The sequence below is a fragment of the Paenibacillus sp. FSL H8-0457 genome (genome assembly GCF_038051935.1).
GTDB classification, from domain to species: Bacteria; Bacillota; Bacilli; order Paenibacillales; family Paenibacillaceae; genus Paenibacillus_AQ; species Paenibacillus_AQ lautus_A.
Window position 1 is genome coordinate 5156655 of the sequence record NZ_CP150293.1, and the last position, 57671, is coordinate 5214325.

46 protein-coding genes and 1 tRNA gene (2 of these 47 cut by a window edge) are annotated in these 57671 nt (G+C 54.6%); 13 read left to right on the forward strand and 34 right to left on the reverse strand.

The features are described 5' to 3' along the window. The 4 genes from MHI43_RS23040 to MHI43_RS23055 all read right to left on the reverse strand — a co-directional run. Positions 1-813 carry the 5' portion of a carbohydrate ABC transporter permease gene (locus MHI43_RS23040; protein ID WP_015736650.1) on the reverse strand. Its footprint begins 108 nt before the window's first position, so 813 of the gene's 921 nt are visible here — the first part of the coding sequence; its start codon is at positions 811-813; its stop codon lies beyond the left edge, outside the window. A 33-nt stretch (positions 814-846) separates the two neighbouring features. Next, positions 847-1797, reverse strand: coding sequence for an ABC transporter permease subunit (locus MHI43_RS23045; RefSeq protein WP_009590053.1), 951 nt, complete (start codon positions 1795-1797; stop codon positions 847-849). Positions 1798-2331: 534 nt separating this feature from the next. Continuing rightward, positions 2332-3468 (reverse strand): GntR family transcriptional regulator, encoded by a 1137-nt coding sequence (locus MHI43_RS23050; protein WP_081746250.1) that lies wholly within the window; start codon positions 3466-3468, stop codon positions 2332-2334. 225 nt (positions 3469-3693) lie between these two features. After that, the gene (locus tag MHI43_RS23055) at positions 3694-6345 is read right to left on the reverse strand and encodes an adenosylcobalamin-dependent ribonucleoside-diphosphate reductase (protein ID WP_036660262.1); all 2652 of its coding nucleotides are present in this window, start codon (positions 6343-6345) and stop codon (positions 3694-3696) included. A gap of 411 nt (positions 6346-6756) precedes the next feature. Between MHI43_RS23055 and MHI43_RS23060 the strand changes: the two genes are divergently transcribed. The 3 genes from MHI43_RS23060 (at position 6757) to MHI43_RS23070 (ending at position 10739) form a co-directional block, all read left to right on the forward strand. Next, a complete protein-coding gene (locus tag MHI43_RS23060; RefSeq protein WP_036660260.1) occupies positions 6757-8514 on the forward strand; it encodes an SNF2-related protein in 1758 nt (585 codons plus the stop codon). A gap of 1 nt (position 8515) precedes the next feature. Further along, the gene (locus MHI43_RS23065; protein WP_015736654.1) at positions 8516-9478 is read left to right on the forward strand and encodes a YqhG family protein; all 963 of its coding nucleotides are present in this window, start codon (positions 8516-8518) and stop codon (positions 9476-9478) included. Positions 9479-9587: 109 nt separating this feature from the next. Further along, complete coding sequence (locus tag MHI43_RS23070; RefSeq protein ID WP_051425285.1) at positions 9588-10739, forward strand: hypothetical protein; 1152 nt, start codon at positions 9588-9590, stop codon at positions 10737-10739. Positions 10740-10881: 142 nt separating this feature from the next. Here MHI43_RS23070 and MHI43_RS23075 read toward each other — a convergent pair whose 3' ends face one another. Both MHI43_RS23075 and MHI43_RS23080 read right to left on the reverse strand, forming a co-directional pair. After that, on the reverse strand, positions 10882-11004 hold the full coding sequence (locus MHI43_RS23075) for a hypothetical protein (protein WP_341283169.1): 123 nt from the start codon (positions 11002-11004) through the stop codon (positions 10882-10884). A 33-nt stretch (positions 11005-11037) separates the two neighbouring features. After that, positions 11038-11229: a YqzE family protein gene (locus tag MHI43_RS23080; protein WP_036660256.1), complete on the reverse strand. Its 192-nt coding sequence runs from the start codon at positions 11227-11229 to the stop codon at positions 11038-11040. A gap of 147 nt (positions 11230-11376) precedes the next feature. Here MHI43_RS23080 and MHI43_RS23085 point away from each other — a divergent pair, with 147 nt between their 5' ends. Then, entirely contained in the window at positions 11377-12180 is an 804-nt protein-coding gene (locus MHI43_RS23085) for an N-acetylmuramoyl-L-alanine amidase (protein WP_015736657.1), read from the forward strand. 204 nt (positions 12181-12384) lie between these two features. Beyond that, the gene (locus MHI43_RS23090; RefSeq protein ID WP_036660254.1) at positions 12385-14625 is read left to right on the forward strand and encodes a methyl-accepting chemotaxis protein; all 2241 of its coding nucleotides are present in this window, start codon (positions 12385-12387) and stop codon (positions 14623-14625) included. Between the two features lie 173 nt (positions 14626-14798). Here MHI43_RS23090 and MHI43_RS23095 read toward each other — a convergent pair whose 3' ends face one another. Beyond that, a complete protein-coding gene (locus tag MHI43_RS23095; protein WP_015736659.1) occupies positions 14799-15680 on the reverse strand; it encodes a divergent polysaccharide deacetylase family protein in 882 nt (293 codons plus the stop codon). A 326-nt stretch (positions 15681-16006) separates the two neighbouring features. Beyond that, positions 16007-16090 (reverse strand) — tRNA-Leu (locus MHI43_RS23100). A 178-nt stretch (positions 16091-16268) separates the two neighbouring features. Between MHI43_RS23100 and MHI43_RS23105 the strand changes: the two genes are divergently transcribed. Further along, a complete protein-coding gene (locus MHI43_RS23105) occupies positions 16269-16688 on the forward strand; it encodes a hypothetical protein (protein ID WP_015736660.1) in 420 nt (139 codons plus the stop codon). Between the two features lie 83 nt (positions 16689-16771). Here MHI43_RS23105 and MHI43_RS23110 read toward each other — a convergent pair whose 3' ends face one another. From MHI43_RS23110 to MHI43_RS23125, 4 genes are all read right to left on the reverse strand, one after another. Next, on the reverse strand, positions 16772-17101 hold the full coding sequence (locus tag MHI43_RS23110) for a carboxymuconolactone decarboxylase family protein (RefSeq protein WP_009594838.1): 330 nt from the start codon (positions 17099-17101) through the stop codon (positions 16772-16774). A 70-nt stretch (positions 17102-17171) separates the two neighbouring features. Then, positions 17172-17390 carry a hypothetical protein gene (locus tag MHI43_RS23115; RefSeq protein ID WP_015736661.1) on the reverse strand — a complete coding sequence of 73 codons (219 nt, stop codon included), beginning with the start codon at positions 17388-17390 and terminating at the stop codon, positions 17172-17174. Positions 17391-17508: 118 nt separating this feature from the next. After that, positions 17509-17838, reverse strand: a complete 330-nt coding sequence (locus MHI43_RS23120; RefSeq protein WP_009594840.1) for a hypothetical protein — start codon at positions 17836-17838, stop codon at positions 17509-17511. Between the two features lie 212 nt (positions 17839-18050). After that, positions 18051-18620 (reverse strand): xanthine phosphoribosyltransferase, encoded by a 570-nt coding sequence (locus tag MHI43_RS23125; RefSeq protein ID WP_015736662.1) that lies wholly within the window; start codon positions 18618-18620, stop codon positions 18051-18053. A gap of 253 nt (positions 18621-18873) precedes the next feature. Here MHI43_RS23125 and MHI43_RS23130 point away from each other — a divergent pair, with 253 nt between their 5' ends. Next, positions 18874-19920: a membrane protein gene (locus tag MHI43_RS23130; RefSeq protein WP_036660250.1), complete on the forward strand. Its 1047-nt coding sequence runs from the start codon at positions 18874-18876 to the stop codon at positions 19918-19920. Positions 19921-19968: 48 nt separating this feature from the next. Here MHI43_RS23130 and MHI43_RS23135 read toward each other — a convergent pair whose 3' ends face one another. The 3 genes from MHI43_RS23135 to MHI43_RS23145 are packed head-to-tail and all read right to left on the reverse strand — an operon-like array spanning position 19969 to position 25631. Further along, positions 19969-23166, reverse strand: coding sequence for an AAA family ATPase (locus MHI43_RS23135; RefSeq protein ID WP_235201622.1), 3198 nt, complete (start codon positions 23164-23166; stop codon positions 19969-19971). Between the two features lie 11 nt (positions 23167-23177). Continuing rightward, positions 23178-24485 carry a DNA repair exonuclease gene (locus MHI43_RS23140; RefSeq protein WP_036660246.1) on the reverse strand — a complete coding sequence of 436 codons (1308 nt, stop codon included), beginning with the start codon at positions 24483-24485 and terminating at the stop codon, positions 23178-23180. A 9-nt stretch (positions 24486-24494) separates the two neighbouring features. Beyond that, the gene (locus MHI43_RS23145) at positions 24495-25631 is read right to left on the reverse strand and encodes a glycosyltransferase family 4 protein (protein ID WP_036660244.1); all 1137 of its coding nucleotides are present in this window, start codon (positions 25629-25631) and stop codon (positions 24495-24497) included. 108 nt (positions 25632-25739) lie between these two features. On the opposite strand from MHI43_RS23145, the gene MHI43_RS23150 reads away from it, so the two are divergent. Both MHI43_RS23150 and MHI43_RS23155 read left to right on the forward strand, forming a co-directional pair. Beyond that, positions 25740-26903, forward strand: coding sequence for a GGDEF domain-containing protein (locus tag MHI43_RS23150; protein WP_036660243.1), 1164 nt, complete (start codon positions 25740-25742; stop codon positions 26901-26903). Positions 26904-27095: 192 nt separating this feature from the next. After that, positions 27096-28484 carry an RsmF rRNA methyltransferase first C-terminal domain-containing protein gene (locus MHI43_RS23155; RefSeq protein WP_036660242.1) on the forward strand — a complete coding sequence of 463 codons (1389 nt, stop codon included), beginning with the start codon at positions 27096-27098 and terminating at the stop codon, positions 28482-28484. A gap of 288 nt (positions 28485-28772) precedes the next feature. Here MHI43_RS23155 and MHI43_RS23160 read toward each other — a convergent pair whose 3' ends face one another. From MHI43_RS23160 to MHI43_RS23220, 13 genes are all read right to left on the reverse strand, one after another. Next, a complete protein-coding gene (locus MHI43_RS23160; RefSeq protein ID WP_036660240.1) occupies positions 28773-30221 on the reverse strand; it encodes an MDR family MFS transporter in 1449 nt (482 codons plus the stop codon). Further along, positions 30218-30445 (reverse strand): MbtH family protein, encoded by a 228-nt coding sequence (locus tag MHI43_RS23165; RefSeq protein WP_015736669.1) that lies wholly within the window; start codon positions 30443-30445, stop codon positions 30218-30220. Before MHI43_RS23165 ends, MHI43_RS23160 begins: the two co-directional genes overlap by 4 nt. After that, positions 30429-37658 carry a non-ribosomal peptide synthetase gene (locus MHI43_RS23170; protein ID WP_036660237.1) on the reverse strand — a complete coding sequence of 2410 codons (7230 nt, stop codon included), beginning with the start codon at positions 37656-37658 and terminating at the stop codon, positions 30429-30431. Before MHI43_RS23170 ends, MHI43_RS23165 begins: the two co-directional genes overlap by 17 nt. A 15-nt stretch (positions 37659-37673) precedes the next feature. Continuing rightward, entirely contained in the window at positions 37674-38657 is a 984-nt protein-coding gene (locus MHI43_RS23175; protein ID WP_036660234.1) for an isochorismatase family protein, read from the reverse strand. A 21-nt stretch (positions 38658-38678) separates the two neighbouring features. Then, positions 38679-40331, reverse strand: a complete 1653-nt coding sequence (locus MHI43_RS23180; RefSeq protein WP_015736672.1) for a (2,3-dihydroxybenzoyl)adenylate synthase — start codon at positions 40329-40331, stop codon at positions 38679-38681. 3 nt (positions 40332-40334) lie between these two features. Then, positions 40335-41579, reverse strand: coding sequence for an isochorismate synthase DhbC (gene dhbC, locus MHI43_RS23185; protein ID WP_036660232.1), 1245 nt, complete (start codon positions 41577-41579; stop codon positions 40335-40337). A 78-nt stretch (positions 41580-41657) separates the two neighbouring features. Further along, a complete protein-coding gene (locus tag MHI43_RS23190) occupies positions 41658-42443 on the reverse strand; it encodes a 2,3-dihydro-2,3-dihydroxybenzoate dehydrogenase (RefSeq protein WP_015736674.1) in 786 nt (261 codons plus the stop codon). Next, a complete protein-coding gene (locus tag MHI43_RS23195; protein ID WP_036660230.1) occupies positions 42424-43296 on the reverse strand; it encodes an alpha/beta hydrolase-fold protein in 873 nt (290 codons plus the stop codon). Before MHI43_RS23195 ends, MHI43_RS23190 begins: the two co-directional genes overlap by 20 nt. 9 nt (positions 43297-43305) lie before the next feature. Beyond that, positions 43306-44376, reverse strand: a complete 1071-nt coding sequence (locus MHI43_RS23200; protein WP_036660228.1) for an ABC transporter substrate-binding protein — start codon at positions 44374-44376, stop codon at positions 43306-43308. Positions 44377-44424: 48 nt separating this feature from the next. Continuing rightward, positions 44425-45639: an ABC transporter substrate-binding protein gene (locus MHI43_RS23205; protein ID WP_036660226.1), complete on the reverse strand. Its 1215-nt coding sequence runs from the start codon at positions 45637-45639 to the stop codon at positions 44425-44427. Positions 45640-45890: 251 nt separating this feature from the next. Then, positions 45891-46691, reverse strand: a complete 801-nt coding sequence (locus tag MHI43_RS23210; RefSeq protein ID WP_015736678.1) for a Cof-type HAD-IIB family hydrolase — start codon at positions 46689-46691, stop codon at positions 45891-45893. Positions 46692-46721: 30 nt separating this feature from the next. Then, positions 46722-47483, reverse strand: coding sequence for a pseudouridine synthase (locus tag MHI43_RS23215; protein WP_015736679.1), 762 nt, complete (start codon positions 47481-47483; stop codon positions 46722-46724). Beyond that, on the reverse strand, positions 47480-49084 hold the full coding sequence (locus MHI43_RS23220) for an RsmB/NOP family class I SAM-dependent RNA methyltransferase (protein ID WP_036660225.1): 1605 nt from the start codon (positions 49082-49084) through the stop codon (positions 47480-47482). Before MHI43_RS23220 ends, MHI43_RS23215 begins: the two co-directional genes overlap by 4 nt. A 160-nt stretch (positions 49085-49244) precedes the next feature. Here MHI43_RS23220 and MHI43_RS23225 point away from each other — a divergent pair, with 160 nt between their 5' ends. Both MHI43_RS23225 and MHI43_RS23230 read left to right on the forward strand, forming a co-directional pair. Further along, on the forward strand, positions 49245-49772 hold the full coding sequence (locus tag MHI43_RS23225) for a thioredoxin family protein (RefSeq protein ID WP_015736681.1): 528 nt from the start codon (positions 49245-49247) through the stop codon (positions 49770-49772). After that, positions 49769-50224, forward strand: coding sequence for a PCYCGC motif-containing (lipo)protein (locus MHI43_RS23230; protein ID WP_015736682.1), 456 nt, complete (start codon positions 49769-49771; stop codon positions 50222-50224). The genes MHI43_RS23225 and MHI43_RS23230 overlap by 4 nt, the downstream gene beginning before the upstream one ends. Positions 50225-50311: 87 nt before the next feature. On the opposite strand, the gene MHI43_RS23235 is transcribed toward MHI43_RS23230, so the two are convergent. Genes MHI43_RS23235 through MHI43_RS23245 form a run of 3 tightly spaced genes read right to left on the reverse strand, consistent with a single transcriptional unit; the run spans position 50312 to position 52677 of the window. Then, positions 50312-50755, reverse strand: a complete 444-nt coding sequence (locus MHI43_RS23235; protein WP_036660272.1) for a DUF309 domain-containing protein — start codon at positions 50753-50755, stop codon at positions 50312-50314. After that, a complete protein-coding gene (locus tag MHI43_RS23240; RefSeq protein ID WP_036660222.1) occupies positions 50745-51557 on the reverse strand; it encodes a GTP pyrophosphokinase family protein in 813 nt (270 codons plus the stop codon). Before MHI43_RS23240 ends, MHI43_RS23235 begins: the two co-directional genes overlap by 11 nt. 25 nt (positions 51558-51582) lie before the next feature. Beyond that, entirely contained in the window at positions 51583-52677 is a 1095-nt protein-coding gene (locus tag MHI43_RS23245) for a quinone-dependent dihydroorotate dehydrogenase (RefSeq protein ID WP_175320810.1), read from the reverse strand. 195 nt (positions 52678-52872) lie between these two features. Between MHI43_RS23245 and MHI43_RS23250 the strand changes: the two genes are divergently transcribed. After that, positions 52873-53010, forward strand: a complete 138-nt coding sequence (locus MHI43_RS23250; protein WP_015736685.1) for a hypothetical protein — start codon at positions 52873-52875, stop codon at positions 53008-53010. Here MHI43_RS23250 and MHI43_RS23255 read toward each other — a convergent pair. The 3 genes from MHI43_RS23255 to MHI43_RS23265 all read right to left on the reverse strand — a co-directional run bounded on the left by MHI43_RS23255 (position 53007) and on the right by MHI43_RS23265 (position 56337). Next, entirely contained in the window at positions 53007-54410 is a 1404-nt protein-coding gene (locus tag MHI43_RS23255; protein ID WP_036660218.1) for a L,D-transpeptidase family protein, read from the reverse strand. The genes MHI43_RS23250 and MHI43_RS23255 overlap by 4 nt on opposite strands. Positions 54411-54577: 167 nt before the next feature. Further along, a complete protein-coding gene (locus MHI43_RS23260; protein WP_009594795.1) occupies positions 54578-54817 on the reverse strand; it encodes a ferredoxin in 240 nt (79 codons plus the stop codon). Positions 54818-55005: 188 nt separating this feature from the next. After that, complete coding sequence (locus MHI43_RS23265) at positions 55006-56337, reverse strand: DNA polymerase IV (RefSeq protein WP_036660216.1); 1332 nt, start codon at positions 56335-56337, stop codon at positions 55006-55008. A gap of 353 nt (positions 56338-56690) precedes the next feature. On the opposite strand from MHI43_RS23265, the gene cimA reads away from it, so the two are divergent. After that, positions 56691-57671: the 5' portion of a citramalate synthase gene (gene cimA / locus MHI43_RS23270; RefSeq protein WP_015736688.1), read on the forward strand. The gene runs 636 nt beyond the window's last position; 981 of the gene's 1617 nt are visible here — the first part of the coding sequence; the start codon lies at positions 56691-56693; its stop codon lies off the right edge, out of view.

Consider the following 57671-nt stretch of genomic DNA (forward strand, 5'->3'; position numbering starts at 1 on the left):
GGCTTCCGGCGTTACGCCTCGCAGTTCCATCTGCGTCTCGGTCATGTTTTGTATGGCGGATCCGCTATTTCCCGACGACGACGTCATCGACTGGAAAGACGCTTCGCTGATCATCTTGTTCAGGAACGTAGCGGCAGGCTGCAGCTTTTCATTCTGTATGAAAAACTGACCGGTAAACCAGTCATTCCACACGCCCACCCCGACAAACAAAGCAATGGTAGCAAGCACCGGCATCGATAGAGGCAGAATGATTCTGGCAAATACCGACAACTCGCTTGCGCCGTCGATTCGGGCGGATTCCGACAGACCTTCAGGGATCCCGTCGAAGAAGGTTTTCATGATAATCGCATTGAAAAAGTTATATAGGGACGGCAGCACCAGCACCCAAAACGTATCCAGGATGTGGATTTGCCTGAACAGGATGAACGTCGGAATCAGTCCGCCGCTGAACAACGTGGTAAAGAAAAAGAAGAATACGATGTATTTTCTTCCCGGCAAACCTTTCCGCGAAAGGGCGTAGGCTAATAAGGCCGTCAAAAACACGGAGGCAACCGTAACCACAAGGGTTCGGGTAATGGAAATATAGAAGGAATTTAGGATCAAAGTGTTGCTAAAAGCTTTTGCATAGTTTTCTAATGTAAACACTCTGGGGAAAAAATAGATTCCCCCCTTCATCGCATCGTAGCCGTCATTGAAAGACAGGGCTAGAAAATAGATAAATGGATATAGCGCCGTAGCGCAGAATAAAAGCAGCGCCGCATAGTTAAGCGTCATATACATTTTGTCTGCCGGCGACAGCCTACTTGCACCCATAACACACACCTCCTCATCTTCAGTGCTAGCTGATTACCATAACGATACGTTACTCACGCGTCTGGATATATTATTGACAGCAACAATGAGCAGCAGCGAGATCGCAGATTTGAATAAACCGATGGCCGTGGAATATGCTAATTGCCCCTGTTGGAGGCCTGTTTTTAAGACATAAGTGTCCAAGATCTCCGAGACGCTTAAGGTTGCCGGGGACTGCATCAGCCAGATTTGGTCAAAACCCGCGTTCAGTATTCCGCTGAGTGAGAAAATAAGCAATATGGCGATCGTTGGCGTAAGACATGGAAGCGTGATCTTGAATAGTTTGCTCCACCTTCCAGCCCCGTCGATTTCCGCAGCTTCATACAAGTGTGGATCGATATTCGTTAACGCGGCTAAATAAATGATCGAACCCCAGCCTACGCCTTTCCAGATGTCGGATATGAGGACCAATGGATAGAATAATTCCGGCTTTCCCATAAAAAAGATGGGATCCAAACCCATTTGGTACCGGATGTCATTGATAAGCCCTACGTTCGGAGACAGGATTTTTTGAAGCAAGGTAACGACAACGACCCACGAAACGAAGTGCGGCAGATAGGAAATCGTTTGAAACACTCTTTTAATTTTTTTGTGCATGACGGCATTGAGCATTAAGGCTAGGATCAAGGGAGCTGGAAATCCAAAAATAAGTTTAAGGGCACTAATGGATAACGTATTTCGGAGCACATCGTAAAAACTGGAATCGTTTAAAAACTGCTCGAAATATTTAAATCCTGCCCACGGACTCCCCAATATCCCCAAATTGAATTTGTAATCTTTGAATGCGATGATAATGCCGTACATCGGATAGTAAGCAAACACCAGGAACCAGATGATCGCAGGAAGCAAAAATAAATATATATGCCTGAAATACCATATTCTAGTTAATTTCTTATTCTTTTTTAATTGCTCAAATCCAGGGATAAGAGCACCCTTTGGTACCATTCTCCGAACACCTCCTACATCTTCGTCGTATGGGATTTTATAGATGGCTTTTCGTTTCGACGGGTTATAGCGACTCTCTCCCCCTCCTTCACTGCAAGCGGTTTCAATTTTATAGTTTAAATATATTCAATATGATGTAGGAAACATTCCACAATTTCTTCATTTGGGTAAAAAGTAACCTTAGGGTATAGATAAACAGGGGAAGAGCCCTTTTCCCTTCCTTCTTTTGAGGCGTTCTTATTCCTAGGCAAGGTTACATTATATTCAATATATCCTTATAAAAAAGGGTCTGATCAAAAGTATGATATTGAGATGTAGCGACCTGCGAATGGATGGAAGAGCTTCTGTTGGATTTCTTTATTGATTTGATTTTGGGAAACTATTATGGGGAGGGGGGGGGCATTTCATGAGAGGAAGTTATGGTTGACCTAGTAAAAGAGTCCGCGCAGCCATCGCTTCCATTGTCAGGCTCGAATAGAAAGCGCATCGGACTCGTTATTAGGTTGCATATATAGGAAGAAGCAGATGTTGGTATCATGAAGTGGATGAAAGGTTTTTTCCCGTCGTCTCGCCAATGACCAATTCCGGCTCCACTAGGGTTTTAACGAATTTTCCGTGTTGCCCGTCTTCACTGTTAATCACCTCAAGCAGCGTGTAAGCTGCACGGTAGCCCATGTCTCGTTCAAACTGTTTAACGTGCGTGAACGTGCTATATCCTTCGATGATGGAAGTCGGATCGTCAAAACTGATAATGGAAATGTCCTCAGGCACCTTCAATCCGGCTTGACGCGCAATCTGATAGATTTTTACTCCAAGAATTCCATTAAGCGTAATATAAGCCGTTGCCATTCGATTTTTGATATAGCGGTACAATGGATGGGTTTGCTCAAGGCTTCCGATTTCAAAACCGGTTACGATATGGGCAGGGTTAATGAGTGCCCCCTTTTCCTTGAAGGCATTCATATATCCATCGATCCGTTCTTGAACGGTTACGGTTTGTATGGGCGAATCGGAGCAGATGGCGATATCACGATGCCCCAGCTCCCACAGGTAATTGACCGCCATGTTAGCGCCAAGCCTGCCGTCCGATGCGATATAATGCGTTTCCACCCCGGGAAGGTAACGGTCGATGAGAACAAACGGAAACCCCGCAAATTTCATGCTTAATATTTCCTCGTTGAATAATTCCTCGTCCACCGGGAAAATCAATAACCCTTCCACTCCGATGTTACTGCATGTCTGGATCGCCTCTTTTTCCTTATCAATATCGCCCTCTGATAAATAGATAACGCAGCGGTAATCGTTCTCATTCAGTGCTTGCTGAATACCTTGTATAAGCCGAATCGTAAAATAATCATAAATGCTGGGCATAATGAGCCCTATCAACCGCGTCCCCATTTCTCCGCTAGTCTTATGGACAGGTTTTGCGGTACTTATAGGAGGAGTGGCCGGCATTTGAGATTCGGGCTCGCTTACAAAAGTCCCCTTTCCGGGCACCCTGGTTATGATTTTTTCGTTAACCAAGCCGGCCAGGGCATTAACGACCGTAATCTTGCTTACTCCAAAACGCTCCATGAGTTCCTTTTCCGTAGGTATACGGTCTCCAACCTTCAGGACCTGCGACGATATCAAGTCGCGTATATACTCTTGAACCCTTTGATACAATGGCATTCTTTCCGTAGAGCTCAATTGAATCACCACATTTCATTCAATATGTTTAATATATACGTTACGAATGGTGCAAGCGTTTTATTCCATACTCTAATTATGGAAACAGCGGCAGCCATGGACGAGAAAATAAAGTCCTGACTGCCGCTGTTTTTTTATTGATCTATCATATTCGTTAGCTTACGCGGGAAAATCAAATTTCGGAGGGAGCTCTTCCCTACGACTTCCTTAAGAGCACTTACTATACCCGCAGTTCCCGCACGTCTTGCATCCCTCGATGTTAATCAAGGACGCCCCGCCGCAGGACGGGCACAAATCCAGCGACATGCTGCCGCCTGCGTGCGCGCCATGTCCGCCGTGGCCCGCAGCTGCCGTTGCCCCGCCTTCGCCTGCATCGGCAGGCGCCATCGTGGCTGCGACCGGTGCCGGATCATGGTCATGATCCGCCTCGGCGTTGTTGGCCACGTGCGTCTCGAGCGCCTTCGCCACGGCGTCGGCGATGGACTCGACGCGGTTCGCGCCGAAGCCGATCGCGCCGGTGCCGCCGATGCCCTTGAGGTGCTTGATCAGCAGCTCCACCTTGTTGCCGTGGTCCCCGTAACGGAGGAACAGGGAGCATACGCGGCCCAGGGCTTCCGCCATCGCGAACACATCCGATCCGGCTTTGCCGACGTTCAGGAAGATTTCGCTTGGAATGCCGTCCAGATCATTGATTGTGATGTAGGCCATGCCGAACGGCGTGTTCATTTTATAGGTTGCGCCGCGCAGCACTTGCGGACGCTTCTTGTATTGTTTATCCAGTCCGCTCTTGCTCGGCGAGGCTGTCACGGCCACGCTTGCAGCAGCCGGCTCCACGCTCGCCGTTTCCTCAGCGGCTTGGCCTGCCGCGCTTTGCTCCAGCGCCGCTTCCGCGGTAGAAGCTGTTGTCGCTTCGGCGGCTTTGTCTTCTTTTTTCTCCGTCTGCAAGACCTGCACGTCGCGGCTGCCGTCGCGGTAGATTGTAACGCCTTTGCATCCCAGATCGAATGCCAGCTCATACAGGCGTTTCGTATCTTCAACCGTGAAGTCGGACGGACAGTTCGCCGTCTTCGAGATGGAGCTGTCCACCCAGCGCTGAATCGCCGCCTGCACGCGGATGTGATCCTCGGCGGAGAGACTCATCGCGGTGACGTAATAGTCCGGAAGCTCTTCGCCCGGATGGCTGTCCAGCCAATCCTGAGCAATCGGCACGAACTGCTCGTCGAAGCCGAGACGGCTTTGACGGAAGTATTTGAAGGCAAAGTACGGCTCGATGCCCGTCGAAGTTCCAACCATCGTACCCGTGCTTCCCGTCGGCGCTTGGGTAATGACGGTAACGTTGCGGGCGCCTTTTTTGCGGACCGCTTCGGCAACTTCCGGATACACCTCGGCCATATTTTTCATGAAGCCGCTTTGCAGATACAGTTCGGCATCGAATGCCTGGAACGAGCCCTTCTCCTCGGCAATATCCGCGGATGCAAGATACGCTTCGCGCGCGATGAAGCCATACAGCTTATCCAGGAACTCCAGCGATTCCGGGCTGCCGTAACGGATGTTCAGCTTGATCATCAGCTCGGCCAGACCCATCGTTCCGAGGCCTACGCGGCGCTCTTTTTTCTGGTTCAATTCGTTTTCTTCGAAATGGTAAGGCGTCCGGTCGATGACATTATCCAGGAAACGCACGGAGTAACGCGTCGTCGTAGCCAGCTCATCCCATGCGACGTCATGATTCGCTTCATCGTAGAACTTCGACAGGTTCATCGCGGACAGGTTGCATACGCCCCAGCCCGGAAGTCCCTGCTCGCCGCAAGGGTTGGTACAGATGATCGGGTTGAAATACCAGCTGTTGGACATCTGGTTGTAGTATTCCATGAAGACCACGCCCGGCTCTGCCGATTTCCATGCGGATTCGATAATGGTGTGCCATACCTCGCGTGCTTTAACCGTTTTATATGGAATGATGCTGCGTCCGGCTTTCTTCCATTTATCCAAATCGCCGTCCCACAGCTCATCGTAATCGGGATCGGTGGTATCCGGGAACACGAGCTCCCAGTCCAGATCTTCCTTCACGGCTTTCATGAAATCGTTGCTGACGCATACCGACAGGTTCGCGTTCGTGACTTGTCCCATCGTCTGCTTCACCGTAATGAAATCCTCCACGTCCGGGTGCCAATCGTTCATCATCAGCATGAGCGCGCCGCGGCGGCTTCCGCCCTGCTCGATCAGGCCTGTCGTATAACTGAACAATCCGCCCCACGATACCGCACCGCTGGAGGATCCGTTCACGCCTCTCACGATCGCGCGCCGAGGACGAAGGGAAGACAAGTTGATGCCGACACCGCCGCCGCGCGCCATGATCTCGGTCATCTCGCTCAGGGTTTCCATGATGCCGCCCCGGCTGTCCTTCGGGGAAGGAATGACGTAACAGTTGAACAGCGTCAATTCATCGCTTGCACCCGCTCCGGCAGCAATCCGTCCGCCCGGGACCAGCTTCCAATCATCCAGAATCTCGCGGAATTTCCCGCGCCACTCTTCCTGCAGTTCCGGCGTTGCCTCAACCGATGACATGGCGGCCGCGAGTCGATCCCACATTTCTTCCGGCGTTTTCTCGATGGTTAACGTCAGCTTCTCCACATCCGACTCCACAAGCTCGCCCTTCCGTGTCTTCACGGTGACCTTGCGGCCTTCGCGTTTCACGATTTCGCCAACTTCCTTGGTCGGAAATTTAGGATCATCCTTTGTCAGCACGAGCACCACGTCGCCGACCTTGGCGTTGTTGGTGTCCGCATCCTTCCAGGCATACCGGTCCAAAAAGATCTTCTCGCTTAAACCTTCCAGCCGCTGATTCTGCATCGTACTCAAGTGCAACTACCTCCTATATAAGATATAAAATTTAAAAGATTCCCAAGTATGTGCTCACCAACAACATAACCTGTTATGTAGCCGGTCAAACATCCAAAACCACTATACACACCACATATAGTGCTATTTATTCATTATACTACACTATATATAGGTTAACTATGCCGATAATGTGAAAATTAAGCCGACAGTTCCAAGCTCCCGCGCGCAAGCTTCCGCTTTCTTCCTCTCGCTCTCTTTTTCGCTGATCCCTATGAAAAAAAGGATGAAAATATCCAATTCCAGCAGCCGTGCGCTCTATAAGGTATTCCGCGGCTGCCGAATCCGTGCAAGGTTATGAAGACTTCTTTTTTCGTCCATACTACATATACACCGCTGGCCCGGAATCTTTCATCACAGGAGGAGATCGACATGAACCAACAGCCATCTGCCGACTCAGGCATGATTTTCGACCCGCGCCTTCCCGTTCCATTGCAGATCGACCGTTCTTGGTTTGACGATCTCTCTGGCCGACTGGACAAAGGAGGCCCTTGGGGTGACTATCGTCTGGCCCAGCTTGCCGTTGAGGGCGAGAAATCGCGCCTCGTTACAAGCTTTGAAGAACTGCAGTGCCTCAAGCACCTTGGCGGTTTATCCCCGCTCCCCCATCAGACCGATACCGCAAGACGCGTTTTGTTCGAGATGTCGGGCAGAGCCATTTTGGCGGATGAGGTGGGACTTGGCAAGACGATTGAAGCCGGTCTTATTTTAAAAGAATACATCGTGCGCGGACTGGTATCCAAAGTGCTGATTCTCGTACCTGCTTCCCTGGTTCTGCAATGGGTCCGCGAGCTGAACTCCAAGTTCGGCATTCCCGCGGTCGCGCAGAAAAAAGCATATTCCTGGGGCAATGACATCGTTGTCGCCTCCATGGACACGGCCAAGCGCGATCCGCATCAGGAGATTCTGCTGAACCAGGAATACGACATGCTCATCATCGATGAAGCGCACAAGCTCAAGAACAAGAAAACATCCAATTATCAATTCATCCAAAAGCTGCGCAAAAAATACTGTCTCCTGCTCACCGCCACGCCGGTGCAGAACGACCTCAGCGAGCTCTTCAATCTCATCACGCTGCTGAAACCGGGCCAGCTTGGCGGCCAGGGACAGTTTGCCGCTAATTTTGTCGTGGATAAACGAAGACCGAAGAACCAGGACCAGCTCAAGGATGAGCTGTCCAAGGTCATGATCCGAAACCGTCGGGGCGAAGGCGAAGTGAAGTTCACGAAGCGGTCCGTCCGCAACGTGGGACTCAGCCTTTCGCCTGAAGAACAGTCATTATACGACGGCGTTACGTCCTTCGTCAAAGATCAGTATCAGGCAGCTGGGGGAAATTTAAGCAGTATGCTGTCGCTCGTCACCCTGCAGCGGGAAGTATGCAGCAGCCGGGATGCCGTCTTCGTGACCCTTGTTAATCTGTCCAAGAAGCTGCCGGAGGACTCTCCGCTGCGCGATAAAATTTGGGAGCTCGTCTATCTCATCAAGGCCATCAAAGCAAACACCAAGGCGGAAAAAGCCATCGAGCTCATTCAGCAAATGAACGAGAAGGTCATCGTGTTCACGGAATATCGGGCCACGCAGGAATACTTGCTCAATTATTTCCGCGATCACGGGCTGGTCTCCGTCCCGTACCGGGGCGGCATGAACCGCGGCAAGAAGGACTGGATGATGGACCTTTTCCGCGGCAAGGCGCAGGTCATGATCGCGACGGAAGCCGGCGGCGAAGGCATCAACCTGCAATTCTGCCACCATATGATCAACTTTGATCTGCCCTGGAATCCGATGCGGGTCGAGCAGCGGATCGGACGCGTGCACCGTCTAGGCCAGACCAATGACGTGAAGATCTACAACCTGTCGACTTCGGGAACCATCGAGGAGCATATCCTGAACCTGCTGCACGAGAAGATCAACATGTTCGAGATGGTCATCGGCGGGCTTGACGTTATCCTGGAGCGCTTCGAGAAGAAGGAAACGATCGAGAAGAGCCTGTACAAAATCATGCTGGAGTCCGGCAATGATGATGAAATCCGCCAGCGCATCAGCACATTGGGCGACTCCATTCACCATATCAAGCAGGACGTCGAGCTGGAAAGCGCGGCCGAAGAAACTCTCAGAGAGGAAGAAGCCTAATATGACCATGACGCCGCAGGAGGTGCAGCAGCACTTCATGGCCTATTTGGAAGCCACCGAATGCACCGTCATCGAAAAATCGCCCGAGCATGTCACCGTGAAACTGTCGCCGCAGGCAGACAAAATGCTCACCAACCGCCCCTATTACTGGGGGTTCGTGGAACGTACCGGGGCTCCCGCCGAAACGCTGTCGTTCAACTTCGTGTTTGATCCGGAAAAATACGACGAACGGCTCGCCAAGGCGGAAGAAGCCAAAGCCAAAACCCAGCTTAACGCACCTGCACAGGATCCGCTGCTGGCGCGCTATTACGGGAACGCCCCGGTACTGCCGATCTTGGGGCCAGGCCGGATTCAGCGGGAGAATATCGGCTACGGCAGCAGCCGGCTGGCCCAGATTTGGAATGCCTCCCGCGAAGAGGGCAAATGCGTGTATCTGTTCCAGCAGCGGGATGCAGAACCGCGTCCCCGGGGCCGTTCCACGCCTTATGAGCAGTGGCTGGGCGTCTGCTTCAAGGTGGAGTTCAGCTGCGATCTGAAGCGGGAGGAATTGTTTTTTCTCGGAATCTCGCTGTCCAGCCGCGCGATTACCGAAGACTTCCCCGCCATTCTGCATGGGCGCGAATTGACTCCACGCCTGCCCGAGAGCGTTCACGTCAGACCGGCGGCTCTCACCCTTGAGCAGGCCGTAGCTGCCCTGGAGAATCATCTGATCAACAAACTGAGCAAGCTGGATTACGATTGGGCGGCGAAAGCTAAGGAACGCCTCGAAGACGAGCTGGTGGTCATCGACGGCTACTACGAGGATTTGCTCAAAGAGCAGGACGAAGAGAAAAAGGCGCAAATCGAGGAGCAGTACAAGAACCGCCGGTCGGAAATGCAGTGGCAGTACGAGCCGAAAGTGAGCCTGTCCGCCATAACCTGCGGTCTGTTTCATCTGTGTTCGCCCGTGGGCGCGTCTTCATGACGCCTCTCTACAAAAGCAGGCAAAAAAAGAACCATTCTCCCTTCCCCTGCCGCGACAGCTTGCAACAGCCTTTGCAGAGCTTGTCCGATATGATGATTCCATCACATCCATGGCGCGTAAGGGCCAAGGAAAGGCGGTTAGCGATTTGAAGCTGTGGAACATGGAACCCCATTACCAGGATGACAAGGACAACAAGCGCAAACCTAAATCAATCGACAACAAACGCTTTATCCAATATCGAAGGTGGTCTGCCTCCGTCATCGTAACGGCACTCCTGTGGTTCAGCACGACCCACCCGCAGGCAGGCATGGCTGCGGCTCGTGAAGCAGACACCCCCAATCCTGCGAGCGCCGTCAGTGCGGCAGACGCTCTGCTTGCTGTCCAGTCTGCATCCAGCCTCGCCTACAGCAGCGCCCGGGCTCAAGTACCGGAAAGTTTGGTAGACTTTACAGAACAGACCGTGGATCAACTATCGGTGCATGCGCCATTTACTGCCTGGGACGGAGCAGAGCTGGAATTCACCCCACTTGGTCCGGGCACGCACGGCTGGCTGGTCACGATTTCCGATCAGGGACTGCCTCAGGGCTACATGATTATCAGCGCAGGAGAAGACGGTGGATATATCTTGAGCGAATACGGGATCGGCTCCACCCTTCCCTTCAGTCAAGCACCGCTGAATGAACGGCTTGCGGCCGAGGGATTTCTGAAGGCCGGCGGATCTTTGCCGAAGGGAAGCAGCGTGCGCAAGCTGTATGACGTATCCCCTGTCTGGCAGGTTCAGCTTCCCGGCAAGAAGCCGGTTTATATCAGTGCACTGAATAGCGAAGTCCTTCCGGCTGAACTCAAGCAGACAACGACGGCGGTCAAGCCGGTATCGGCTTCGATGCCGGCGGCAAGCAAAGGATTGGTAACTTCATCCACTCGCTGGATTGCCGGTGCGCCAACCATTGCAGCCGGCGATTCCCGGGATCCTTACGATAATTTGCTATGGCTGGCCTCAAGCAATCTGACGGCCCGAAGCAGTGCCGATCTGCGTAAATTGCTGCAGGAGCACTCCAGCCTGATATTCAAGTCCAAAAATAGCAACGCCGCTTTCGGAGCCCCTTTTACCTTAAACGGGTGGCACCGCTGGTCGACAGGGATTCAGAAGCATTCGGCAGCGCTCTATGTGTCGGTTCCATTGCGGAACACAGATACCTTCCGCTTTCTGCCGGCATCTCGCTTGATCGGACAAGGCCAGTTCTATGCTCAACCCAAATGACGCGAAAGTACAAGTAAGCGGGCTAACAAGTCCGTCATTCATGCGAACCAACCACAAGCCCTCATGCCTTCAGCATCCCAGACGGACAAAAGGACGCGGCCCTTATCAGGGCCCGCGTCCTTCATCGTTTCACCTGTTTTTTTCAGTGCGTACTTCCGTACTTCCAAGCGTCGACTGCCAGCCAATACAATGCAAAAACATGCCCCAAGTCTGGCATCTGGCTGCACAGGATGCCGTGCGCACGCTGTACAATAGCTGACTTCATTAAGGAACATACAGCAAATGAACAGCAGCAGCTTTACTTTTGCCTTTTTTTGCGCTTGGAGGATACGTCGTCTTTCCACAGCGACATGGAGAACGGAATCATGCCAAACCACCTTGTGGTCCAGGATTCCTTCACCTTCGCCCTGCGCCGAACTTCCTTAGGCGTATCTATATAGTTAACCACGCGTTCGGTAATATATTTGATCAATTCATCTCCGCTTGCCATACGAATCAACTCCTTATGGTTTATCCACTTCCCAGTATCAGTGTGCTCCATTCCGACCGATTCTAGACTCCTGTTTAACGGCATGATTTTTCTGCCTAATGCACATTCTAATAAAGCCGAAATTTTACGTGAAAGAAGGAATCCATCATGATTAAGTCAGCAGGAGTATGTTTGCTTCTCTTGACGCTGGTACTCCCCGGTTCTGTCACGGAAGCAAGCCCAGTAAAGAAGCAGGCCCTGAAGCTTCCAGCACATGCCGTTCATCCGAAAGTGATGCCGGCAGCCCAGCTTATGTCCGAAACGCCGGAATCAACCCATTCCTCAGGACGGGAAATCGACCAATCACATCTTAAACACCTCCACCCATTTGCACATGATGTCGTGCTGATCGATGTGGGCCATGGCGGAATCGACGGCGGAACGTCGCATGGAGACATTCTCGAAAAAGATATCAATCTGGCCATTTCACGCAGACTGTTCATGCTGCTACGCAAGGAAGGCTATCATGCCGTGCTGAATCGCGACGCCGATTACGCGCTAAGCGACGATAACCGCTGGCATCGAAGCTCCTCCAGGCATCGCCGCGATCTGTCGCAGCGCAAGCAGCTCAGCAGCGAAATCCCGACCAAGCTGGTAGTCAGCGTCCACGTGAACTGGGGGAAAAATGCGTCCAAGCGCGGAGGCATCGTACTGCATCAATCCGAGGGCCGAAGCACCTTGCTCGCGGAAACCATTCAGGAACAGTTGAATCTGGTATATCGCAGCAACAATGGCATCATGGTAGGCAAGCCTTATTATCTGCTCAATCAAACCCAAGTACCTGCCGTCATCGTAGAAACCGGCTTCCTCAGCAATATGGAGGACCGGAAATTGTTGACTAGCCGTAACGGCCAAATGATGATTGCCGAAGCCATTGCTGACGGGATTATCAGTTATTTAACAGCTCTTTAAATTGGAGCTGTTTTTTGTTGGGCGTCTAGACTACAGAATCCAACTCCCAGGCCTTTAAACCCATATTTATGTCATAAAAACTGACATCAATATGAAAAAAGCATCATTTTTTTCGAAATATTTACTAGATTTTTCCGGAAATTATGATAGTATATCTAACATAAATAAAGATAGATGAATCGAATGGGAATTGGGGGAGATCGTATGTTTGACTGGCTTGGGTATCGCCAAGGACTTCCGCTTTGGATTTCATGGCGTCTGAATCGTAATTTGAAGGAAGACATCGAGGACATATTCGAAGGCATTGCCGAGACGCGCAAGGAGCTGCTGTTCTCCTGGAGCCATGAATATTGGGGACATCTGGACCGATTGAAGGAGCAGCTGAACAAGGACAAGACCCATGGTTCAACAGTCGGCAGCGAGCATCCTCATCCCTTCTCTACAAGGGCCCCATTGAAGCAGGAGCAGCTCTTCTCCGCTTTGTACTCGCGCGCTGCCGATTTCACGGAATTATTCTTGCTGAACCCTTCGGGTGAGGTCACGTACTCTACATACGCTCCGCACGTTGGAACCAGCTACAGCAAGAGCAGTCCATTGGGCCACGCAATCATTCATCTCGCCGGCTCGGATACCGGCAAATTGCTCTTCGGGCCGTATGCGGATCCCGTCACGTTCACTATCGGTCCCCGCTCCTCTGCTTTTCACGACAAAATGACGCTGCTGTTCATGAATGCCATTTACGTCGACGATACGTTCGCCGGCATTCTGTGCGGCCGCGTTCCAAACGACGTGATCGGGGATTTGATTCAGCGGGAATCCGGCCACGTCTATCCCGATTCCGGCGACAACTATATATTCATGGCCAAGCCCGAGATGAATCGCCATATTGCTCCGGGCACGGCCCTTTCCAGAAGCCGGTTTGAAGACCGGACCTTCACACACGGGGAGAACCTGAAGGACGGCGTAACGACTGACTGGGGGACCGTGTCGGTTCAGGAACATACGGAGCTCGAGCTGATGTTCACCGACCCGGCAACGGGTCAGCTTCATCCAGGCGTAGCCAACACCATCGCGAACGGAAGCAATCTGTTCGTGGACTTCCCCGGATATTCCGATTACCGCCACATTCCGGTGATCGGCAAAGGTGTGACGTTCCGCCTGCCCCATTGTCCGGATGTTTGGGGGATGATGTGCGAAGGGGATCTCGAAGAGGTTTACCGTATTCGCGGCATTCGCTTCAGACATGCCAAGCTCCATGGCTTGTCTACCCTTATCTCGAGCCTCCTGACGGCTGGCATTGTTTTTATTACGGCTGTTTATTTATCTCCGGCATTTGCAGCCATGGCGGGAGGGTTAGCCTGCTTGGTCACCGGCCTTCTCACCTCTTCCCTGGTCGGCCATAAAGAAATTGGACGAATCGCGGATCGTCTACGCAGCCTCAACCGCTTCATCCGCATGAATGCCGAAGGCAGCGGAGATCTGACGCAGCGGCTGGACCCCCGCCAATTCGATCAGGATGAAACGCGCGAATTAGCCAAATGGATCAACAATATGATCGATTCGCTGGAAAGCATCATGATGCAGGTGAAGTTGACGGCAGGCGATGTTTCTTCCAGCCAACAGGTAATGAACGACACTACCGCCGTCACCGTTACTTCCGCACAGCGTGTCAGCAGCAACATTAGCGAGATGATCCGCAGCATGCGCAGCCAGCTGCAGGATATCGATGCCGTGAAGGACAGCGCGGAACGGATGCGGGAGACGCTCCGCCAGCTGGAACGGCAAGCAAATGAGCAGATTGATGTGGCCAAGAATGAAGTCGTCCGGATCGGAGACAAGATGTCTCATATTTCTGCGAAAGTCGAGGAAACCAATCAGACCATCCGCACGTTCATGGGAACCGTTCAGGAAGTTACAGGCGTGCTGCACGCGATCGAACAAATATCCTCCCAAACCCATTTGCTGGCCCTGAATGCTTCCATTGAAGCGGCACGGGTCGGAGAACACGGACAAGGTTTTGCCGTCGTTGCAACCGAAATCCGCAAGCTGTCCGAACTGACCAGACAGTCCACGGAAGAGGTCCACCGGATTATCGGCCATATCTATCAGGACGCCCAGCACGCCGTTCTATCGATGAAGGAAGGGACCCGGGTCGTGGAAGAAGGAAACCTGCTGGTTTCTGCGGCTTCCGAGCTGCTTGCCGCCGCAGCCGAAGACGATCTGCGCAAGCACCAGGCCGTAGATGAAGTGGTTCAGCTGATGGAGAAAATCGCTTCGGTCAGCAAGGAGAACCGAAAGATTTCCAAGGATGTGGAGAGCAAAGTGCAGGAGCTGTCGCAGGAAATCGAAAGCGTAAGGTACACCTCAGGCAATGTCGAAGCCATAGCGAAATCGATGCAGCAGCTGGTAGGTCAATTCAAACTCACCGATGCCCGCATCCGATAATATAGCGCAACATATAATCAGCCTTCCAAGCATGAAACTCGGAATCACCGGGACTCTTGCGCGGAAGGCCGTTCGTTTTATATTAAATACCCGGTCTCGGCTGATCTTAACGTTTGGACCCTCCACCGGTCTCGTCACTCGATTCCGGACCTGTTTCTGTGCTCCAGGAAGATCTAATACGAGCGCAGCGGATCAGGCCGCCAGCTTGAGTGCTCCCTGACGAGATCGCTGATCCCGACGAACTCCACCTTTTTTTGCAGTTCCGGGATCGTGCCTTTCAGCGCCTTTGCCGTCCGGATTCCATATACGCCAACATGGCCGATTGCAATGCAGGAAGTTCTTTCTTCCGCATGCTGCGCCGCGGTCTGCAGCTGCTTGCTCACATGCTGAACGGTATGAACGTCATCCAGAAAGATATCGTTGGAGATGGACGGCATTCCCTTCTTCGCTGCCAGTTTGCCGACCACGCTGTAGTAATTCGTTTTGCTGTCGACGAAAAACAGCCCTCTCTCCCTACAAACGTCGAGCACGATGGACATGACCCGTTCATCCCCGGTAACCTTGGAGCCCATGTGATTATTAATCCCAACGGCATAAGGAACCGAATCGATTGCCTCCTCCATGCGTTTACGAATTTCCTCATCGGTGAGCGAACTTAAGATAGCACCTGGTCCGAGCCAGGAAGACCGGCCCTGCTTAGGCTCCATGGGCATATGAATAATGACGTCATGCCCTTGCTGGTGCGCGGCCTCGGCATCTTTCTTGCTCGTCGGCAAAAACGGCATCACGGCCACCGTGATTTTGACAGGCAGATTGAGCATTTCCTCGGTCCCTTTCTGATCATTGCCAAAATCATCGATAATGACAGCCAGCTTATTCGGCTTCTTTTCCTGGACGGATCTGCTGTGATCGGATTCTTCGTGCACGTTTCGAGTATCATGGTTGAACGAATCAGGAGCATTAACCACCCCCGCCCCGTACCCGATCTGTGCTCCGTTCGAGATCCCCCATACCAAACACAGCAAGATAATCGATTTTCTATATCTTTTCCGCATTGTTACGCCCCTTTCCACTCATCATCATGATAGCCTTACCTAACCGTATTGTTTGAGAAAAGCTATTCAAATATGTAATTAGAGGCATAAATGTTAATCAGGAATCCTCCGCTTCCGCAATCACCTGCAGCGCATTTCCGACGGATTGCAGAACATTGCCGGCCACCGTAAGATCGTTGGCTCTCCTATTCGTTGCGTGCCGCGGAGGTCAGCGGTAATTTCGGCCTGTGCCGCATTGGCTATCGATTGCATCGCACAGTCCCAGAGAATTCCAAAACAAAAAAGCTCGTAAACTGCAAGAACAGTTTACGAGCTTTCTCATTAGATGCGGTCGAGAGGACTCGAACCTCCACGGGGGTAAGCCCACACGGACCTGAACCGTGCGCGTCTGCCAATTCCGCCACGACCGCATGTATGTTGTCCACCTTCGAGCCAAGCTCTTATCAGCGGCGACAAGGTATATAATATCACGCTAAATAAATCGAGTCAACACTTTTTTTGAGCTTGATTAAAAACCTTGTTTTCGGTTAAAATAAGAACATAAGTTCTCATTCAATATCCATTTTCTATATAAAGGCGGTGATGTTGATGGCCATACAGGCTGTTACAACGGAAGAACGGGCGTTGATCAAGAGTTACCTGCTGCTGATGTTCATTCATAAGGTGTTTGAACGGGATTGCCGGATCATTCAGGAGAGCGGGGTATTCAAAACCCCTCAATTGTACGTAGAGGTTGTGGGAAACGGCGCCAAACGTGCTGCCGTGCTTCTTCGAGAGGTGAAGCAGGAATTCACCAAGCGGGCGATCAAGGTATATGACATCGGGCAAAGCAAGGACGGGATTCAGGCACGATATGCTTGCCGGGGGTACATTGGGTCGATGAACATTCTATGGCCATCCTTCCGTGAGGAGATGATGGATCGCATGCGAGCGTATCTCGGACTGGTTCCGCCTCAGAGCGATTCCTCCGAGCAAGCCCATCCTCCTGCCGCTGCTTTCGCGCGCTAACATCGCCGTTCCTTAAACGAAAGAATAACCGCCTCCCCGGCTGTACAAGCGCTTCGGGAGAGACGGTTATTTTTTATCACAGATCAATGAAGGTTATGCTGCACGCGGGTCAGTCCCTGCGAGAGAGCATGTCCCGCGCTGGCGGCAGACGCCACGGCTACGGCCTCCATGATCTGAGCATCCGAGGCTCCCTTGGCACGGGCTTCCTCCATATGGTAGAAGGTACACAGCTCATTGTTGGCAAACAATCCGATCCCAAGCGCGATCAGCTGCTTCGTTCTCGCATCCAGCTCGCCATCCTGAAAGCAAACGCCGGTGAACTGATGATACGCTTCTGCCATGTCCGGCATGCTCTGCTTCAAATTCTGAATTTCATTCTTGTATGCCGAGACCTTGTCATTGGACATTTCCATAACCAAAAGCACCTCTTCCCGAAAAAATAGTTTTCGAGGTTAAGTTGTCCGACGAATTCGAGTTCTATGCTTATTCTTCGACCGGGCTGACTCTTGGCTCTTTTTTGAGCTGGTAGCTGTAGCGCCGATCCAGTTTAACGACCCGCCGGTTTCTGCGGCGGATGATAACCTGCTCCGGGTCCCAGGCTACGACGAACCCTATGATATCATTGGTCTCCAGCCCATCCCGCACAACCCGGACCAGTTCGCCGGAGATCCGCAGCTCATCGAGTCTTTCATCGCTGATCATCGCCATGCCTCCTTCATCACTTACTGTGCAAAAAAAGACCTAAATGAGATCATTTAGGTCCTTTGAATGCGTTGCGATATCGACAAACATCCCGATTAAGAGATGTTCTATATACCCATTAACGCTGAGCCGGCTCGATGCTGTCATTCTTCTCGTACCAATAATCCAGCACGGTGGAAGACATGACGCGCTTCTCGATATATTCGACCTGCTGAGGCGTAAACTGTTCCTTCCATTCGAAGGAAACCTCCTCGCACAATCCGGCAATCGTCAGCAGTTCTGACCAGGCAACATAGCGTTTGTACCAGAAGAACTGAGGATGTTCAATCATATAGGGATATAGATCATCAAACTCCGTATGTTTACAATCCAAAGCACGTTCAAAATGTACCTTCGCTTCATTCAGCTTCTCAATCAAAAACGGCTCGGTTACAGGTTGTTTCCCCATGTTGCTGCCTCCTCTCTCTTGCCTACCTCTTTATTATAAGCGAAAATCACGGAGGCGAAAAGATTTAGTTGAGATTTTAGGCGGAAATCCCATTATCATTTACTTCAAATTACCATTTTTTCTCTTCGTTTAGACTAGGGTAACAACCGTTCATGACCTAAGACCCAGCCCGTGACAATCGGTCCAAGACAAGCCTAAGGAGACCCTAAGTTTTAGCTGAACGAAATCTTCCCACCTTCAAGCGACGATATGGTGACAAGCGATTCCACGTGAACATGCTGTTCGCGCAGCGTTCTCGCCCCGGCTTGGAAACTCTTTTCGATCACGACGCCAAGCCCGATTAATTCCGCCCCGGCCCGATCAATGATTTTGATCAGCCCTCTCGCGGCGTCTCCGTTTGCAATAATGTCATCGATGAAGAGCACTTTATCGCCCTCGCCGATAAACTGGCGCGACACCATGATATCCGTGACAATGCCTTTGGTGAAAGACGGCACCCGCTCGCATAAGGCGTCTGGATCGGCGAGCAGCGTTTTTTTGCGCCGGGCGAATACCATGGGGACTCCCAATTCAAGCGCTGCGGCAAAGGCAACCGATATGCCGGAGGATTCCAGCGTAACGACCTTGGTCACGCCGCTCTCTTTAAATCTCGTCGCAAATTCCCGGCCCATGTCCATAATCAATGCCGGATCAACCTGATGCGTCAGCAGGGCATCCAGCTTCAGCACCTGATCCGACAACACGACGCCTTCTTTAACAATCCGCTCCTTTAACCAATCCATCCCAAAGACCTCCCATGATTCCTTTGTCGTAAAAGTAACATATTCCTCCCTGTACGGCAAGTACAAACGGATGCTCCGTCATTTAACTTGCTAGTTCCCGTCATAATTCCTGACATAGCTTTCCGCTTGCTTGGCGCTATGCGTCCAAATCCCCTCCAGTCGAAGGCCTTGGACAGGTAGAAGTCATGTCCCGGCTCAGCCAAGCATACCTTGTACTATGCAGAACGATTAACTTTCAAGGGGGACGCGAGGCTTGCGTAATTTTATGCGTGTTTTACAGATCGCCTTTACATATATCGGAACCGTCGTTGGCGCGGGCTTTGCTACCGGCCGGGAAATCCTTCAATTCTTTACCCAGTACGGCCACTGGGCTACACTGACCATTGTGCTTACGACGGGATTGTTCATTTGGCTCGGCACGAAAATCATGACGATATCCAGGCGGATCGGAGCCAAATCCTTTGAGGATTTGAACAAATTCCTGTTTGGCGAGAAAGCCGGCGTCTGGATCAGCCTCTTCATGTTTGTCATTCTGCTCGGGGTGAACAGCATCATGCTTGCCGGTGCCGGATCTGTGTTTGTGGAGCATCTGAATTTGAGTTATCAGACCGGATTGTTTGTCACGATGATCGGGACTTTTTTTATTCTCAGAAAAGGCATCCAGTCCATCATGACGATGAACAGTCTCGTCGTGCCCATGATGCTGACCTTATCGGTGGCGGTGATCTCTCAAACGCTTCAGTCCCCGGGCGCCACCCGTTTCTTAACCTTGACCACCGATCACAGCCTGCCTTCGGTTTGGCTTGCGCCGCTGCTCTACACCGCCTTTAACCTGGTGATGGCGATGCCGGTGCTGGTCCCGCTCGGCAGCCAGACCGAAAGCGCGCGAACCGTAACCTGGGGGGGCATCATTGGAGGAACGGGCGTAGGGTTTATGCTAATGGCGGCGCATTTTGCGATGTCCGCCCATATGCCCGGCATTAGCCAATACGAGATTCCGATGGGCAGCATCGCCAACCAGCTGGGCTGGTTTGTACAGATCATCTATCTCATCCTGATCTTCCTTGAAATTTTCAGCACCTTCGTTGCCAATATTTACGGCATCACCCTGCAGGTTCAGCAGCGAACCTCGTTCTCCCCGAGAGTGATCACCCTTGGCATCATGGTGTTCTGTTATTTCTTCAGCCAGTTCGGCTTCAGCTCCCTGCTCTCTCTGCTCTATCCGATGTTCGGGGGATTGTGCCTGCTCTGGGTGCTCCGGCTTACTTTATTCGGAACACCTGAAATCAGGGGTAAATAAAAGGGCTCTCCCAAAGGTGCGTAACGCCTGCCTTTGGGGAGCCCTATCTTATGGCTGCATCGGGATGAGCCGTGCATCCGGTATGAGTTCCATCGTCTGCTCGGCGACATGTCGATGACACGTCATCATGATAACCTGCCGATTACGGGACAGTTCCGAGATAGCCCCGAGCGCATGCCGCAGCCGATCGCCGTCGAAATTAACGAACAGATCATCAAGCAGCAGCGGCAGCCCCGCCGCATGCGGCATCGATTGGATCAAACCGAGCCGCATGGCCAAATATAGCTGCTCCGCCGTTCCCCGGCTCAATCGGCTGCTCTCCACCAGCTCACCCGTCGGGCGCTCAGCCAGCAGGCTCTGGTCTCCCAAGCGCATCACAATCCGGCTGTACACACCGCCGGTCAGCATCGAGAAGAACCGGGAAGCCAGCTGCAGCACCTGCGGCTGCTTTTCTTCCTCGTACATCCGCCGCGTGCGTTTGATAAACTCGGAGGCCATCGAACGCACCGCATATTGGGACACGATTTCCCGCAGGGCGGATCGGTGCTCCTCCAGCTGCTGCAGGGCGGAATCCTGATTGCCCGCCGATTCCAGCGACTCCCTCTCCTGAAGCAGCCGCCCGCGCCGTTCCTGCAGCTCGTCCCTTAGGCTGTGCGCGGCCGATGCGGCCTCCTCCTTCTCGACGCACTGAGCTTCGAGCTCGGCAGCGTCGGTAAGCTCAAGCAGCTGCACCAGCCGCCTGCGGCCCGTTTCGTCCCATCCGCTGAACATGGTAATTTCATGATGGCGGATCGTGCGGACAAGCTCCTCCTTGCGCTTGGCGGCAGCTCCCATGCGAAGAAAGGTTTCCTCGTCCGCCGATCGGGACGATGCGAGTAATGCCGTTTTGCGCTGCTGCAGCCCTTCCCGCTCCTCTTCCATCGCTGCCGCCTCTTTGCGCAGCTCCTGGATGCGCTCGGATAGGACTTTACGCTGCCTTGAATCCTCTTGGTACGCCTTCCAACGGGAATGGATGCCGCTAAGCTCAGTCACGCCCGGATTTCGGTTGCCGTCAGGGTCGGCTTCGGGATCCGCCGCAATGATCTCATGGCATTGGACGATATAATCCTCGGCCTCTCTTAACAGGACATCCATCTTCAGACCAATCGATTTTTGCTGGCGGATCAGCTCCTGTCCCTGCTCAACCTTCACGAATACATCCAGCATCACGTCAGGCGACAGACTCTGCGGGAGTGACCGGGACCTCAGCCAGGATTCCCACTGCCGTTCCAGCTCCAAATACCGCTTCTCTTCCTGCTCGATGGCGCTATGGATCGTTTTTAATTCAGCCGCCTGCAGGGCAGACTTCTCCTCAGCCGCCGCACAATCGGACGTCAATCGATCGAGCCGCTGCCGCCAGGCTTGCCAGCCCTCCATCACGGACCGAAGCTCGCGCATTCTCGCCTCCACCATGAGGGGGTCACGAGTCAAAACAGCGTTTCGATCCCTTCGGCTGCCCGGAATCGTGCTCCCTGTTGCCGCGGCATAGGGAGCTGAGACCAGACTGGAGTATAGATGGTCCACATGTTCCGTTCCCTGACCGTCCAGCATGGAAGTGCCTTCCGAAGCTTCATCCTGAATCTCGCGCCCGCGTTGAGCGCTCCAGTATATATATCCCATACCAAGCAGCATCACGATGCCCGAGACCACGGCGGCTTCTGCGGCTCCCGTCCATAACAACACGGCTGCAAGCAGCAGCGTCATGACCGCCATGCCCGATAGCAGGCCCGCATACATCCGGGGGAGTCGTCCTCTCCCCGGCCGGCGTGTCGAAACAGGCACGGGCTCGGCACCGGACAGTCTGCGCTCGCGCCAACGCTCGATTTCCAGCTGCAGCTGATTCCACAGCGCAGCCGTCTCCTGCGGCGAAGCAAGCTTAATCATCGCAAAGGCCTCCTGGCCCCGCTCCGACTCCTCGCGCAGCTGCCGCCTTGCTTCCCGCAGCGTCGATTCGGCTGCAGCCGCCGAGCGCTGGGCCCCCCGCTGTTCAATGAACAGCGCCTCCATCCGGCGATCGTACCCGGCAAAGGCAGCACCGATCCGCCGTACCTCCTCACGCTCTGAGGCGGACACCGGCAACGACAGCAGCTCTTGCCGGGTCCATGCCGGATCGATATCCCGGAGCAGCTGCTCCAGCCGGTTTTCCTGAGCTTTATATTCGGCCGTAAGCTCGGCAAGCTCGCGGTTCCCGGCTTCATGTAGACTTCGTTTTGCCGACAGCTCCTCAATCCGCTCGCCGTATTGTTCCAAGAAATCGTTCACGGGTAGAGCCCCCAGCTTATCCTCCGCATCCTCGATCGCCTGCTCAACGCGGATGGACTGGGCATGAAGGACTCGCTCTTCCTCCAGCATCTTCTCATAACGGGGCATTCCATCCGGGGGGAAATGGCTGCTGTCCATCAGATCCTTCAATTCAACCCCGGCCTCTTGCCATTCCAGCCAAGCCGGACGGATGTCCAGCGCTTTGCGAAGCAGCGATAAATCCTCGCCAGCCCTGGCACGTTCCTGCTCCAGCAACTTTAAACGGCGCTCTATTTCCAGAATGGAGCTTACGACCTCGTTATAGCGGGATACGTAAGCCCGGCTGACTGCAACCCGGGTTCTTAAATCCTCGATGGACTGCAGCAGCTTGGCTGTCTGCTGTACCTTCCCGCGAGGCTTATACAGCTTGTCCATCTCTTGGGACAGCTTGCGTTCGGCCTCCAGGATGTTGGCTCCGCCGCCGATCCCGGCATGGAACAGGTAGCCGCTCATCTCGGCGGAGTGCAGACCGCGGATTTCCTGCAGTTCGCTTAACGAGATGGCAAACAGCTGGCGAAACATGTCCCTGGACACGCCGCCCAAAGCGTATTGTTCCAGCTCCTGCTGCCCGAGCTCGATCACGAGCCCGTTATCCGCTTGTTTATGAATATGTACACGTTCGCCCTTGCCGGAGGCGGCATTTCCTTCCCTGGACCGGTTATAGCGCCGGACCACCCAAGGTATCCCCTCCTTATCAAGAAAACGCAGCTCGCCTCCGTGAACGCCTTCCCCGGAGGGCTCTCCGCGTTCCGCCGGCGAGCCCTTGCCCGGGAACCCGTAGAGCATGGCGCTGATAAAATGCAGGACCGTGCTCTTCCCCGCTTCATTCGGCCCATACAGCACGGTTACGGGGGCATCGATGGAAATGCTCATGTCCCGGACGGCTCCGAAACCTTGTATGTTCATCCGTTCCAGCCTCATCTTCCGGCACCTTCCTCCCGCGAACGTTCGCGCAGCAATAACCCTAAAGTCAGCTCCTCCGCCCTGCGAACCCAATCCAGCATTTCCTCCGGACTCGTCTCGTTAAGCAACGAGCGGATCTCCGCATGTTCCATAAGAGGCTCCAAACCCTTGGCAACAACCCCGTCCGGATCATGAATTCGTTCCTGCTCCTTCCGGACAAGGCGAAGCAAGTCCCCCGTAAAGCTGTCTTCCGCCAACAGCCTCTCCGTATCGATCGCATCCCCGGATTGAAGCGAGAAGCTCTCGATCCAGACGCAGCCCCGATAGCCGCATGTCTTGCCCTTTGCGGCCTCTCTTCTCCGCAGATCGGTCAGCAGCTCGTCCAGCACGTATCCGCCCTCTAGCTGACGGTGAACCGGACTTCGTCCCGTAACCCGAACGCGGATCATGCTTAGCCGATCCGCGTTGGCTCTGGCTGTATCGGTGAGGATGGACTCCAGGGAGCGTCGCCAGTCGTCGACGTCCCGGCAAGCATCGATAGGCGCTTCAACGACGTTCCATCGCATCGAATCGAGCTCATGGAAGCTGAGCTTCGTGTTGAAGCTGCCGTCCACATCGACGACATAACATCCCTTCGGGCCCGTCTCCCGGACATGGCGTCCCTGGATATTGCCCGGGTACACGATATAAGGAGATTCCTGCAGGGTGCGGCGGGAGTGGATATGCCCGAGCGCCCAGTAGTGGAATCCGGCCTGAACCAGCTCCTTTTTCGTACAGGGAGCATAGGTTTCGTGCTGGGGATCTCCGTCCACGTTCGCATGCAGAAGTCCGATATGATAGAGCCCCGGTGAGGGAGCAGGATAGCGGATCGCAATATTATCCGTGACCTTCGAGGTCGGGTACGACATGCCGGCGATGACCGCCACTTCTTGATGGTCCGAACGGCGAACAGCCGTTACGGCTGCAGGCTCTGCCCCAAAGACATGGACATGGGAGGGAAGCGTCATGGACAGCTTCGTGCTGTCGAGCGGATCATGATTGCCGTGAATCACATAAACCGCGATCCCTTCCCGCCCCAAGCGGTTGAGGGAATCCAGGAAGCGAAGCTGGGCCCGCAGCGAAATGTTGGAGCTGTCGTAGACGTCTCCGCTGATGACGATAAAATCAACCTGCTCCCCGATGGCGAGCTCCACAAGCCGCTCTAGCGCACGGAAGGTCGATTCCTGAACGAAAGACCGCAGATCGTCATCGAGTCCGCTGATTCCGATAAACGGACTGTCCAGATGCAAATCCGCAGCGTGAATAAATCGAAAAGAAGCCATAACCGATCCCTAACTCTCTATCTGGGGTTGAAATTTCAAATACATTTTTTTCAGTTCATTCACGGATCTGGACAAGGAGTATTGGTTCTTTGCCTTATCCGAAGCGGTCCGGGCCAGCTCGTAACGATAGAGCGGATCGCTGATGACCTTCTCGAGCGCCACGCTGAGAGCCATCGGATCTTCAGGCGGTACAAGCAAACCGTTGACCCCGTCCTCAATCTGCTCGGCGATGCCGCCGACGTCGGTCCCTACCAAGGCGAGACAGCTGAGCGCCGCTTCCGCGAACACCGATCCGAACGCCTCTGCTCTCGAAGGCAGGACAAAGATGTCAAAGAACGGCATGAACTCCTCCGGATGCAGCGTATAGCCGTAAAAAATCGTCTCCTGGTAGATGCCCAGCGTTTTGGCCATCTCCTCGAGCTCCTGGCGGGAAGGTCCGTCGCCGATAATATGAAGGACGTAATCATATCCCTTCCGTTTCAGTTCCGCGCAGGCCTGGAGCAGAATATCCAATCCTTTTGCAGGCACCAGACGGCATACCGTAATCAGCTGAGGCACCGCATTTTCATGGGGAACGGGCTTGAATCTCTTATCATCGAATCCGTTATGGATGACGCCGATCGATTCGGGCGTGTTCACGTAGGGAGACATATACGCCTTGAAGGAGTTCGACACGGTCAGCAGCCGGTCGCTGATATGCTCTAGCTCCTTGTACAAAGACACCAGGAACCGGTGTTCCAGCCCTCCCTCCTTGATTCTTCCGTTGAGGATCAGCTCGCGCTCGTAACTGGAGTGCACGGTTTGGATGAGCGGCACCTCGGGGAATACGGCTTTCATCGACATGCCTGCGATCGGATGATGACTATGGATAAGATCATAAGGCTTTTGAATGCGCAGACGGGTCCACCACAGATAATCCCGGTAGGTTTGAAGGTATTTGGCCACGATCGGGCTCCCTTCGAACTCTCTCCAATCAAACGTGTGGAATAGCGGATCCTCCTGGCCTTTGTTGCGGATCCGCTTAGGCAGCCAGAACATTTCCATCTCCCAACGGGAGGAATGAAAGCGCTCCTGCAAATATGGAATCATGGACGAGACGCCGCCCGGCTGTTCAGGAGGGAAGAATAATGCCTGAAGAAGTTTCATGGGGATCCCCCTTTCTCTAAATCTCTTTTCAGATTCTTTTTCGATATGATATATTAGAACATATGTTTCATGCAAAGGAAACCTATCCCTATTCAGGAGTGAATCGATTTGTCCTATGAATTGAACTACTGGTCCACTTCTCCACTACCCACCATATTTGCCGTGTGCGGAGCTTATATCGCTCTCATGATGCTGATCATGTGTCTCTTTATGTACAGCAAGCAACGCAAGAATGCTTACCTATATATGGCGGCAGCTTTCTTCTTCATTATGACATACGAGGGTCTGAACATCCATTCGGCATGGACGGGAAAACCTGTTTTCTCACCGGAGTCGGACGTTCTGCGTTTCATCCAGCTTTTTTCGTTCGTTCTGCTGAACATCTCGGTTGTCATGCTGTACCGCAAAATCAAAACCATGCATTATTGGCTTCCCTTGTTGTCGGCCGCACTGCTTATGCTTCCATTCATGCTTCCCTCATTCCTTCCATACACCCTTGACCCGATATGGCAAAGCATATATTTTGACGTGCTGCAGCTCGCTGCGCTCTACCTAGCCTACACGCAAGTAACCCCGCGGATCGGACAGCCGATCAAATACGCGCTCGGGCTTGCCGTTTACGTCATCTGGACGATTCTGCAAGCGGTACATACCTATTCCGGCAGCCTGTCGCCTGCGCTTCAGGGACTGGCGCTCGCGCTGCCTGTGCTCTTTTACAGCATCGTGTTCTTCATTCTGTTCAGGCGCATCGTGGAGCTGATGCAGTCCATTTACCGGTCCGCCATTACGGACGGATTAACCGGGCTTTACAACCGCAGGCACTTTATGAAGCATTTGGACCATTACGCGACGCAGGAGCTGAAGATATCCGCCATCTTCTGCGACATCGACAATTTCAAGAAGCTGAATGATACCCAGGGACACGCCAGAGCCGATGAAGTGCTGAAGCAGGTCGCCGCCATCATGGAGGAAGAGCTTGAAGGCATCGGAATTACGGGCCGGTATGGCGGCGAGGAATTGGTCGCCTTGGTCGTTGACCGCAAAGCCAAACCCGCGCAGGTCGCCGAGAAGATCCGAGCCCGAGTGGCGAGCGAGAGCATCGTAACCATCAGTATCGGATACAGCGTGCTGCGCAAAGGCGTTCGCGGCGATGAGCTGATGAAACAGGCGGACAAAGCCATGTATCATTCCAAGACGACAGGCAAAAACAAGGTATCCGATTACCGGTCCCTTAAAACCGCATCCACCGAACCAACGGAATCAGCCGGATAACACTGGCGCAGACTGCCCACGATATGAAGGGGGCGGTCTTTTTTTGCTTGACATTTCTTTACTCCCCCTGCGGCAACGTGATAAACTAATGACCGATTCCTTAGAGACAAGAGAAGAAATGAGCTCTGAACAGGGATTAACTGCCTTAACGCAGCAACATGAACCTTATTCTAAAGAAGGAGCTATTAACGAATGGGAAAGGAACTATTGCCTGTCGGTTTCGTCACCAGCATAAACGAAATCCTTGGGGATGCCTCATGTGACTTTTGGGACAGCTACGATTCGCCCCGCACCCATGGGCTGCGTCTTAACCGGCTGAAAGCGGTTCATGCCGCAGACAGCGTCAAAAAACTCATCCGGGACTTCCGGCTGACGCCGGTGTCCTGGTGTGATACCGGATACTATTATGATGAAAGCGTTCGTCCAGGAAAGCACCCTTATCATGCCGCCGGACTATATTATATTCAGGAGCCCTCGGCAATGTCCGCGGTGGAACTGCTGAATCCTCAGCCCGGGGAGACCATCCTGGATCTTGCAGCGGCTCCCGGTGGCAAGACAAGCCATATCGCCTCGAAAATGATGGGCCGGGGACTGCTCGTCTCCAACGAGATCCACCCCGAACGGGCGCGCATTCTGGCCGAGAACGTGGAACGTATGGGAATAACGAATACCGTCGTTACGAGTGCGGCACCGGATCAGCTATCCCGCCGTTTCGTTGCCTGCTTTGACCGGATCATGCTAGATGCGCCATGCTCCGGTGAAGGCATGTTTCGAAAGGATGCCGCTGCAATTGCCGAATGGTCGCCTGAACACGTGGATCTGTGCGTTGCGCGGCAGTGGGACATTGTCCAGGAGGCTTACCGGATGCTCAAGCCAGGCGGAACGTTGGCGTATTCCACCTGTACGTTCAACACGGCGGAAAATGAGGAGATGATCGAGCACATTCTCTCGCAGTATCCCGATTTGGAACTGCAGCAAATGAAGCGCTTATGGCCACATTTGGAGCGGGGCGAGGGGCATTTTGTTGCCATCTTGGTCAAAACGCCTGCGGCCGAGGCTTACAGCGACGATCAAGAGACCTTTACCAACAGCGGTAAGGCTCAGGCCAAATCAAACCGGGGCGGCAAACAGGCTCCTGCGCTTTCCGCCCTGGCCGACTTTCAAGACTGGGCGAAGCAGGACCTCCCCGGCTTTGAGCTTGGCGGTGGCACGCCGATATTGTTCGGCGAAGAATTATATTGGCTGCCGGTCAGCGAGAGCGTCCCTTGGCACGATAAGCAGCTGAAGGGGCTGAAGATGCCGCGCGCCGGCCTTCATCTCGCCCACCTGAAGAAGAATCGGATCGAGCCGGCTCACGCCCTTGCCATGTCCTTGAATCCAGGCCAAGCCGCCAGAAGCTGGGATCTGCCTTCAGATTCTGCCGAAACGGCTGCTTATTTGCGGGGAGAGGTGCTCTCCATTCCGTCCGAATATAGGGGCTGGACTTTGGTGACTACGGACGGGCTCCCCCTCGGCTGGGGCAAAGCCAGCGGCGGCCAGCTCAAGAATCACCTGCCCAAGGGCCTGCGCAATCCCAAGTAGCGCCCCTTTCTAATCCCACATAAAGTGGCGAACGGAGAAAGACTGCCGTTACAGCGGATACGATTTTAAATTACATTCAGCCTACGATAAGGCCAATGGATCAAATTAGCAGACGATTGCGTGCTTGCTGATTCATTTCGTAAAAAGGGACTGTACTCTTCTGCACCAGCATGCAGGAGTACAGCCCCTTTTTCACTTGAAATGCTTTTACGGCCATCACCGAAAACTAAGCGTATTCCCACTAAATCCAAGGGGATCTCGTCTTTGGCATCCGGATAGTTAGCACGGTTATTTCTCGGCTGGAGTCGCCTGTTCCTTGACCGGTATTGTGGCGGGTTTGCGAATCGTAGACGCCGCATCGGCATCCCGTATCCATAACGCCGCGCCTGCACCGATGAGCAGGAAGCCAGCGGCCCCAAGCAATGCTGCTCGATATGCCGTCAGATTCGGCCCCAACTCCCCCGCCGCGTTTACGGTCTCCGTTCCAACGGCAGCCAAGATGCCTGATAGAACAGCCAGCCCGATGGCGGGACCAAGTCTGTTCTGCACCGTAAACCAGGTGGAAGCGCGCCCCATCGAAGCAGGCGGGATGGTGGCAAAGGCAGCGATCTGAACGGATCCCACGGTTTGACCAAGGAAAATGCCGACGCCAAATAGCAGGGCCCGTATAAACCACGGATTCGTCCCGGCGTCCACCATGCTGAGCATAATAAAAATGAGCGCGGTAACCGCAAATCCCATGATGATCACTCGCCTAGGGCCCATCCTTGGATACGTCCAGGGTACGAGCTGCGAGGCAACCATCAGCCCGATGGCTTCGGGAAACGTCGTCAGCCCCGTATCCAAGGCGGAGACGTGCAGGGCGTTCTGATACATCAAGGGAAATACGTAGAGCATGCCCAGCAGACCTGCAGATGCACACATTGCGATGATACCTGACGTTCGGAACAAGCGATTGCCCAGCAGCCGCAAATCCAGCAGCGGTTTCGCAGCCCTTAGCTCCACCTTCACCAGAGCAGACAACAGCAGGATGCCAGCCAGGCCGGCGCCCCATACCCGCGGGGCGTCCCACCCGTGCAGCGGCCCCTGGCTCAAGGCGAACATCAGCAGGGCAAGACCCGGCGCGGACAGCAGCAAGCCCGGCACGTCCAGCTTGCCGGCATCCGGCTCCCGATGCTCCTTCAGCCAGAATAAACCGAACACGAGAGCGGGAATGCCGATCGGCAAGCTCACGAAGAAGATCCACCGCCACGTCAAATATTCAAGAAGCAGCCCGCTCACAACCGGGCCGATTGCAGGCGCAATCGCGATAGGCAGGATAAGCGCCCGGGAGATTTTCGCGCGCTCCTGCGGCGGGAACATGCGGAACAGCATCGCCATGCCGACCGGGGTCAGCAAGCCGCCGCCGATGCCTTGGATTACGCGAAAAAGCGTCAACGCAGCCAAGCTGTCTGCAGAGCTGCACAATACGGATGCTCCGGTAAAAAGGCCCAGTGCCAGGAGAAACGTACGCTTCGTTCCCCATGTATCGCCAAGCCAGCCCGCCATCGGCAGAACGATGGCCAAGCTGACCAAATAACCGACATTCAGCACGCCTGAAGCCGCAGGGGGCACTTCAAGCTCCCGGCTGATCGTCTGAAGCGCCACGTTCAGCACGGTGGCGTCCATGGCAACCACAAACATCGCGGCCACATAGACGATGCATACTACTTTTTTTGGATTCAGCCCTTGGCTCATGGTCCAGGTTCCGGTATTGTCCCCGCATCGGCATACAAGCTCCGCGGCCGTAAATCGACCCATTTCTCGTTGATATAGGCGACGCATTCCTCCCGTGTGCCAAGTCCCAAAACCTGGTTCCAGCCGGCCGGAATAGCCGCGAACGCCGGCCAGAGCGAATATTGGCCCTCGTGGTTCATCAGTACAAGAAACTTGCCGTCGGCTTGCTCAAAAGGATTGGTCATAGATCAGTTCCCTCCTGTCCCTCGTTGTCTCTGTTTTAGATGCCATTACCTCAAGCTTGTTTAGAATAGTCTTGCCGATCTCATCCAGAGGTCCCGGCTGGCATAAATCCTTATGACGGCATTCGATATCGTGCCGCTCGATTTTGCCGCCTACGTAAGGCTCCCACATCTCCGGGTCGATGGGGTCAAACCAATCCGGGATGATCGTGGAGTGGAAGAATAACATATCTCCCTCAAACCGCTTCGGAACGTAAGCCTTTAGCAGTTGAACCGAATTTTCATAGGTCGTCTTCAGATTCATGATCGTTTCTTCCTCAAGGGACGAGAGCGCGCTGCTCTCGTTACGCAGCAGTTCAAGGGCAGCCGTTATGGTTAACGGCGCGTCTCCAAGCCCCACTTCAATGCTCTCCCTGTCGAAGCCTCCAAGCGCCAGCAGCGCGGTCAAAGCCTCGTCTTCATCAGGTTTTTCCTTGATCGGCAAATAATGGCTCGGATAAGCATCCAATATGGCGAGCAATTCAATGTCCTCACCCGCTTCCTGCAGCTGTACCGCAATCGACTGAGCGACATTGCCGCCCAAGGACCAGCCGAGCAGCCGATATGGACCCGCTGGCTGTAGGGAGCGGATATGGCCGATGTAGTCTGCCGTCATCTCTTCCAGTGATCCCGGCAGCTCCTCAGCATGGGCAATGCCCCTTGCCTGCAAGCCGTAAATCGGATAATTCATGCCGAGATGCTTCATTAAACCAGCGTAGCACCAGCTTAATCCTCCTGCCGGATGCACGCAGAACAGCGGGGTTTGATCTCCATGCGACCGAAGCGGAAGCACGACCTGCAGCGCGCTGTTCCCGCCGCCCATCTCAAGCTTGTCGACTAGCCCCGCTACCGTCGGTGCTTCGAATAATGCTGCAATGCTCAATTCTTTGCCGAGCGCTTCGCGAACCCGGCTGATGAGCCGGACCGCCAATAAAGAGTGACCGCCGAGCTCGAAAAAGCTGTCATCGATGCCGACCCGCTTGGCGCCGAGGATTTCGGCAAACAGCTCGCATAACACTTCCTCCTGCGGAGTTCGCGGATTGCGCCCATCCGCATCCGTTGACATCTCGGGGGCCGGCAGCGCTTTGCGATCCAGCTTTCCGTTAGGCGTAAGAGGCAGCTTGTCCATCATGACGAAGGCCCATGGAACCATATAATCAGGAAGCAGCGAAGCGGCATAGCGGCGCAGCTCCGTACCCGAAGGCGACTCGCCGGGATTGCCGACGACATATGCCGCAAGCCGCTGGTCTCCGGGCTGATCCTCACGCACGATGACAGCCGCCTGCGAGAGTGCCTCATGACGCACGAGGACCGATTCGATTTCGCCAAGCTCGATCCGGAAGCCGCGTATTTTCACCTGATGGTCGGACCGTCCCAAATAATCCAGCGTGCCGTCGGCAAAACGTCTCGCCAAATCGCCGGTTCGGTACATTCTTGTCCCCGGCGGGCCGTATGGGTCCGCCACGAACCGGTCGGCGGTAAGGTCGGGACGTCCCCAGTACCCGCGCGCCAATCCTGCGCCGGCGACATACATTTCCCCGATCACGCCATACGGAACGGGCTGAAGCCTGTCATCGAGCACGTACACCCGCAGATCCGGAATCGCTTCGCCGATCAGGCTGCCGACTCCCGGCAGCGCCAGGTTTCGGTTCAGCTCCAGATAGCTGACATGCACGGTCGTTTCCGTTATGCCGTACATGTTGATCAGATGCGGGGCATCGTCGGCATGGCGCCGATACCAATCCGTAAGCCGGCCAAGTTCCAAGGCTTCGCCTCCAAACACAACGTACCTCAGGGACAACTTCCGACCCGTCTCCGGCTGCTCCCGATCCGCCTGAATCAAAGGATAGAACGCCGACGGCGTCTGATTCAACACGGTCACGCCTTCCCGGACCAGCAAGCTTAACATCTCTTCAGGCGATCGGCTGACCGTATGCGGAACCACAACGAGCCGGCCGCCATACAAGAGCGGGCCCCATATTTCCCACACCGAGAAATCGAAGGCATACGAATGGAACAAGGTCCATACATCGGTTTCATTAAACTGGAACCAATGCCGGGTGGAATCGAATAGCCTGACGACATTCTGATGCGGCACCAGCACGCCCTTCGGTTTGCCTGTGGAACCGGAGGTATAAATGATATAAGCGGCATTCTTCGGCATAAGCCGTCCAAGACGCTCACGGTCGCTTGGATTCTCCTTGGAATAACCCTGCCATTGCATAGCCTCTTCAGGTCCATCGATGACAACGCGCAGCCATTGTCCGAAACTCGGCAGCTGATCCATCACGTGAACGCTCGTCATGACGCATACCGGACAAGCATTCTCCATCATGTAAGCCAATCGATCCTCCGGATACTCCGGATCCAGAGGCAGGTAAGCGGCCCCCGCTTTAAGCACGGCCAGAATGCAGACGACCATATCCACCGAACGCGGCAGTGCGAGAGCTACGATCTGCTCCGTACCGACGCCGGAGGCAATCAAGAAATGGGCAAGCCGGTTGGCTCGCTCGTTCAGCTCCTCATAACTCATAGACTGGCCGTCATGGACAATCGCGACCGATTGAGGCGAGCGGCTGACCTGCGCTTCAAACCGCTCGGACAAAGTTGCCTGCTCGGTGACTGGCAGCGGCGCACTCCATTGTCGACGAATCTCCTCCTGTTCATCAACGGTTAGAACATCCAGTTTACTGATGGTTTTACTTGGTTCAATGACAGCACTTTCCAATACGCGCACGTATCGTTCCGCCATCGCTTCCGCCGTGCCGCGCTCGAACAAATCTGAGCTGAATTCAATGAAGCCGTCCACTCCGTCCGGCTCGCCGTTCTGATCCCGCCGCTCGGTCAGTTCGAAGGTTAAGTCGAACTTCGAAGTGCCCACGTTTTGCAGCTGGAGCTTCGAGCTGATTCCCGGAAGCTCAAGCGAAGTTTCCGGCGTGTTCTGCAGCACCAGCATCACTTGGAAGAGTGGATGTCTCGCCCGGGAACGCGGAGGATTCAGCGTCTCGACAAGCCGCTCGAACGGCACGTCCTGATGCTCGAAGGCTGCCAAGCTCTTTTCCCGCACCCGTCGCAGCAGCTCATCGAACGTCGGGTCGTTCGACGTATCCACGCGAAACACAAGGGTATTGATGAAGAAACCGATTAAATGATCCAGATTGTCGTCATTCCGACCCGATACGGGGCTACCGATCGGAATGTCCGTACCTGCACCCAGCTTCGTAAACAGCGCAGCCATCGCGGACTGAAATACCATGAATAAAGTCGCCCTGTTGCTCTGCGCGAGCCCATTCAACTGCTGATGCAGCTCACGGGATATCGAAAACGGCACGCTGCCGCCCTGATAGCTGGCCACGGCGGGCCGTGGAAAGTCGGTAGGCAGCTCCAATTGCTCCGGCAAGCCGGAAAGCGCTTCGGTCCAATATTCCAGCTGGCGGTCAATCAGGCTGTTCTCGTCGCCCGAGCGGCCAAACAGCTTCTGCTGCCACATGGCATAATCCGCATATTGTACCGGTAACGGAGTCCATGTCGGCTCTCTCCCCAGGCACCTTGCCGCATAGGCATCCGCTAGATCCCGCGTCAACGGGGTAAGCGACCAGCCGTCTCCGGCGATATGATGCAGCAGCAACAGCAGGACAAACTCTCGATCGCCCAGCTTAAACAGCTCTGCCCGAAGGGAAGTTTCTGCTGCAAGCTCGAAACGGTACCTGACGGCATCGGCCAATCGATCCGCAAGCTCCGCTTCGCGGATCTCGGTTACCATTAGCTCCGGCCGGGCCCTCTCGGCATCCAAAATGCGCTGATACGAAGCCCCGTCGTGTTCAGGATACACCGTGCGCAGCGACTCATGCCGAGCCACTACATCCCTCAGTGCCATGCGCAGCGATGCCAGATCGAGGTCACCCGACAAGCGGGCCACAAGAGGAATATTATAGGTTGGGCTCGGACCCTCCAACCGATATAAAAACCATAACCGCTGCTGCGCAAACGACAACGGCAAGCGCTCGCATCTTGCCGCGGGACGCACGGACTGTCTGGCTGCTTGCGCATGATCGAGCCGCTTAACGAGACTCGCGGCCGTTGACGATTCGAACAGGCTGCCAATGCCGAGCTCTGCGCCGAATGCTTCCCGGATACGGACCATGACCCGGCCGGCTAACAGGGAATGACCGCCAAGCTCGAAGAAATCATCGTCGATGGTAACCCTCGGCAAGCCCAGCACCTCGCCAAAAATCGTGCAAAGCATCTCCTCTTGCGGCGTTCGCGGCATACGCCCGGCCGCCAGCCGAATATCTGGCACGGGAAGCGCGTTGCGATCCACTTTCTTGTTCGGCGTGAGCGGCAGCGCTTCAAGGGGTACGATGACAGACGGCACCATATACTCGGCCAGTTTCTCTGCGGCATAGCTCCGTAAATCTGCCGAATCGATGAGATATGGCCAGTCTGACGACGGAACGATATATGCCGCAAGCCGGCGATCTCCGATCCGTTCCTCGCGAACCATGACAAAGGCCTGCTCCACTGCCGGATGTGCCACAAGCACGGACTCGATCTCGCCGGTCTCGATCCGGAAGCCGCGCAGCTTGATCTGATGGTCGGCGCGTCCCAAATAATCGATCCAGCCGTTCTCCTGCCAGCGGGCAAGGTCGCCTGTTCGGTACATCCGGGAGCCCGGGGGACCGTAAGGATCCGCGACAAACCGATCCGCCGTCAAGTCGGGTCTTCCCAAATACCCCCGGCCGAGTCCCAAGCCCGCAATATACAGCTCGCCCGTTACGCCTGGCGGAACCGGTGAGAGCGAAGAATCGAGCACATACAGTCTCGTATTCCACACCGGTCCTCCGATGGATGGCTTTTCTGGTGCTTGATCGAGTTTTGCCGCCGTCGAATATATCGTTGTCTCCGTCGGTCCATATTGATTGTTCACTTCGCAGTTCAGGTCTTGAAGCGCAAGCTTAAGACCGACCGGCAGCGCCTCGCCACCGGTAATGACTTTAAGCCGCTCAAATTTCCCTGGACGGCAAGCGACAATCGACTGCCATAACGTCGGGGTCGCCTGCATGATGGTCGTCCTCGTCTCCCGAATTCGACGAATGAGCGACGCTGCGTCGAGAATGGTATCCCGCATCACGATGTCGAGCGTCGAACCGCATGCCAGGGGCAGCAGCATCTCCATGACCGAGATATCGAATGACATCGTGGTGACCGACAGCCAGCGGTCCCACTCCCCGATGCCCAAACGCTCGCGCATATCCGACAGCAGATTGGCTAGGCCTTCGAACGTGAGCATGACCCCCTTGGGTCGGCCGGTTGATCCGGAAGTATAAATAACGTAGGACGGGTGAAGCGGCAGCAGCGGACGTACGCGATCAGCATCGACAGGATTATGAAAGGCCTGCTGCTCCAATCGCTGAAGGGTAGCCGCGGCATCCAACAGGATTACGTCCTTATCTTCCATGACAGCCGCGAAATGTTCAGACAGCTGCCGGGTCGTTATCAAGCATGCCGGGTTGGCATCGGCAAGCATATAAGCGATCCGATCATCCGGATAGTCCGGATCCAATGGTAAGTATGCCGCCCCGGCCTTATGCACGGCGAGGATGGCAACAAGCATATCCACCGACCGTGGCAGCGACAGGGCAACGATTCGCTCAGGCCCTATTTCCCGGGCAATCAGCAAGCGAGCCAGGCGATTCGCCCGCCTGTTCAAGTCCTCGTAACAAAGGGATAACCCTTCGCATATGACCGCTTCCGCCTGCGGCGTACGCGCAGCCTGCTCCTCGAATAATTGCGGCACGCTGAGCTGCGGCAAGGCGCGGGTCGTATCGTTCCACTGAACGAGCACCTTCTCGCGTTCGTCCGGCAAAATATAGTCCAAGCCCCCGACGGGATCATTCGGCTCCGCTTCAGCAAGGCTGTCCAGCAGATACAAATAGCGTTGTAAATGGGACTCTAACTCATCTGCGCCGTAAATCAGCGGATTGGCATCCATGTCGATTCTCAGCCCGTGCCCGCCCAATCCGCCGTACACGTTCATCGTCAAATCATCCACGGGACCGGACGCAAGATTACGGACGCTGCCTCGGAAACCGCCAACATTCAATTCTTCCGCGAAAGGCATCACATTCACGAGCGGTCCGAATAACCTGCGGTTGTCCGCAAGCAGCTTGAGATCACGCCGGATGTCCTGATGCCTGTAGCGCTGATGCCGCTTGATTTCGCGATTCTCCCGTGCGACCTGCCGCAGCAGATCGATCAGGGTCATATCGGGCCTGACGCGCACCCGGAACGGCAGCAAATTCATGACCATGCCCGGAATGCGGATGGATGACGAGCCTAAGCGGCACATCACCGGCAATCCAAGCACAACCTCCTCGGCGCTTGTTATACGATGGACAAATAGAGCCGCAGCAGCCGCAATCACATCCGGCCAGCTTGTCCCTGCAGCTTGCGCTGCCGCCTGCAAGCGTTGCATTGTAGATGCCGGAAGCTGCGCCGAACGGCGCAGGAAGCTCCGCGCCGAACGCTGTGCCTGTCCCCCTAAGCTGACCACCTCCGGCTCATCGGCAAAGCGCTGCAGCCAGAATTGGCGGTCCGAGTCGAGCTGTTGCGACATGCGGTATGACGCATCTTCTTCCAGAATCGTCCGGAACCTGCCGAACGCGCCTATGCCGGATGTGATCCCGCCCGTTAAGTCCGTGTAGACCTCGGAAACTTTTTGCAGCAGAAGCGATACGCCGAATCCATCGATCGCGATATGATGAATGCGTTGGTACCAATAGTAGCGATCGGCGGCGAGCTTGAGCAGCGCCTCCGTAAACAGCGGTCCTCGGCTTAGATCGATAGCTTGGGCAAGGTCATGCTCCATCCAGCTTTGGGCAGCAAGATGAGGATTCTCCTTCCCGCTGACATCCATCACATGTAGAGGCCAGTCAGAAGACGGATCGATCGACTGCCAAGGACCGTCCGCATCTTCGCCGAAGCGGGCAAACAGGGCATCGGCCTCCCCCACCACCTGGCGCAAGGCCTTCTCGAAGAGAACCGGATCTACAGGTCCTCGAATCTCAATGCATTCCGCCGTGTTGAATATCGGATTGTCGGGGTCCAGCTGCTGGGCATACCATATCCCCAACTGCGCTCCGGACAGGGACCAGCGCTCCCTCTTTTGCTCAAGCATACGAATTCCCTCCTTTTACACCGTATAGTAATCATAATTGGGCGGTGACACCCGCACGTTCTGCTTGTCCGACAGCAATCCCCACCAGCCCGCCAGTGTCGGCTGCTCGGCCAACTCCACAAAGCTGATATCCAAGCCCTCGCGCCGGAAGCGCTCGGCCAAACTCATGATGCGAATGGAATCCAGTCCCCAGTATTCAATCAAATGGTCATCCTCGCCGATGCTCGACGGCCGTTCCTGCAGCAATTCCGCTACGTTCTCTCGCAACGTCTGCAGCGTGAGCGGCGATTGCTCCTCCACAGCATCTGCGGGTCTTCCCTCTCCGGTTGGAGCTTCGGAACGACCCGAGACGGGGTGACGCGCTGGAGTCAGCGAAGCGATCAGTCGTTCCGTGGTCAGCGTAACGGCGCAGCGTTCCGCTGCATACACAAGTGCCAGACGGTGCTTCTCTAACGAGAAATCCGCAAGGGCATCCGCAATGAAGAACGGCTGTATGTCTTTCATGAAAGCTTCGCCGGCGGTCAACAGACAGCCGATGTGAGCATAGATCCCGCAGATCATCAACTGGTCGCGGCCTAGCTCGCGCATGATTTCATGCAGATCGGTCTTCTGAAAGGCGCTGTACCTCCATTTGGTCAACAGCATATCCCGTTCCGACGGCGCTACCGCATCCACGAACTTTTTCTGGTATGGACCGTCGTTGATGCCGGATCCCCAGAAATCCTGCAGCAGGCCGCGCTGCTCCGGTGCCTGACCCCCGGGCTGGGCCGAATAGATCACGGGAATGCCTAGCTCCGCGCAGCAGGAACGCAGCTTCTGAATATGGGCGATCAGTTCCACGACCGGCGATTGATCAGGCGTGAACGCGTCGATGAAATATTGCTGCATATCGTGGATGAGCAGCACGGCACGGTTCGGATCCGCCGTCCATGCTACCTTGTTCTTGGGCAGGTCGGTCTCCCCTGGCATGGGATAAGGTAAAATCTTAGGAAGTGCCATCCATATCTCCTCATTTCGATGTTATTTGGAAAGTTTCAGCCGTGCGTCCTGATTCTGAGCCGCGAGCTCCCGCAGCTGCTTTTTGCTTACTTTGCCGACACCCGTGTGGGGGAAGGAATCCATAAATTCCACCCGATCCGGGATTTTGTACGCAGCGAGCCCTCTATTTCTGAGAAACGCCTTCAGCTCATTGCCGCTAACCGCGCCATGATGAACGATAACGAAGGCGCAGGTCCGCTCGCCCAGATACTCGTCCGGCATCGCGACCACGGCAGCATCGTGCACGCTGGGATGGGCAAGCAGATGGTTCTCTACCTCTTCGGCCGCAACCTTGTCGCCCCCGCGGTTAATTTGATCCTTGGAACGGCCTTGGATCACCAGATAACCTGAAGGCGTCATGCTGGCAAGGTCACCCGTGCGATAGAAGCCGTCCGTGGTAAAAGCCTTCTCGTTATGCTTGTCCGCTTTATAGTAGCCGCGAATCGTATAAGGCCCCCGTGTCAGCAATTCCCCGACTTCGCCGGGGGCTACCTCGACATCATCCTCATCGACCAGCCTCACTTCATCGTAAGGAGACATGGGACGCCCCTGCGTATGCACCGTTATGTCTTCGGGATCATCCAGCCGGGTATAGTTCACCAAGCCTTCCGCCATCCCGTACACTTGCTGCAGCTTGCATCCCAGCACCGTTTGCACGCGTTTGGCCGCCTCCGCACTGAATTTGGCCCCGCCTACCTGCAGCACCTGCAGATTGGAGAGGTCTTCGGAACGGGATGGTGCCGATTCAAGCCAAATCAGGGCCAGGGGCGGAACGACCGCCGTTATCGTGACGCCTTCGGAGGCGATCAGCGGAAATGCCGCATCCGGACTCGCTGACCGGGCAAGAACAACCCTGCCTCCGGCATACAGCGTCCCCAGCACGCCCGGCGAGCTGAGCGGGAAATTATGCGCGACGGGAAGTACCGCCAAATAAACGCTATCCTTATCCAGCGAGCAGATTTCGGCGCTCATGCGCAAGCTGTAGATATAGTCGTCATGCGTGCGCGGAATGAGCTTCGGCAGTCCGGTCGTCCCGCCCGACAGCTGGAGAAACGCGACATCACCGGGATTAGGGCCTTCCGCGTCTGATCCGTGCGAAGAGCACTCCAAATCATCGAGGTACAAATCGTCCAGGGATACGAACGCCCCCGGACCCGGGTCGCCGGCTACGATGACATGGCGGAGGGAAGGGACCGCTGCCTGAACCTGAGCCGCCAGGTCGCGATAGTCGAAGCCCGATTCCATATCGGGAATGATATACGCGGCGGCTTCGCTAAAGCCGCATAGATATACGATTTCGTTCCGGCGGTGAACGGGCAGAGCGAAGACGGGAAGCGCCCCTATGCGGAACAGCGCGAATATCGTATCGAAAAATGAAGCGATGTTCGGCAGCTGAACGATAACCCGTTCCTGTGCCTTAATGCCGAGCTTAAGAAATCCCGCGGCCAATCGATCCACCCGGTTGTCCAGTTCGGCGTAGCTTATGTGCCGGTCGCCGCACACGACCGCAACCCGTTCCCCATGCGCTGCAGCCCGTTTACGCAAGAGCTCTCCAAAGGTTTCGCCCTGCCAGCAGCCTGCCTCCCGGTAGCGGGCGGCAAATTCCTCCGGCCAAACCTTACAACCTGCCAACATTCCTCATTCCTCCTCCAACATCGTTGTTTGTTGTTCATTCAAACCCATCGCGGCCAGAATCGTGCGGAATTTGGCCGAAGTCTCGGCCAGCTCCGCCTCCGCTATGGAACCGGTCACGATTCCTGCGCCTGCGAACACCCGCAATAAGGTTCCTTCCGTTTCTGCGCAGCGAATCGTCACCGCCCACTCGCCATCCCCGTTGGCATCCGACCAACCGACGGCTCCCGAGTAGAAGCCGCGATCGAACGGCTCGATCTCTTGTATGGCATCCCGGGCCGCATCGGTCGGCGTGCCGCAGATTGCCGGCGTCGGATGCATGGCCAGGGCAAGCTCCAATGACGTTACCGATTCATCCTTCAGGACGCCATTGATTTCGGTGGATAGATGCCACATGGCTTTGGTCTGTACGAGCGAAGGTTCGGCGGGAACCTCCAGCTTGCTGCAATAAGGCTGCAAGGCCGATGCCACGGCATCGATTACGATGGCATGCTCATATCGGTCTTTGGCGGATGACAGCAGGGCTGCCGCCCGCCGCCGATCTTCAGCGGGATCGGCGCTTCGTGCCGCAGAACCCGCCAATGGATTTCCTTTGATTCGCGAACCTTTCTTCGTAATTAAGAGTTCGGGGCTTGCGCCAAACAGCGTCCGGGTGGATGCAACGGCATCCGGGCTTGAAGTGTGGGACAATTCGGGTGCCAACGGTACGGCAAACGTGTAGCCATGGGAGTGGTGATACGCTAAATGAGTCAATATCTGTGGAATGGACAGGGCATGAGGAAGCGTGATATCCAGCGTGCGGGAAAGCACCGCTTTATGGAGTTTCTTTTGAGAAATGAGGTCCAGCAGCCGGTTCACGCCTTCCTTGAACGCCGTCGGCTCCGGAACGGAAAGCACGTTGTAACTGGAAGTTCGGGGCATTTCCGGATCCTTGCCTTCAGAGAATAGAAGGGAATCGTGCCACTGGGCCGAAAGCGGAATAAACAGACTGGCCGGTTTTTGAATGTCAAAAGGTATGGCGCCAACAACAACGGCATCCCGCCGTCCCGCTTGCTTTGCGAATTCCAGCAATTCACGGACGCGTTCCGGCAGCGTTCTGTGCCCGGTCCCCGAGGGAACCGGCAGTCTTGAGTACTCTCCATGCGTTAACAGCGTCTTGCGAGGGGATGAGAAGAAGAAAGACGAACCGACCTGGTATTGTTCCATAAGTTGCGCAGCCTCCGCTGCGGTTGGAGCATCATAGTGTAACATTTCAGTCTCCTCTCTGCTTATGAGCCTACCTAGTATATTGAATTTAGAAAATCATCAAGCATGAAAACCCGTAAATGCTCAGCATCCCAACGTCGCGCCGCCATCCACGCATACGTCCTGCATCGTCATGTGCCCGGCCCGGTCGGATACAAGGAAAACGACCGCATCCGCAATGTCCGAAGGGAGCGCGATTTTGCCAAGCGGTATGCCGAGGCGGAAGGAGTCAGGCGCCCCCTCGATAATGGACCTTGCACCATGATCATCCTGCCATAACAAACGCTGCATTTCGGTATCCGTAGAGCCGGGGGAAACCACGTTACAGCGGATATGATGGCGGGCATATTCGAGCCCCAGGCATTTCGTAAACATCGTGGACGCTGCTTTGGAGGCGGCATAGGCCGACATCTGCGACCGCGGAACCTTGGACGCATTCGAGCCTACCGTCACGATAGCTCCGGAATGTCGGCTCGCCATGCGTCGCACGACGGAGCGTGACGTGTAGAATACGCCGTGGGTATTGACGTTGAAGTGGGCCTGCCAATCCTCGTCGGTAAGCGACTCGACCCCACCGACCCGCAGCACTCCCGCTACGTTGACGAGAATCTCGATCGGTCCGAGCTCATCCTCAACCCGTTCGACCATCGCTTCAACCTCGGCACTGCGGCTCACATCCGCCTTGTAAGCCGCGGCATGAACGCCTGAGCCGGATAGGTCGGCCGCAAGGCGGAGCAGCTCGGCCTCCTTCCGGTCGCAGGCCGCTACAACGGCTCCTTGCCGGGCAAGGGCACGTGCCACCGCTTCGCCTATTCCTTGGGCGGCACCGGTCACGAGCGCTACTTTCCCTCTAATGCCTGTGCTCTCCATGGTGATCACCTCCTTCGTGTTCAGGGTGAAGGGCAAACCGTAATGCTCTGCTGATGAGGACTGGCAGCACGGATAGATGCCCTTCCCCCTCAAACTCCTTGAATTCGGCATGCATGCCGTACTCGGACAGAACAGCCAGACGTTCGGCGAGCTCAGATGAGCGGATGCAATTGCCGGTGACGTGGGGCCTTTCGAGCTCTCCTGCGCCAAGCAGCAGCCGAACAGGATAAGGTTTTTCCTTGACCTGATCGGCATAGCGCTGCTCCAGCTCGCGTAAACACTCCGAATTCCAGTGAATAGAAGGGCTGCCGGCGATGTAACACGAGAAAGCCTGCGGTTTGCTGAACATGGCATAAAGCGTGAACAGCCCGCCGAGGGAATGGCCGAATATCGTCTGGCGATGCCGGTCAATGTTGAACTCGCCCTCGATCTGCGGTTTCAGCTCCTCCTCGATGAATTGCAGAAACTCAGCCGCTCCCCCCTGCTCCGGCACGGAATCCCCGTCCAGCTTGTTCCTGAACTTCGTGTTTGGATAGGGCGTGTAATCATAGAACCGGTCCGAAGCATACTGCCCCTCCGTCTCGTAACCGATGCCTACAACAACTGCCGGCAATATCCCGGTTTTGTCCGGCCTGTGGCACTGCAGGCGCAGCATCTCGACCATCGTGTGAAACACGCTGTTGCCGTCCAGTAAATAGATGACCGGATATCCGGACGGCGGGGCCGGTCCCGTCGGCTGTGCCGTAATGATTCGATAGCGGCGCCCGCCCCTCGAGTGCATCACCCAATGCTCCGCACGGGCCAGCACCACGCTGTGCCTCATCATGTCTACGGAAGTCGTATGATGGCTCATATGTTCCTCCTATTGACCCGTAATGGAGCGAACGACGTCATCCACGATTTTCTCGTAAGCGATCAGGCCGCTTCCCAGCCAGTATTCGTTATCGGCTTCATAGACCTGACCGTTCTTGACCGCGGACATGCCTTTCCAGATTGGGTTTTCCGTCATTTCCTTCATGCGTTCCGTTCCTTGATCATAGGCGTTGATGACAAATATATAGTCTGCATCGAGCTGCGGGAGTATTTCCAGCGATATGTTAGCTGCATTCTCGTTCTCGACCAGCTTGGACTTGCCCAGTCCCAGGTCCTGATGGATGACATATCCGCACAGGTAATTTCCGCCCATCAAACTGACTCCCCTTGGTGCGAAACGGATAATGGCCACGTTCTTGTCCCCCACCACGGAACTCAGCTTCGACTTCGCTTCGCTTGCTTTTTGCTGATAATTTTTCAAGGCGGTCTCGGCCTCCGGCGCTTTCCCAAGCAGATCGCCCAAGGTGGTCAGCGATTTCTCGACATTCCCGGAAGCATTTTTGAACACGTACGTTGGCGCGATTTTGGCGTATTTCTCATAGGTGCCGTCCGCCGCGTAAGTCTCGGTGTGAAGCACGATAAGATCCGGTTCGTAGGACATCAGGGCCTCCGGCGAAGGCAAGCCTCCCGAAAAATCGATCAGGGGAATGCCGTCCAGCTCCTCCTGCAAATAAGAGTGTCCCAGCTTGCCGTTGGCCCATTGGGCAACGGGCTTCACGCCGAGCTTCAGCAAGGAATCTTCCATGTTCGGCGCAAATACCTTGTTCACCTCGGCCGGAATCTTCACTTCGTGCCCGAGCTCATCCGTTACCGTACGTTCCTCTTTCGTCGACGTCTCCTCACGATTCGTCCCTGGTTCCTCCGTCGATTTTTGGCTACTCCCTGCTTTGCCGGACGTCTCCACCGCTGCGGTCTTCGCTGCCTCTTGATCGCCATCCGTCGCTCCGGTCTCCGCCTTATCCCCGCAGCCTGACAGCAAGCCTATGATGACGGCACAACACGCAAGTGCCGCTATATTGATCCTCCAAATTCTCTTTCCACGATTGAAACTTTTAGCCACAATGTATCTCCTCCTGTGATAATGATTCTCAATTAAGACGAGTATATATTACGTAGCAAACGATTCACCATGGCTTTTATCCAGAACTCCGTTTGGACTATCTCCTGTAAACAGCAGCATCGCCTCGTCCAGCATTCTCGTCACGGCAAGCGCGGAGTATTCGAACCAAGGATCGGACGAGATCGTGTAGACCCTTCCTTGCGCGACGGCTCTAAGCTTATGCCACTCGGCGGAATGCTGGAGCGCGAGCCAATAGCGTCGCGATGCAGCTTCCGGGCATACCGCGATCAGAATTCGGTCCGGATCGCACTGCAGCAAATCATCCATCGTTATTTGCTGATTCCGGCTGGCATGGGATCGGCAAGCTCGCTTGAGCTGCAAATCCTGAAACAGCACTTCCTCAAGCCCCCGGTTACCGTAGGAATAGAGATTTTGTCCATATATCCGCAGCGCGGCAACACGATCATTCCCCACCACTTCCTGCATTCGCGAGCGTGCATGCGCCACTTTCCGCTCATACTGCCCGATCCAGGATTGTGCCTGTTCTTCCTTGTTCAGGAATGCCGCGATCAGCTCCAGCTGCTTCTTCCAACCTGCATGGGACGGAACAATGAAGGTGGGGGCAATAGGCTCCAGCTTGGCGATTTCCTCTACACCGAGGTGATCCATGCCGATTATGACGTCGGGTTTGGCGCGGAACAGCTGCTCGATGTTCTCCTCAAAGCGGCTGTCCGGATAAGGATTCGTCAATTTCAAACGCGACTTGATCTCCGAGTTGTAGGCATTGTAATAAAACGGGGTCCACTTCGCATCAAGCGGCGCGGCGGCTGGAATGACGTTCAGCGCCACCAGCTGCCCGATGATCGAAGAAGAACAGGCCGCGATCAGCTGCCTCGAATTTCGGGCATATTCCGATGGCGACATGCCCACCTTCTTCTTAAAAATCCGGCTGAAATAGAACTCGTCCTTATAACCAACCTTCTGTGCGATATCCCGAAGCCGATCGTCCGATTCGGCCAAGTAACGCTTGGCGTGATTCATGCGAACATGCGTCAGGTAATCAATCGTGGTCTGGCCGAATGTCTTCTTGAACAGGTCCACGAAATACTTGGGACAGATATTAGCCATTCCGGCCAGTTGGCCAATGGTTAACGCCTCGTGATAATGGCTGTCGATGTACTCCTTGATCTCCACCAGGCTGGTTTTTCCGCTACGATCCGAATCCGATGCGCTATCTATGTTCAGTTCTTCTTCCGTACACATGAGTTGCCTCCTTTTTTCGATAAAACGATATGCAGGCGTGTTTTCGCTCCAATGATTGATAATGATTATCATTTTCATTGATAAAAATAGCATGCCGCTTCTATCGTGTCAATCCAAATCTGGAAGGATATGCTTGTCTTCATCTTCTTAGAGAATGCGTTAACCGGCTCCCATTCACGCAAAAAACCCGCCCTCAGGCACTTTTTTTCAAGTGCCCTATGGCGGGTTCTCGCTTCTGCAATATTCAATTTTTACGACAAGCAGTATTTCACCAGCGCCTCGTGTACGCCGTCCTCGTTATTCGAAGCCGTTACCGCATTGGCGGCGGCCTTGACCTCTACCGGCGAATTATCCATCGCAATGCCCATACCTGCGTAAGTGAGCATCGTAATATCGTTGAAGTAATTGCCGATGGCCAGCACTTCGTCCGGCCGATAGCCTCTTTTGGCTGCCAGCTGCTTCAGCGCATTTCCCTTGGATGCTTGGCTGTGCATCAGGTCGATAAAGAACTCGCCGCTTCGCAGCATGTTGAAGGGCAGGGTCCACTTGCTCCAATCCGCATAAACGCGGTCGATATCGGCGGATTCGCCGAATACCGTAAATTTCACGACCGGGTCCGACAGCTCCTCCCATGACGGCAGATTGCTTGGCAGCATTAAATAGTTTTCGTACATCGAACGTACCGGTCCGGCAAGCTCATCCACCTGGTCCACGTACATCTCGAAGGCGGTATTCACGTCAAAATGCACCCCGTGCTCACGGCAATATTTCATGAAGGGTTCCAGCTGACCCGGGTCCATGCCGAACTGATGCACGATGTGATGGGTCTCCACTTCGACCGTTGCCGCTCCGTTATGACTGATGACATAACCGCCAAGACCCATGCTTTTCATGAAAGGAATCGAATTCAGCGGCCCTCTGCCCGTGCACAGTACGATCTCTACCCCTTGTTTTGCGGCTTCCATCACGGTATTCCTGGTCTTCTCCGTAATTTCGTGATGATCATTCAGCAGCGTTCCGTCTACGTCAAGCGCAACCAATTTGTATCCCATTCTCCATCCATCCTTTAAGTCTCTATTTCTCTATTCTGATCCGGCTCTTCCGATCAAAGCCAGTTCTTGCTCGGTCAGCTCCCGGTAAGTTCCGATCTCGAGATTTTCATCCAATCGAAGTTCGCCCATGCTGATTCTTTTGAGATACACGACTTTTTTGCCTACCGCCTCAAACATCCGCTTGACCTGATGAAATTTGCCTTCATGGATGGTCAGCGAGATGCGCGACAGCTGGACCCCGTCCTCCCGTTCCTCATGGGAATGGATCGCCAGCTCTCCGGGCAAGGTTACGTAACCGTCATCCAATGTGACTCCTGCGGCAAACCGACGCACATCCTCTTCGTCCACGCGGCCCTCTACGGTCGCTTCATAAGTCTTGGGAATATGCTTCCGGGGCGACAGCAGCTCATGGGCCAACTTGCCGTCATTCGTAAGCAGCAGCAGTCCTTCCGTGTCTTTATCCAGCCTGCCCACCGGGAACGGCTCGAAGACCCGATATTCCGCATCCAGCAGATCCAGCACCGTACGATCGCGCAGATCCTCGGTTGCCGAGACGACGCCCGGAGGTTTGTGCAGCATGAGATACACGTACTCCCGGTATTGAATGGTTTCCCCTTCAAACTCAATGATATCCGCGTAGGGATCCACATGTTTTCCCGGATCTTTCGTTACCGTTCCATTGACGACGATGCTCCCCTGCTTCGCTTTTTTCTTTAATTCGGCCCGCGAGCCGAATCCCAGATTGGACAGTACCTTGTCCAGTCTTTGCGTAGTCCTGCCTTTGCCACTCATACCGATGTCCACCTCCACCCTGCCGGATACTCGTTCTTCAACATGCCTGACTGCCATTTGCCCCAGCCGGCCGAGTATCCGTCTATACACACTAACACATAACCCTTCGCTTCAGCACCCGGCCGGCACGTCACGCGTTCCTCCGGAATCGACAAGGTTTCCCCTTTCAAATACCGGACCGCTTCGCCGTCTTTGGAAGACAGGCTCACATGCCGGGCGGCCTCATCCGCTTGCAGCGCCGTGGCCAAAGGATGCCCCGGCACGAACCGTTCATTCTTCAGCTGTCCCATGTACCATCCGGGACGGATGGCCTTCAGCTGCTTTAGACGCTCCTCCGGCAGTGGCGATACGTACACATGGCTGCCGTAGACAACGGGATAGCCCTCCAGCTTTACGTGCAGCTGCTCTTGGATAAAGGCCTGGAACGGGTCGAGCGAAATCGGATTGGACTGACGATCTCCACCGCTTCGGCGGGGTGCCTGCTGACGCGAAGCGCCGTTGCTGCCCCTCCCGGGTTTTCCCGGCCGCTCTTCCCGGAGAGCGGATTTCCCTTTACGCTCTCGGGATGAGTCGGTCCGCGGGGAGACAGCAAGCGAACCGTGGTCCAGACTGCCTGTCTGGATCCAAGGAGCTTGGTCTTTCTCGGCCTCCCGGCGGTCCAGCTCGCCTTCCCGCTGAAGCACGGCCATGAAATGCCCTTCGCCTCTGACCTTATGCGGCCACAATCGAGCGGTACCGGCAAGCTGTCCCAGCACATCGTCCTTCACGTTCCCTTGGCCCGCCATCCAGTCCGTTTCTCCCGGGGAAAAGAATTCCGAATGATCCACCGGAACCACGCGAAAATCCGGATGTTCGCTCAGAAACTCCGCAATCATCCCTTCATTCTCTTCCGGAGAGAAGGTGCAGGTAGAATACACGAGCCGGCCTCCCGGGCAGAGCATGGCTGCCGCCGATTTCAGGATGTCCCGCTGCATCTCCGCAAACTTGAGCGGAGACGATTCCTCCCAGTACTTCAGCATGGATTCGTCTTTGCGGAACATCCCTTCGCCGGAGCATGGAGCATCTATCAATATTTTCGTGAAAAATTCGGGAAAAGCCCCGGCAATCCGCTCCGGCTCCTCATTCAGCACCACGGCATTCCGCACGCCGTACATCTCCAAATTTTTGGCCAGCGCTTTGGTGCGGTCCGGATGCAGATCATTGCTGATCAGCATCCCCTGCCCCTTCAGCTTCGCCGCAATCTGCGTGGATTTGCCCCCGGGAGCGGCGCACAAATCCAGTACCCGGTCGCCCGGCGTAACATCAAGCAGCTCGACGGGAGCCATGGCGCTCGGCTCCTGGATATAATAAAGCCCTGCATGATAGTAAGGGTGCCGCCCCGGGCGCTCCCCCTCCTGAATATAGTAACCGGTTGGACACCAGGGGATGGGCGCAAGGGCAAAGGGGGATATTTCCAAGAAATCGGCCTTGCCGATCTTCAGCGTGTTCACCCGAATGCCGGCAAACGGGGGTTGTTCATAAGACTTCATAAAATTGTCATAGTTTTCGCCGAGCAGCGATTTCATCTTCGCCAGAAACGGCGAGGGCAGACGTAATGCCATACTAAGTACCTACCTGTTCTGTATCGTATCGGTTTGAAGTGTATATTCGCACAGCCGAAGCGAACTTTCGCATGTTCCGCTGCGACTTTTAATATTGTATAATAAACTACATTAAAAAGGACAAGTCCTTGTTTATTATTACTCATTAGGGGGTGGATCCATGAACCGCAAAAAAAAGAATAAATACACCGCGTTATACGCCTTCGGGGGAGTCTTCGTACTGTTGGTTGCCGCACTCGTTTTCTTGAACGGTCAAGGCGAAGCAAGCGATTTATACGGCGGCAAGAAGGTCTCCAGCCTGAACCCGGCTACACAGGAGCTCCTTAATGATCCGAATTACCAGCAAATCATTTTGCCGGATCAGCTGAAGAGCAAGGTCGACAACAAAGAGAACTTTTTCGTGTACTTCTTTGCTTCCGATTGTCCGCACTGCCGGGCGACGACCCCGGAATTGATGCCATTGGCCGATGACGCCGGCATTACGATGCACCAGTACAATCTCCGCGAGTATCAGGAGGGCTGGAGAGAATACAACATCGAGTTCACCCCGACGCTCGTATACTTCGAGAACGGCGTTCAGAAGGAACGCATGGTCGGCGGCTTGAAACCGGAAGGTTCCAGCGAAGGCTACTCCATCGACGACTTCAAGCAATTCCTGGATAAATACAAAGGGAGCGTGACGAAATGAACCGCACCCGCGCCATTCTCTTTACCTTCGTCATATCGGGCATGCTGCTGACCGCTTGCGGCGGCAAAGAATCCGCTGCAAGCCATCAGCACGGCGCCGCTTCCGAACGATACGAGACAACGGCCAGCCTGACGGTGATGCCGGAGTTTCTGTCCAATTACACCGACAATACGCAAGCAACCTATGCCACGGTCGGAGAACTTGAGGACATTATCAAGGAAATCAAGTGCTACTGCGGCTGCATGGACGAGGAGACCGGCTATCACGATTCCCTTCACCGCTGCTTCATCGCCGAGAACAAGGACGGCGAAATCAAATGGACGGACCATGGTGCCCAGTGCGGCATATGCCTGACCGAGCTGCAGGATGCCAAACGGCTCCATGACGAAGGAAAATCCGTCGACGAAATCAAACAGTTCATCGATGACAAGTATAAAGGCACCGAATCCTGATCCATCGCATGATCATACGAAAAAAGAGCTGCCCACACGTAGATCCTTCTACAGACGGGCAGCTCTTTTTTACTTATTCTCTCGGCGCTACTTGGCATGTGCCCGCTCCGGCTTGCGCCTCTGCGGAATGTTCGGCTTGATCCGCTCCGATGCCGACAAAACCGCCCGCTTCAGCTCCGTATCCCCAATTTCGATCGTCAGATCCCTATAGGGGAACGGATGAACGTCATACGATAACAGCTGCTTGGCGTAGTCCCGCACCTCGCCCACCAGCTTCCCCATCGAGATCCCGAGTTCATCCCGGGGATAGCTTTCGAGCCGGGAGGCGGCGCTTGTGAACATCTTGTATGCTCCTCGTACGTTGTTGTTCCGAAAGTGAAAGAGCCCGACTGCCACTTGCAGCAGCCCCTTGTACCTGGGATCGCGATCCCGCTCCAGCCACAACTCCTCTAACACCTCATGGCATTCGAAGTAATCCCGGTCCCGGTTGAAATAGACGAGGTAAGCGACATATAGCGGCTCATAGCTCATCTTCATTTACTTTCTTCTTGGCTGCCGCCAGGAGCTCCTTCACTTCGTCCAGGAGCACCTTCATCTCATCCATGTCATGATCCTGCCATATCGCATTAAAGCGGCTCTGGAATGCGATCGCTTCATTGACCAGATGGAAAAAGTACAGCTTGTGTATCGCGTTCAGCACCTGCGTCGTAATATTGGAATCGTCCTCGAACTGCCGCTGCGCCTCCAAAATATCCTCACGGATGCTCGACATTTCCGTATCCAGCGTATTGGCCGCTTCTCCGGCCTTCTTCAGCCGCGCCCGAATGTCATCCGGCAGGCTTTCACGGTACTTGTAGCTAAGGGAATGCTCAATCGTAGCCCAGAAGTTCATGGCTAGCGTGCGGATCTGAATTTCGGCAAGCACCTTCTTTTGTCCCAAAGCCGTTTGCACCGGATATTCAATGATCATATGAAAGCTCCGATAGCCGCTCTCTTTGAAATTGGTAATATAATCCTTCTCGTATAGCACAGTCAGGTCTTTCCGCGCCCGGATATATTCGGCCACCCGCCGAATATCCTCCACGAATTGACACATAATGCGAATGCCTGCGATATCCTCAATCCCGGTTTCCAACTGGTCCATCGGCACATTGAGGCGTTTCGCCTTGTCCAGTATGCTCGAGATCCGTTTGACCCGACCCGTTACGAATTCGATGGGTGCGTATTCCTCCCGTTTTTTCAGTTCGGAACGCATCGTCTTGAATTTGACCTTCAATTCCTCAACGGTCTGCTCATACGGAAGCAAAAATGTCCCCCAGTCTCTAACGTCCATCGCCTTGCCTCCTGTCTTTACCCCTTTACCGATGATTAGCGCCGACGGCTTCGGAAATATGGCTGAAGCCATCCCGTGCAAGCAGCTCCCGGAGACCGGAATGAAGCTTGCGGTTCACCTCTGGCCCTTCATAGATAAGTGCTGTATAAATTTCCACCAGGCTTGCGCCTGCGCGTATTTTGTCATAAGCGTCCCTTGCCGTAAAAATCCCCCCGGATCCGATAATCGGAAGCGAACCGCCGGTTTGCTTGTAGATCCGCGACACGATCTCCGTCGAGCGGTTCCGCAGCGGCTTGCCGCTCAGGCCTCCGGTTTCCTTGGCGTTGCTGTGCGTCAGGCCGTCCCGCGAAAGCGTCGTATTCGTGGCGATAATGCCGGAAACGCCGCTGGCGCTGATCGTATCCACCATGAATTCCAGCTCCTCATCGCTCACGTCCGGCGCAATCTTCACCAGAACGGCCTTCTCGCCCCCATGAATCTTCGCCTGCCGCGACATTTCGTTCATGACGGCTTCCAGCAGGGATGACAATTCGCTTCCATGCTGAAGGCTGCGCAAATCCGGCGTGTTCGGCGAGCTGATGTTGACAACAAAAAAGTCGCCATACGGAAATAAAGCTTGAATGCAAGCTTCATAATCATCGTTGGCTTTCTCGTTTGGCGTCGCCTTGTTCTTCCCGATGTTGACGGCAACCGGAATACGGCGTTCCTTGAGTGCGGACAGCCTTTTGGCCATGGCCTCGGCCCCTTCGTTATTGAAGCCCATCCGATTGATGAGCGCCTCATCCGGAGGAAGCCGGAACAATCGCGGCTGTTCATTGCCCGGTTGTCCCTTCGGGGTTACCGTGCCTACTTCCATAAATCCGAAGCCGATGGAGGAGAAGCCTTTGACGGCGTGAGCGTTTTTGTCCAACCCGGCGGCAAGTCCGACCGGCGTCGGGAAATGAAGCCCGAACAGGTCCACTGCCAAATCCGGCGTTTCGTTCACACCGTACATCCCCCGCATGACAGCGTCTGCGCCGACCACGCCGGAGGCACGTCCAAGGCCGCCAACCACAAGGTGGTGGGCTTTTTCGGGATCCAGTCTAAAAAATATAGGTTTGCCTATGTTGCGGTACAGCACATCCACTCTTCCTCTCATCCAGTTATTTCTCTATCCTTCAGTTTATCCGTTTCTTCCTCAAAAAGAAAGTTCTTCGGCATAAACTGAGCGATCGTCCCGGCTTGAAAGCGATATGGCAATTTTAGGACAAACCCCATACAATAAAGGAAGATTGTACAAATCATTTCACGATCATGAGAGAAAGAGGGGAAAGACATGTCAGCCAAACGTAAGCCTCCGACCTTGCAGCAGAAAAAAGAAGAGGTTAATAAGAAGGCCATACTATGGATCAGCTCCGGCATCGCTCTTCTGATTATCCTGATTATCGTTCTGATTGTGATCGCCCAGCCTTAATCCAGCCAGTGATACACCTTGCCCGGGTTGGTCTGACCCTGGGTATGCTTGAGCTTAAAACGCTCTTTCGGCGTCCACAGGTCCTCGGGCAGGACCCCTTCCCGTATTTTCACGACGGTTCCCATCGGAACCAGGTCAAACAGCTCCTCCACATCCTCAGTCAGCATACGGATACAGCCCTCGGATTCGTTCGCGCCGATGCTGTCCACGTCCAGCGTCCCGTGTATCGCGTACAGCGTATCGGAAAGCTGCATTCCCCGCGTGCCGTAGGGACCCTTCGTGGTTCCGTTCGGATTGACTACCTTATCGTTGATATGAAAATCACCCAGCGGCGTTTTCGCTCCGCCGAGCCCGACCGCATAATTACGCAGCAGGATGCCGCCGCTTACGACGGCCAGCCGATGCCGTTTCCGGTCAATGATGACCTGAAGCGGCTGTTCGAAAAAGGGATCTCCGTCCGGCGAAGTCCCCCAATATCCAGGTTCCTCCAAGCTGTTCCCCGGCTGCCCCGGTTGCCCTTGACCTCCAGCTCCTTGGGATTGCTGCCGCATTAACGTTTCGAACATCTGCTCCATCGCTTTCGAGCGGCCGGACAGCCAATTGCTCGGATACGGCTGCGTCAATTCATCCAAGCTTTTGGGCAGGCGGCCATGCCGAGCCTTATACTGTTTGGCCGCTTCCTGCAGAACGGCCGTCTCAACCTGCAGATCGGCCCACTGCCCCGCGCTCCGCTTAAGCCTCGAACTGTCCGCAGGCTCGCAATCGCACTCTTCGGCTGCTCCCTCGTAAGGCTGAATAGAGATCGCGCCTTGATCATTCCGATGCAGACCGTATAACCGTTCCATGTCCCGGCTCCACAGCAGCCATTTGCCCGAACGCTTCATCTCCAGCGCAACCGACCAATTCGGCAGCTGCTGCGGATGCTGAAGCAATGAGGACAGCGCACCCGCGGAATCCTTGCCTTGGCCGAAAGCAACAGCCGTGTACAGCGGTTCCTTGCGCGAATCCGGCTTCTCTTTGTTGAGCGCATTGGCGGACGCCGGCTCATGCGGCGGGAACAAATCTTCCGCAACATTCCCTGTAGCGGAGCCCGGCGCCTGGGCGGGCGGAAGGAAAACCAGCAGGAGCAGCACCAGCGCCGCTAGCAAACGCCGGGTTCTTTTTAGCTTGCGCTCCTTGTCCTTCTCCATCTCCAATAAGCGCTGCTCGTAATTTTTCCATATGTCGGAAGGGACCTGACTCAGCTCAAAGGCTTCGTAGACCCCTTCGGCCTTGTTGTAGCAGTAGTTCGCCTTGCCCTGCTCGCCGGCCTGCTCATACTCCTTGCCCAGCAGGTACCAGGCCATTTTATTATCAGGATGCGTCTCCACATATCTTTTGAGGTACAGCGAATTGTTCATTCGAGAGCCTCCTATAATGACATTTTTACCTCTATTATCCTGTATATCGGAATAAACGCTCCGATTATGTATGAGTCCCCGGATATGAAAAAACGCCCCCTGCCTTAGTCGGGCAGAGGACGTCGGTATAAGTTCAAGATGGAATATCAGGGATCGAGCGGAATTTGTTATTCTGCGTTAAACGGCTCGTCTGCAATCCGAATTGAATCTGTTGGGCAGCCGTCGCAAGCATCCAGCATGTCGTCATGCATATCTTCCGGAATTTCCGTTACCCCGCGGTTGTTGTCCCCGTCGAAAATAACTTCTGCCAGGCCTTCGTCGTCGTAATCGTAAATGTCGGGTGCCGTTGCGCCGCATGCGCCGCATGCGATGCAGGTATCTTTATCTACCCAAGTAAACTTCGCCATAGTCTCTCTTCCTCCTGTATATCTATAAACATCTCTATAAACATAGTATAAGCTGACGGTTCTGCCGCCACCATCTACATATATTAATACAATTGTTTTAGGAATACAAATAAATTTCCTAACATTTTCCGACAAAAATCGGCTGTACTTGCAGGCCAATGAGCTGTTCTGTGACGAACAAAAAACGGCTAATCGCGATTAGGGTCCTTCGTGGTTGGACGATCGGCATTTTTATTATCGTTCCCCAGTTCCCTTACAAAATCCATCTGTAAAGATGTACCTCTCCGCTTATGATTGCGGATTAGGGACGATGGGTCATCGCCCAGCATGCCGGCGGTCAGTACCGCGCTCTCGCCGAATTTATTACGCAGCTCGTCCATTACCCGGGTCAGCGACTCTTTCTTGGGCTGCTTCTCATAGTCGAACAAGTCCAGCTGAATGGCGGATTCCTCCTTCGCCGTGAGCTGCTGCAGCGTGACGCCGAGCAGACGGAGCGGCTTGTCCTGCTTCCAATGCCGGTTATACAGCTCGCACGCTTCCCGGTAGATGTCCTCGGTATTTTCCGTCGGAATGCCAAGATGCCTCGACCTGGTGATCGTCTTCATGTCCGGCGTGCGCAGCGTAATTTGAATGCCGCTGGTCACCAAGCCTTGCCTGCGGAGCCGGCGCGCTACCTGATCGCTTAAGTTCAGCAGCACCCTTCTGGCCTCCTCAGCCGAGGTAACATCCTGCGGGAGCGTGGTCGTGTGTCCGATGGACTTGCTCTGTTCCCGCTCCGCGACGACCGGGGCGTGATCGATGCCGCTGGCCGCTCGTTTCATCCATGACCCCATCACGCCAAAGGTCGAGGTCAGCAGGCTTTCGTCGGCGGCAGCCAGCTGCCCAATGGTCTGGATGTTCAGCTTGCGCAGCTTGTCGGCCGTCTTGCTCCCGATGCCGAACAGTTCCGCGCAGGGTTTGTTCCAAAGCACCTGCGGGACATCCCGAATTCGCAGCACGGACAGCCCGTTGGGCTTTTTCATGTCCGAGGCCATCTTGGCCAGCAATTTATTGGGCGCAATGCCGACCGAGCACGGAAGCGACAGCTCCTCGCGGATGCGCTCCTGGATTTCCCGAGCGATATCCAGAGGGGTGCCGAACTGCTTCGAGCCGGTAATATCCAGGTAACATTCATCGATCGAAGTCGCTTCCAGCTGCGGTGTATAGGCATAAGCTATGTTCATGAATGCATTGGAATACTTGCGGTACAGATGGAAATCCGGCTGGATGATCATCAGGTCAGGGTAGATTCGCAGCGCCTGCCTCACGTTCATGCCGGTGCGGATCCCCAGCGACCTCGCTGCATAGGAGCAGGTGACGATGACGCCTTTTCGCAGCTCGATGCTGCCTGCGACGGCCGTGGCTTTGCCACGATAGAGCTCCGGCTCCTCCGCCTCATGCACGGAGCAGTAAAAAGCATTCATATCCACATGCAGGATAACGCGGCCGCTGGCCGGATAATAATCGTCGATAGGTCCCACGCAGCATTCCTTCTTTCTTCGGTACGGTTCTTCATAATCTATAGGGAATAGGGTAGCCCCATTATTTAAGGTTCGGTCTGAATGATGGTTACGGTACTTGAGGCAAATGGTGCCTCTTCCATTATACCGTTTTTAGAGATCGATGCCCGTATGATCTTGTCCGCTAAGCAAATCATGTACGCACGGCTGGCCCCGATTTAACGCCTCCAGCATACCGTCCCCCTTCGCAAGGGTCAAGGATGGGCCCCTTGCGGGAAAAGTTTGTTTTACTCTGTTACTTTCCCGCAAAGAAATGCTATAATACAAAATTATAAACAATGCGGTCCAATCCCGGACACCCAAAGGAGGACATCATGTCTAAGTCCATTTCCATCTTTGATACGACACTTCGCGACGGAACCCAGGGCGAAGGAATCAGCTTGTCAGCGGACGACAAGGTCAAAATCGCCAAGAAGCTCGATGCTCTTGGTGTTCATTATATTGAAGGCGGTATCCCGGGAAGCAACAGCAAGGACATCGAATTTTTCAAAAGAGTCCAGGATCTCGGCTTAACCTCAAAAGTAACCGCTTTTGGCAGCACCCGGCGCAAAGGTTCCATTGCCGACCAGGATGCCAATCTGCTTCGCATTCTGGAATCCGGCGTTTCTGCCGCTACCTTGGTCGGGAAGTCTTGGGACTTCCACGTCCATACGGCGCTTCAAACGACACTCGAAGAGAATTTGGCCATGATTTATGATTCCATCGCTTTCCTGAAGCGGAAAGGCCTCGAGGTCATTTTTGATGCCGAACACTTTTTTGACGGTTTCAAGAACAATCCGGAATATGCTGTTGCCGTATTGTCCAAGGCACGGGAAGCAGGCGCCGACTGGCTTGTCATGTGCGATACGAACGGCGGCAGTCTCCCGCACGAGATTTCGGACATTGTCACATCGCTGACGGGTCCATTGCCTGGCGCTCCGCTCGGCATTCATACGCACAACGACTGCGAGCTTGCCGTTGCCAACACCCTAAGCGCCGTGCAGGCCGGTGTCCGGCATGTGCAGGGAACGATGAACGGATACGGGGAACGATGCGGGAACGCCAACCTGTGCTCCATCATTCCGAATCTGCAGCTGAAGCTCGGGTATGAGTGCATCGGTGACGACAACCTCCGCACGCTGACGAATACCGCACGGTATATCAGCGAAATCGCCAACGTCAACATGCCGGTTAACCAGCCGTATGTCGGCAACGCCGCCTTTGCCCATAAGGGAGGCATCCACGTTTCGGCGATCCTGCGCGATTCCAGAACGTACGAGCATATCGAACCGGAGAAGGTCGGAAACAAACAGCGC

Bases quoted from the DNA above. Each gene is read 5' to 3' on its own strand.
- MHI43_RS23230 (WP_015736682.1), top strand. From the start codon at position 49,769: ATGAACCGCACCCGCGCCATTCTCTTTACCTTCGTCATATCGGGCATG.
- MHI43_RS23155 (WP_036660242.1), top strand. From the start codon at position 27,096: ATGGGAAAGGAACTATTGCCTGTCGGTTTCGTCACCAGCATAAACGAA.
- MHI43_RS23070 (WP_051425285.1), top strand. From the start codon at position 9,588: ATGGCGCGTAAGGGCCAAGGAAAGGCGGTTAGCGATTTGAAGCTGTGG.
- MHI43_RS23115 (WP_015736661.1), bottom strand. From the start codon at position 17,390: ATGATCAGCGATGAAAGACTCGATGAGCTGCGGATCTCCGGCGAACTG.
- MHI43_RS23235 (WP_036660272.1), bottom strand. From the start codon at position 50,755: ATGAGCTATGAGCCGCTATATGTCGCTTACCTCGTCTATTTCAACCGG.
- MHI43_RS23090 (WP_036660254.1), top strand. From the start codon at position 12,385: ATGTTTGACTGGCTTGGGTATCGCCAAGGACTTCCGCTTTGGATTTCA.
- MHI43_RS23080 (WP_036660256.1), bottom strand. From the start codon at position 11,229: ATGGCAAGCGGAGATGAATTGATCAAATATATTACCGAACGCGTGGTT.
- MHI43_RS23045 (WP_009590053.1), bottom strand. From the start codon at position 1,797: ATGGTACCAAAGGGTGCTCTTATCCCTGGATTTGAGCAATTAAAAAAG.
- MHI43_RS23165 (WP_015736669.1), bottom strand. From the start codon at position 30,445: ATGACCAATCCTTTTGAGCAAGCCGACGGCAAGTTTCTTGTACTGATG.
- MHI43_RS23215 (WP_015736679.1), bottom strand. From the start codon at position 47,483: ATGAGTGGCAAAGGCAGGACTACGCAAAGACTGGACAAGGTACTGTCC.
- MHI43_RS23120 (WP_009594840.1), bottom strand. From the start codon at position 17,838: ATGGGGAAACAACCTGTAACCGAGCCGTTTTTGATTGAGAAGCTGAAT.
- MHI43_RS23210 (WP_015736678.1), bottom strand. From the start codon at position 46,691: ATGGGATACAAATTGGTTGCGCTTGACGTAGACGGAACGCTGCTGAAT.
- MHI43_RS23050 (WP_081746250.1), bottom strand. From the start codon at position 3,468: ATGCCATTGTATCAAAGGGTTCAAGAGTATATACGCGACTTGATATCG.
- MHI43_RS23240 (WP_036660222.1), bottom strand. From the start codon at position 51,557: ATGGACGTTAGAGACTGGGGGACATTTTTGCTTCCGTATGAGCAGACC.
- MHI43_RS23105 (WP_015736660.1), top strand. From the start codon at position 16,269: ATGGCCATACAGGCTGTTACAACGGAAGAACGGGCGTTGATCAAGAGT.
- MHI43_RS23190 (WP_015736674.1), bottom strand. From the start codon at position 42,443: ATGGAGAGCACAGGCATTAGAGGGAAAGTAGCGCTCGTGACCGGTGCC.
- MHI43_RS23205 (WP_036660226.1), bottom strand. From the start codon at position 45,639: ATGTGTACGGAAGAAGAACTGAACATAGATAGCGCATCGGATTCGGAT.
- MHI43_RS23170 (WP_036660237.1), bottom strand. From the start codon at position 37,658: ATGCTTGAGCAAAAGAGGGAGCGCTGGTCCCTGTCCGGAGCGCAGTTG.
- MHI43_RS23195 (WP_036660230.1), bottom strand. From the start codon at position 43,296: ATGAGCCATCATACGACTTCCGTAGACATGATGAGGCACAGCGTGGTG.
- MHI43_RS23085 (WP_015736657.1), top strand. From the start codon at position 11,377: ATGATTAAGTCAGCAGGAGTATGTTTGCTTCTCTTGACGCTGGTACTC.
- MHI43_RS23135 (WP_235201622.1), bottom strand. From the start codon at position 23,166: ATGAACATACAAGGTTTCGGAGCCGTCCGGGACATGAGCATTTCCATC.
- MHI43_RS23110 (WP_009594838.1), bottom strand. From the start codon at position 17,101: ATGGAAATGTCCAATGACAAGGTCTCGGCATACAAGAATGAAATTCAG.
- MHI43_RS23255 (WP_036660218.1), bottom strand. From the start codon at position 54,410: ATGAACAATTCGCTGTACCTCAAAAGATATGTGGAGACGCATCCTGAT.
- MHI43_RS23075 (WP_341283169.1), bottom strand. From the start codon at position 11,004: ATGAAGTCAGCTATTGTACAGCGTGCGCACGGCATCCTGTGCAGCCAG.
- MHI43_RS23220 (WP_036660225.1), bottom strand. From the start codon at position 49,084: ATGGCATTACGTCTGCCCTCGCCGTTTCTGGCGAAGATGAAATCGCTG.
- MHI43_RS23250 (WP_015736685.1), top strand. From the start codon at position 52,873: ATGTCAGCCAAACGTAAGCCTCCGACCTTGCAGCAGAAAAAAGAAGAG.
- MHI43_RS23180 (WP_015736672.1), bottom strand. From the start codon at position 40,331: ATGTTGGCAGGTTGTAAGGTTTGGCCGGAGGAATTTGCCGCCCGCTAC.
- MHI43_RS23095 (WP_015736659.1), bottom strand. From the start codon at position 15,680: ATGCGGAAAAGATATAGAAAATCGATTATCTTGCTGTGTTTGGTATGG.
- MHI43_RS23060 (WP_036660260.1), top strand. From the start codon at position 6,757: ATGAACCAACAGCCATCTGCCGACTCAGGCATGATTTTCGACCCGCGC.
- MHI43_RS23260 (WP_009594795.1), bottom strand. From the start codon at position 54,817: ATGGCGAAGTTTACTTGGGTAGATAAAGATACCTGCATCGCATGCGGC.
- MHI43_RS23145 (WP_036660244.1), bottom strand. From the start codon at position 25,631: ATGAAACTTCTTCAGGCATTATTCTTCCCTCCTGAACAGCCGGGCGGC.
- MHI43_RS23225 (WP_015736681.1), top strand. From the start codon at position 49,245: ATGAACCGCAAAAAAAAGAATAAATACACCGCGTTATACGCCTTCGGG.
- MHI43_RS23125 (WP_015736662.1), bottom strand. From the start codon at position 18,620: ATGGATTGGTTAAAGGAGCGGATTGTTAAAGAAGGCGTCGTGTTGTCG.
- MHI43_RS23140 (WP_036660246.1), bottom strand. From the start codon at position 24,485: ATGGCTTCTTTTCGATTTATTCACGCTGCGGATTTGCATCTGGACAGT.
- MHI43_RS23175 (WP_036660234.1), bottom strand. From the start codon at position 38,657: ATGGCACTTCCTAAGATTTTACCTTATCCCATGCCAGGGGAGACCGAC.
- MHI43_RS23065 (WP_015736654.1), top strand. From the start codon at position 8,516: ATGACCATGACGCCGCAGGAGGTGCAGCAGCACTTCATGGCCTATTTG.
- MHI43_RS23160 (WP_036660240.1), bottom strand. From the start codon at position 30,221: ATGAGCCAAGGGCTGAATCCAAAAAAAGTAGTATGCATCGTCTATGTG.
- dhbC (WP_036660232.1), bottom strand. From the start codon at position 41,579: ATGTTACACTATGATGCTCCAACCGCAGCGGAGGCTGCGCAACTTATG.